This window comes from Pantoea sp. SORGH_AS_0659, assembly GCF_031453915.1.
In the GTDB taxonomy this organism is placed as follows: Bacteria; Pseudomonadota; Gammaproteobacteria; order Enterobacterales; family Enterobacteriaceae; genus Pantoea; species Pantoea leporis.
In genome coordinates this window covers 2,409,990-2,466,864 of sequence record NZ_JAVJAK010000001.1, presented here as the reverse complement: position 1 = coordinate 2,466,864, position 56,875 = coordinate 2,409,990, and the positions used below count along the sequence as shown (strand labels likewise).

The window sequence follows — 56,875 nt, the reverse complement described above, 5'->3', positions numbered from 1 at the left end:
ACAGGTAAAGCCGCGATCACCGTAGGAAAGGAACTGGTTGAGAAGATTGGCCAGCTAAGGCAAAGCGTTGCCGGTACGCGTCAGGAGATTATCGCGCCGGTGGTCTGGATTGGTTCAGAGCAAATCAACGTGGCGCAGCTGATGCTGGACACCGTTGCACTGGTGCAGCAGCTTGCGACACAACTTGCCAGCCATACGCACCCGTCTACCGGGCAACCAACCAATAGCACCGCAATCGGACAAAGTGCTACGCAGGCCACGGCGCTGGCCGCGAAATACTCACCCGTCATTGGTTAATCACCATCACTTTTTAGCCCGCTAACTAAGCGGGTTTTTTTATGCCTGTCACCAGACCGCACAGAACGCCTTCAGAGCGCCGCAAAGATGCAACCATTCGACGTATTACCTTCAATCAGATCGCATGCACAGCGTTGCGCTGGCGCAGCCACAGCCCGACAAAATAAACGTCTCACCGACAAAAACGGCGCTACACCGCACCCGCCTGCGAGTTTTGCATCATAAAAATTTTTCAGTTTTATTTTTCTGCAAACCGATGCGCCAGAGCGCGTCGCTGCTGGCTTTCTGCCGGAGTTAGGCAACTGAAAACAATGAAAAGAATTTCAGTGCTTTTCAGTTACCCGGATCTCAAATGGATCTTGGTTAAATGTTATGTATTTGAAATTAATATGAATTAAGTGTTTTGTGTCAGTTTGCGGATCACGTGTGGATCTATGGTGGAAACGCTACAAAACGACGAAACCAAGATGCGGCAAGGCTTGAGCGGGTTTTGTCAGCCTGTGGGAAACTGAAAAATATAGTAATGAAAATACTGGTATTATAAACAGCATCTAAGTTTGCATGAGGACTACACAATGCGAAGAATTTCCATCAATGGCGCGCTTTTCATGTTCATGAAACGTGGTGAAAAACTCACCCACGATGCGATCTGGAACGATTCATGGGGGCCGCAAAATAGGTATGTGATCTGGCCACGAGGTGAATTCTGGGATGTGCGTTTCAAACATGTTGAAAATAGGAAAGTAGAATGGCTTCAAGTTGCAGATGAGCCGTTTACCAATGAGAGTGAAGCTTGGCTGGCTGCTTACGCAGATTGGGAAAAGCGGCCAGAATCGCGTTGGACGAGGGGTTAATTTGTAGATTTATAGCTGCTAATCGACGCAGCCACAAATTTGAAAAACCTAATTAATCGTCCTTGGATGCCATATAATTATGATAACTGCATAGCCCACCGTTCCATTGATCGTCTTGTGTAAGGCTTTCTTCACAAATGACGCATTCATTATACTCAAGTTCAGCCTCACACCATCTACAAGCCTGTTCGCTTATTATGAACGTATTGCGATCACATTGAAGGCAGCATTCGTTTTTTGGTTCCTCTCCATCAGGGGGCCAATGAAAAAATTCACGCTCAAACTTAGCCATTATTAACGGTGCTATTAATTCTATATCGCCACAAGCAACGCAGACATATTTGAATTTGTCATCGTCATCTACAACAGTTTCACCTGCATCTAAATTTTCAGAAAAGGCTTTTAAAAGTTTAGAACCACATTTTGGACAACTGCATTCTTTGAAAAATTCTGCCATGCCCGTCGGCACGTAGGCGTCACCCCAAGATTTTTCGCACTCGTCAAGTTTTTGGGTATAAAAATTTTTATGCTGTAGCATTATTTCCCAAGCTGAACCCAATACTGTTTGCGGTATTTTTTCAAGTTCATTAATAATGAAGTCACTTAGTACAGGAAATAAGTCGGCAACAAACTCAGCCAATTCTCCCAAGGTGTTTCTAGGGTGTAAGTGTTCAAGGTGATTTCGACATTCTTGGATTTTTGCAATTGCCGTCCAATCAGCATTAATTTCAAAGCTGTCAAATCTCTCTTTTATTTTACCTACGTCAATAGTTGAGGTTTTGAATTTTCCGCTAGGCTTCCATATCACGCCTCCCTTACCATCTGGGTATGGGAGGGCGCTTGTAGCATGGTCATGAATTAATTCATAAGCCATTTCTTCAGTTTTTACTTTAGAAGCAATTCCATATTTAAACAGTAATAACAAACCGGCATAAAGATTTCGTACTGAAGATAATGCGCGTGATGGATTGCCACCATCTCTTTCTGAAGTTTGAGATAACTTGAAGTCCTCTATGCCTAGCTGAATGGAAACGATGGCGTTGTCATACAATTTTTCCGCATCCAATTTCTTTATAGATTTATTGCTCACGTTTAATCACTCCAGTTCAGCTAAGTAAAAAGGCAGCGGTATTTTTTTTTGCCGCCACTTTGTGGCTATTTGATGTAAATTCAAATTACATAAAGTCAAATGGTTAAGTTTAAAGTGATGTGCTTTGATACTTAATCAAAGCTTCCTCATTAATATTTTATTGGTTTGTTAGTAACGAAGTTCATCAGTGTAAAAATAGGGTGTTGTTAAATGCTTTCCCATAATCTTTACTAATTTTTCATAATGTGTAACTTTACTTAATATTGATAAAGGGAGCGTATTAAGCTTAATGTTTACATTGGTTTCATCCTTTGGGGTGATTTTACCAATGTGATAATTATTATCTGCGTAATCATCACTTTCTCCAATCGTTTGCAGTAAAAATTTTTTAGCAATCACGACCTCTGGAAAAACAAACTGGTTAGTATGCTCAGTGTAGATTTTTAAAAGTGAGTACATATTTTCATTGAATAATGGGATTGCAGCAAATTCTTTTTCTTGACTGGTTAAGCCTAACTTAACTGGAGCTCCCCAGCTATCATACCTTTGAAGAAGTGCATCTCTGTTAAAGTTGATTATGAGACTGACGTTTTGTGAATGGTTTTCATCGTCGAATAATTTACTAATGTTATAAGATAAAGGTGGCATCCCGCAATGAGAGACATAGTTTCTCAACTTATACAAAAACCCGTAAGAGAATTTACTGTCGAATTCAAATGCAGTTGTCTTTTTAAAATCTTTATATTGAACTGATTGTGTTGAGTATTCTCTAACAATTTGAGTGTCGAAATGTTCCAGAAGTATTCTTGCAGAAGAAAGAAAGTTAAGAATTAATATGTTTAATTGCAGGCTCATGTTTGCAAAAGGATAATGAAAAACACTTCCATTTACATCAGATGCTTCTCTAGCTTTAGCAAACAAAGCATCGAAAAGATTGTTGTAATTTATTATTACATATTCAATTAACTCATGATGGTTTTGAAAATTAATAAGAGTGCTGCAGTGTTTTTGAATAACTTCAACTTCTTCATCAGTCAATACACCTATACCTGTTAAGTTATCCATATCCGACTTTAGAAGCTCAAATCCTGACATAATCACATCCTCATTTGCAAAAAAACAACTGACAGAAGGTGGCTTAATTTCATGAGATCATATCATTAAATGGTTGTAGCTGCGAAGTGAGCACCTTCTAACAATTGCATAGGAGTGCGAGGTCAAATAAACATTCTTAAGGTGCCTGCTCTCCTTCTACTATTCATTAATCAGTCACATTGTTGATTAGACAAACCCTCACTGTATATTGATTTCACCACTTGGCGGCAGGCAAAAATGCGTGCCGCCAATTTGTCGCCAATATATAAAAAAATTCATATAACCCATTGAATTAATTGAATTATTTAATAATATAAAAGTATGCTTTATAACTTTAACGCTTGATTCGACTGCTTATTGACCATTTTGACCATTAACCAACCGACCGACGCCATTTTGTAGCGTATTGAACAGTTGCTCCGGCCAGCCGTTGGCACCAAAAGAGGGCATGCCGGGCGGGAACCACAACGCATAACCGACCAGCGCCAGGCAAAGTGCTCGCTCCAGCTGGTTACCTTTTTGACTATTCAGGATGGGCAAACGGAAGCGCCAGCGGCAGGGCCACAGCAGCGGCACGCCGGCGGGCGTGAGCATATCGGCGACAATATGGCTGAGATAGCCGAGCGTCATGCCTTGCAGTACGTCGGTGGGAAGAAACCAGTCGGCGGGTACATTGATCTGGAATAGCCACAAACTCACCGCCACCGCCAGCAAACTGTGGGTAAAACCGCGATGACCAAAGATGCGGGCGATGGGATGCGATAGCCACTTTAAGCGCTGGCCTAACACGGATTTAGGGTGATCGATATCGGGCAGCAGGCAGGTTAACAGCGCAGCAGGCACTAAATGCCACCAGTCGGCGCTGGCCAATACTGGCGTCAGCTCCGCGCGCTTGGCAAAAATGGCGCTGGCAATGGCAAAAATGATATGGCCTTCGGCCGTCATGATGAAACCTGGCTGCATAAAACTGTCGATGCATCCAGTATAGGGATTTATCCAGTAAATGAGAATGGTGACGCTGTAACGAAGCGTTAATATTTTTCACTTTCCCGCGTCACAATGACGCGGGAAAAGAACGGGTTAGCCTAGCGCGCTAACCATCCGCCATCGACGGCCAACGTATAACCTTGCACATAGTCGGAGGCGCCGGAGGCGAGGAACACAATTGGGCCCATCATGTCGTCCGGGATGCCCCAGCGACCTGATGGAATGCGGCCTAAAATCTCCTCGTTGCGTGACTCATCGCTGCGCAGCTGTTCCGTGTTATTGGTGGCCATGTAGCCCGGTGCAATGGCGTTAACGTTGATGCCGTGCTTCGCCCATTCGTTGGCCATCAAACGGGTTAACCCCATCACTGCGCTTTTTGATGCGGTATAAGAAGGCACCCGAATGCCGCCCTGGAACGACAGCATCGAGGCGATATTGATGATCTTGCCGCCATTGCCTTGCGCGATAAACTGCCGGGCGACCTGCTGTGACAGGAAGAACAGACTTTTGCTGTTGATGTTCATCACATCATCCCAATCCTGCTCGCTGAAGTTGAGTGCATCTTCGCGGCGAATGATGCCGGCGTTATTCACCAGGATATCGATGCGACCGGCATGCGCCACCGCCTGTTCAACAATTTGCGGCACGATGGATGGCTTGGTCAGATCGGCCTGAATTGACCAAAAACGGCGGCCTAACGCCTCAACTTTGGCCTGCGTATCATCCGGTCCGGCGCGGTTAACGCCAATAATGTTACATCCCGCCTGCGCCAGACCCAGCGCCATACCTTGTCCTAAACCGGTATTGCAGCCGGTGACCAGTGCGATTTTGCCTGCAAGATTAAATGCGTTGAGTATCATTATTCGCTCCTTGTTAGCGCAGTGCGCTGATGTTGACGTGGTCCATGTCATCAAATACCTGGTTTTCGCCCACCATGCCCCAGATAAAGGTATAGCGCTGCGTTCCCACGCCCGCATGAATCGACCAGCTCGGTGAAATCACCGCTTGCTCGTTATGGACCAATAGATGACGCGTCTCCTGCGGCTGGCCCATCATGTGGAACACGGCGCTGTCGTCGGCCATATCGAAATAGAAGTAGACTTCCATGCGACGTTCGTGGGTGTGACACGGCATGGTGTTCCACAAGTTGCCGTCATCAAGGCGGGTTAATCCCATGGTTAACTGGCAGGTTGGCAACACGTCGGGCACGATGAATTTGTTAATGGTGCGGCGGTTCGAGGTGGCCGCGTCGCCGAGCGTGGCTTTCACTGCTTCGTCTAGGGTGATTTTTTTGTCTGGATAATGGGTGTGTGCCGGCGCGCTGTTGTAGTAAAACTTCGCCGGGCGGCTGGCATCGCTGCTGCGGAAAATCACGCTCTGTGCGCCTTGTCCGACATACAACGCTTCCTGCTGACCAATCTCCCAGGTTTTGCCATCCACTTCAATCACCCCGGGTCCACCGATGTTGATTACGCCGAGTTCGCGGCGTTCGAGAAAGTAACTTACGCCCAGCTGCTTACCCACTTCATGGCCGATAGTCACCGGTTTCTGCACCGGCATCACGCCGCCGATAATGATGCGATCGATATGGCTGTAAGTGAGGGTGTAATTGTCGGCGTCGAAAATCTTGTCGATCAGAAACTCACGGCGTAAGCCGTCCGTGTCCAGGGTTTTGGCATGCTCGCTATGAATGCTTTGACGAATGTCCATCTCAGGCCTCTCAAGAGTTAAAGGAAGTGGTCCCGATGCGGGTCTTTGGGCATCTTAGGCAGGATGAGATGTGAATTCAATAAAAATGAAACGATGTTTTATTTATTTGCGTGCGCGATCAAGTTGCATAAAAAAGCCCGCGTTAAGCGGGCTGCGATTAACCGTGCAGATGTTCGGGTTTGAGCTGGGTTAAATCATCAAGAATCACATTGGCCAGCGCCCAACGCGCATCTTCACGATGCTCGGCCGCCGGCACCACAATTGAACGCATGCGTGCGGCTTTGGTGGCGATCATGCCGTTGAAGGAATCTTCCAGCGTGACGCAGTTAAGCGGATCGATACCCAGTTTGGCTGCGGCGTCGAGATAGACCTGCGGATGCGGCTTGCTGTACGACAGCGCTTCCGCGGACGCCAGCACATCAAAGTATTTGCGTAGGTCAAACATCTCCAGCACGCGCTCCAGCATGTGCAGCGGCGAGGCGGAGGCGAGGCCGATTTTCAAACCTTGCTGCTGGCACAGTTGCAGCGCCTGCTCCACGCCAGGCAGCAGCGGACGCGTCTCTTCCACCAGCGCCAGCGCGCGGGCGATGATGCGTTGCGTCACTTCCTGTTGATCCGGGCCGCTCCACGGCAGCGCTTCAAACCACATGCGCACGGTTTGATCGATGCGCAGACCCAGCGTATCGGGCAACTCGTGGCGGCGGGTGATGTCCACGCCAAGGCTGGCGAATATATCCAGTTCCGCGCGATCCCACAGCGGTTCTGAGTCGATCAACAATCCATCCATATCAAAGATGGCGGCCAATACGGGACGACGATATGACATATAACTGCTCCCTTAGAAATTTGGCTTACCATAGCACGAGAGCCGGCTAAAGCCGACTTGCGGCAGGCCACGCATTTTTCAGGAAAAATTGCAGTAGTGCAGGTAGACTTAGGCAAAACTATTTTTGGTTCAGGGAGACACCATGACTTACCAACAGGCTGGCCGCATCGCCATCCTTAAGCGAGTGGCTGGCTGGGTGATTTTTATACCCGCATTGTTATCCACGATGATTTCGCTGCTGGGCTTTATGTTTAAGCACAGTGAAAAGCAGCCGGGCATTGATGCCGTGATGCTCGATTTTGTGCATGTCATGGTTGACATGGTGAAGTTCAATACGCCGTTTCTCAATGTGTTTTGGCAGAACTCTCCGGTGCCGGAATTTAACGGTGGCGCGAATATCGGGTTTTGGCTGATCTACATCCTGATCTTTATCGGCATTGCGCTGCAGGCTTCAGGTGCGCGCATGTGGCGTCAGTCGCGCCATATTAAAGAGGGAATTGAAGATCAGCTGATCATGGAACAGGCCAAAGGCAGTGAAGGGCGCACGCGAGCGCAGCTGGAAGAGAAAATCCACATCCCGCGTCACACCATTTTCTTGCAGATTTTCCCGCTCTATATCCTGCCGATCATTATCGCAATCGCGGGCTACTTTGTGCTGAAACTGCTCGGCATGCTGTAACACGTCAGGCCGGTCTGGCCTGACGTTCGCCCAACACATCTTCATCTAACAACTGGCCGATGGCGAACTGCGCTTCGCCCGTCCAGTTGCCACCGAAAACATTGGCGCGATTCAGCAGGTAATAGAGCTGATACACCGGCTGACGCTGCGAGAATCCGTCTTCCAGTGGCCAAACCGCCTGGTAGCCATCATAGATCTGGCGCGGCAAATCGGCGTAGTAACTCAGCATCGCTAAATCGCACTCGCGATCACCCCAATAGCAGGCGGGATCAAACAACCACGGACCCTCTGCGCTGCCGGCGCAGTTGGCGGGCCACAAATCGCCGTGTAATAAAGAAGGTTGCGGATGGTGGTTGGCTAACGTGCGCTGCACACAATCAACAATCAGTTCGGTATCGCCATAGTGCACGCCTTTTTCCGCGGCCAGTTGCAGCTGCCAGCCGATGCGCTGCTCAGCGAAGAACACTGACCAGCGGCGTAACCAGCTATTCGGCTGAGGTGAGGTGGTGATGTTGTTGTCGAAATCGAGACCAAATTGCGGTTGCTCGCTCCATTGGTGTAGATGCGCCAACTGCTGGCCGAGCTGGAAAGCGCTCTGTGCGGTAAAGGGTTGAGGCGGAATATATTCCAGCAGCAGGAAGCTGGTATCACGATCATTGCCAACGCCATACACTTTCGGGACGCGAACGGTTTGCGTGCGCGCCAGCAGGTCGAGTTGATCGGCTTCCCAACTGAACAAGGTGAGCATATCGCGGGTGTTACATTTGACGAACACATCCAACTCGCCATAGCGGATGCGCCAGGCGGGATGGACATCGCCACCGGGAAGTTCCTGACGATCGGTGATTTCGGCATCACCGGCGTACTCGCTTAACAGACGACTAATGGCTGACCACATCGGGTAATCCTCTTTGTTCGCTGCGTGAGTTCGATTGTAACGCGCAAAACCTGAGCAAACCTGGCGTCGATGCCGTTTTTTGCACTGCGTCAGGATTGTTGTTTCAGAAATGCCTCTAACGTGATGACGGTGACCTCAGGTTTATGATCGAGCGCGATTTGGGCATATCCCGCGGCTTGCTCTGCTATTTCATGCTCCTCTAACGCGCTGACAATGCCGAAGCTATTGGTGCCCAACTCATGCGGATGACCTTCATCATCGCTGAAGGTGGTGCTGTAACCGCCATTGATCATGGCACTGGTCACTGACTGCACGTCGCCGAGTCCACTTTCCTGATATTTTAACGTGACAATGTAACGTTTGACATCATGGTCACTCATTATTCACCTCATTGTTATCGAACACATTTCAGCGTAGACCAGCGCGCAGTATAGAGCGAATTTTAGCCAATTCATTAGTGAAAATAGCAGGTAAAGCTTTGTCAAAAGAGTTCAGAAAAATCGTGTAGCCTTCAGGCTGCTATTTGAGTAATTGCCCCCTATAATGCGCAGCGAAAATGGGAAAAGTCCCATTAAAAGAGCGGTCCAGCGGCTTTCCTGGTTTTTTATGCGGATACATACTTTTTTACAAAACTTACGGTAAATTGCATTGATTGGCCGGAGAAACGCTTCAGACTCTTCGTTTTTTAAACTGTCGTACGGGTTACTTTTAATGAAAGCCTTTAACAAGCTGTCCGCTGTTTTATTGCTCTCTGCTGGAGCATTTTGTCACCAGGCCTTTGCAGATAACGCCGTTTTCACCTCCATGGATGACCCTGCAACGGCGAAAAAGCCGTTTGAAGGCAGCGCGTCAGCGGGTTACCTGGCTCAAACTGGAAACACCACCAGTTCTTCGCTGAGTGCGTCTACCAATATGACGTGGTATCAAACCAATACCGCATTGAGTCTGTGGGGCAACGCCGCAAACAACTCCTCAAACGATGAGCGTTCATCTGAGACTTACAACATTGGTGGCCGTAGCCGTTATAACCTCAACAGCGCTGACTACCTGTTTGGTCAGGCAAGCTGGCTAAGCGACCGTTTCAACGGTTATGACTCACGCGATGTGCTGACCGCCGGTTACGGTCGTCAGATCCTCAGCGGCCCGGTTCACTCACTGCGTGCTGAATTTGGTCCGGGTGTGCGTTACGACGATTTCCATGATGGCGGCCATGAAACCAAAGCATTGGGTTATGGTGCAGTGAGCTATCAATGGCAGCTGACAGATACCACCAAATTTATCCAGGGTGTTTCTGTGCTGAGCAGCTTCGGTGAAGACACCACGCTGAACTCAGAAACCGCGCTGCAGGTGGCCATCAATGCCCATTTCGCGCTGAAGCTGGGCTACAACGTGACCTGGAACAATAATCCGCCAGAATCTGCGCCGGATCGTACCGATACCAAAACCACGATCCAGCTCTCATACTCAATGTAAGCGAGACGGATGTGAATCACCGCTGCCAGGCCTGTGCCTCGCAGCGGTTTTTTTTATTTCTCTTTAGCTTAGCGAATCTCTGCACGGGTTTTGATCGGCGGCGAAAGCTGCTATTATCATCGCCGCTTTACATTCCTGGCGTCATTCCGACAACGTGGGTCTGACATCACGCCGGGTTACACACTATGAAACTCATTTTTGCATGTAGGCTTTCGTGTGGCTTACCACTGCAATTAAGGATATGAAATGCCAGTAATTACTCTTCCTGATGGCAGCCAGCGCAGCTTTGACCGTCCGGTCAGCGTGATGGATATTGCGTTGGATATTGGACCGGGTTTGGCGAAAGCCTGCATCGCGGGTCGCGTGAATGGCGAATTGGTTGATGCGGTTGATCCGATCACCGAGGACGCTCAGGTCGCGATTATTACCGCTAAAGACGACGCCGGTTTAGAAATCATTCGTCACTCTTGCGCGCACCTGTTAGGGCATGCGATTAAGCAGCTGTGGCCAAACACCAAAATGGCGATCGGCCCGGTGATTGATAACGGTTTCTATTATGACGTTGACCTGGAACATACCTTAACCCAGGAAGATCTTGAGCTGCTGGAAAAGCGTATGCACCAGCTGGCTGAAACCAACTACGATGTGGTGAAGAAAAAGGTGAGCTGGCAGGAAGCACGTGACGTGTTTGCTGAGCGTGGCGAAAGCTACAAAACCACCATTCTTGACGAGAACATCAGCCACGACGATCGTCCTGGCCTGTATCAACATGAAGAATACATCGACATGTGCCGCGGTCCGCACGTGCCGAATATGCGTTTCTGCCATCACTTCAAACTGCAGAAAATCTCCGGGGCTTACTGGCGCGGCAACAGCGACAACAAAATGCTGCAGCGTATTTACGGTACGGCCTGGGCGGATAAAAAGCAGCTGGCTGCCTATCTGCAGCGTCTGGAAGAAGCGGCGAAGCGCGATCACCGTAAAATCGGTAAGCAGCTTGATCTCTACCACATGCAGGAAGAAGCACCGGGCATGGTGTTCTGGCACAATGACGGCTGGACCATCTTCCGCGAGCTGGAAGTGTTTGTGCGTACCAAGCTGAAAGAGTACGACTATCAGGAAGTGAAAGGTCCGTTCATGATGGACCGCGTGCTGTGGGAGAAAACCGGGCACTGGGAGAACTATAAAGAAGCCATGTTCACCACCTCTTCAGAGAACCGTGAATATTGCATCAAGCCGATGAACTGCCCAGGCCACGTTCAGATCTTTAATCAGGGTCTGAAATCCTACCGCGACCTGCCGCTGCGTATGGCGGAGTTTGGTAGCTGCCATCGTAACGAGCCATCAGGTGCCTTGCATGGTCTGATGCGCGTGCGCGGCTTTACCCAGGATGATGCTCACGTCTTCTGTACCGAAGATCAGGTACGTGATGAGGTGAACAGCTGTATCCGCATGGTATACGACATGTACAGCACCTTCGGTTTTGAAAAAATCGTGGTGAAGCTGTCGACCCGTCCGGAAAAACGTATCGGTACCGACGAAATGTGGGATCGTGCGGAAGTGGATTTGGCAGAAGCGCTGAAAGAGAATGATATTCCATTCGAATATCAGCCGGGAGAAGGTGCCTTCTACGGCCCTAAAATTGAGTTTACCCTGTACGATTGTCTCGACCGCGCCTGGCAGTGTGGTACCGTTCAGCTAGACTTCTCCCTGCCGAAGCGTCTGGACGCGACTTTTGTCGGCGAAAACAACGACCGCCAGACACCGGTAATGATCCATCGCGCAATTCTCGGTTCAATGGAGCGCTTTATCGGCATCCTGACCGAAGAATTCGCTGGATTCTTCCCGAGTTGGCTGGCGCCGGTGCAGGCTGTGGTGATGAATATCACCGACAGTCAGTCAGAATACGTCAGTGAATTGACGAAGAAATTGCAGAATGCTGGCATTCGTGTCAAAGCAGACTTGAGAAACGAGAAGATAGGCTTTAAAATCCGCGAGCACACATTACGTCGCGTCCCTTATATGCTGGTTTGCGGTGACAAAGAGGTGGAAGCAGGCAAAGTTGCCGTGCGCACCCGCCGTGGTAAAGACCTTGGGAGCATGGACGTAGATGTGTTTGTTGAGAAGCTGCAACAAGAGATTCGCAGCCGACATCTTCACCAATTAGAGGAAACAGGTTATTAAAGGCGGAAAACGAGTACAACCAACACGTCCGAACCGTATCAACGGCGAAATCCGTGCCACCGAAGTGCGCTTAACTGGCGTAGACGGCGAGCAACTTGGCATTGTCACCCTGCGTGAAGCCATTGAGAAAGCTGAAGAAGCCGGCGTAGATTTAGTTGAAATCAGCCCGAACGCCGAACCGCCGGTTTGCCGTATCATGGATTACGGCAAGTTCCTTTATGAAAAAAGCAAGTCTTCTAAGGAACAGAAGAAGAAGCAGAAAGTTATCCAGGTCAAGGAAATCAAATTCCGTCCTGGTACCGATGATGGCGACTATCAGGTCAAACTACGCAACCTGATTCGCTTTCTGGAAGAGGGTGATAAAGCCAAAATCACGCTGCGTTTCCGCGGTCGTGAGATGGCGCACCAGCAGATCGGTATGGAAGTGCTTAACCGCGTCCGTAAAGATCTGTGTGAAGACATGGATCTGGCGATTGTCGAATCCTTCCCTTCGAAGATCGAAGGTCGTCAGATGATCATGGTGCTCGCTCCTAAGAAGAAACAGTAGGCCTTCAAGTAATAATGCCGCGCAGCGCTTGCGTTGTGCGGATTTTTATTCGCCTGTCTGATTCATTTTATTAACAATGCGAAGTGGATATTTGTAAAAATGCCAAAGATTAAAACTGTACGTGGCGCCGCTAAGCGCTTCAAGAAGACCGCTTCTGGCGGCTTCAAGCGTAAGCACGCGAACCTGCGTCATATTCTGACTAAAAAGTCTACTAAGCGTAAACGTCACCTGCGTCCGAAAGGCATGGTGTCTAAAGGCGATCTGGGTCTGGTTATTGCCTGCCTGCCGTACGCATAAGTAAATTTTTTTTAGTTTAATTCCCCGAAAGATTTCGGGTTGCAGCAAGGCGGCAACTGAATGAATCCCTGAACTTACATCAGTAAGTGACTGGGATGAATGAAGACAGCCAACGCCGCTGCGGCACGAAAGATGAAGGGAAATCACAGAATATGATATAGGAGAGCTCACATGGCTCGCGTTAAACGTGGTGTAATTGCTCGCGCACGTCACAAGAAAATCTTAAAACAAGCTAAAGGCTACTATGGTGCACGTTCACGTGTATACCGCGTTGCTTTCCAGGCTGTTATCAAAGCTGGTCAGTATGCTTACCGTGACCGTCGTCAACGTAAGCGTCAGTTCCGTCAACTGTGGATCGCGCGTATCAACGCTGCGGCTCGTCAGAACGGTATCTCTTACAGCCGTTTCATCAATGGCCTGAAAAAAGCCTCTATTGAAATCGACCGTAAGATTCTGGCTGACATCGCTGTATTCGACAAAGTGACATTTACTGCACTTGTTGAAAAAGCAAAATCAGCTCTGGCGTAAGTCAGTTGAAAAAGGGAGCTTGCTCCCTTTTTTATTACCCGCAACTCACGCAAAAGATTGACATTTTGGCCGCTGCGCATTTCAATAGTGCGGTTTCTAAATATGACAAGGTAACGCAAGCATGAATGCTGCTATTTTCCGTTTCTTTTTTTACTTTAGCGCCTGAACATCAGGGGCTTTTGCGCATAAGAAAAGAAACGAAAAATCGCGCTGAAAGCCTCCCTCGTGGAGGCTTTTTTGTTTCTGGCGACACTTAATCGGATCATCTGATCCCAACGAGAACTGACCAGCCCGGCTGGAAGAAGAGGAAATCATGTCCCAACTCGCAGACCTGGTGGCTCGTGCCACGGCCGCCATCGACGAGGCGGCGGATATCGCTGCTCTGGACGCCGTGCGCGTCGAATTTCTGGGTAAGAAAGGGCATCTGACGCTGCAAATGACCACCCTGCGTGAACTGCCGGCAGAAGAGCGCCCGGCTGCGGGTGCGGTCATCAACGAGGCCAAACAGCAAGTGCAGGACCGCCTTACCGCGCGCAAAGAGACGCTGGAAAGTGCGGAGCTGAATGCGCGTCTGGCTGCGGAAACCATCGACGTGTCGCTGCCTGGCCGCCGCGTTGAGAATGGTGGCTTGCATCCGGTGACCCGCACTATCGATCGTATCGAAACCTTCTTCGGCGAACTGGGTTTCGCGGTGGTAACAGGTCCGGAAATTGAAGACGATTACCACAACTTTGATGCGCTGAACATTCCCGGCCATCACCCGGCGCGTGCCGATCACGACACGTTCTGGTTTGATGCCACGCGTCTGCTGCGCACCCAAACTTCAGGCGTGCAGATCCGTACCATGAAAAACCAGCAGCCGCCAATCCGCATCATCGCGCCAGGCCGTGTTTATCGTAACGATTACGATCAGACGCACACGCCAATGTTCCACCAGATGGAAGGTTTGATTGTCGATAAAGACATCAGCTTTACCAACCTGAAAGGCACACTGCACGATTTCCTCAACAACTTCTTCGAAGAGAATCTGCAAATTCGCTTCCGTCCTTCTTACTTCCCGTTCACCGAACCGTCCGCAGAAGTGGACGTGATGGGTAAAAACGGCAAGTGGTTGGAAGTGCTGGGTTGCGGCATGGTGCACCCGAACGTATTGCGCAATGTTGGCATCGATCCGGAAATTTATTCGGGCTTTGCGTTTGGCATGGGCATGGAGCGTCTCACCATGCTGCGCTACGGTGTGACCGATCTGCGCGCCTTCTTCGAAAATGATTTACGTTTCCTCAAACAATTTAAATAAGGGCAGGTTATCCAATGAAATTCAGTGAACTCTGGTTACGCGAATGGGTAAATCCAGCCCTGGACAGCGCTGCGCTGTCTGAGCAAATCACCATGGCCGGCCTTGAAGTGGACGGCGTGGATCCGGTTGCCGGTGCGTTCCACGGTGTCGTGGTGGGTGAAGTGGTTGAGTGCGGCCAGCATCCGAACGCCGACAAACTGCGCGTCACCAAAATCAACGTCGGTGGCGATCGCCTGTTGGATATCGTCTGCGGCGCGCCAAACTGCCGTCAGGGCCTGAAAGTGGCGGTGGCGACCGTTGGCGCTGTGCTGCCGGGCGATTTCAAAATCAAAGCAGCAAAACTGCGTGGCGAGCCGTCTGAAGGCATGCTGTGCTCCTTCTCTGAGCTGGGTATTTCCGACGATCACAACGGCATCATCGAGCTGCCAGCCGATGCGCCAATTGGCACCGATATCCGCAGCTATCTGCAGCTGGATGACAACACCATTGAAATCAGCGTCACGCCAAACCGCGCCGATTGTCTGGGCATCATCGGGATTGCGCGTGATGTAGCAGTTTTGAACGGTTTGCCGCTGACGGCTCCCGCAATTGAGCCGGTAAAAGCCACCATCAACGATACCTTCCCGATTCGCGTTGATGCCACCGCCGCGTGCCCGCGCTACCTTGGCCGCGTGGTGAAAGGTGTCAACGTCAAAGCCGCTACGCCATTGTGGATGCGTGAGAAGCTGCGTCGTTGCGGTATTCGCTCAATCGATCCGGTGGTCGATATCACCAACTTTGTACTGCTGGAGCTTGGCCAGCCGATGCATGCCTTCGATCTCGACCGCATCGACGGCGGCATCGTGGTGCGTATGGCAGAAGAGGGCGAAGTGCTGACGCTGCTGGATGGTACCGAAGCTAAACTCAGCAGCGACACGCTGGTGATTGCCGATCACCACAAAGCGCTGGCGTTGGGCGGCATCTTTGGTGGCGAGCATTCCGGTGTCAATGAGGAGACGCAAAATGTGCTGTTCGAATGCGCCTACTTTGATCCGCTGGCGATCACCGGCCGCGCTCGCCGTCAGGGCCTGCATACCGACGCGTCACATCGTTACGAGCGTGGCGTCGATCCAGCGCTGCAGCACAAAGCGATTGAACGCGCGACGCAACTGTTGCTCGACATCTGTGGCGGCGAAGCGGGCCCGGTCATTGACCAAACTGACGCGAGCGCGCTGCCGCCACGCGCCACCATCACGCTGCGCCGTGAAAAGCTCGATCGCCTGATTGGCCATGTGATTGCTGACGAACAGGTTACTGACATCCTGACGCGTTTGGGTTGCGAAGTGAAAGTGAGTGCAGGAGAGTGGCAAGCCGTTGCGCCAAGCTGGCGTTTCGATATGGCTATCGAAGAAGATCTGGTCGAAGAAGTGGCGCGCGTTTACGGCTATAACAACATCCCTGATGTGCCGGTGAAAGCCAGCCTGATCATGACGCAGCATCGTGAAGCCGACCTGTCGCTGAAGCGTGCGAAAAATCTGTTGGTAGATAAAGGTTATCAGGAAGCGATTACCTACAGCTTCGTTGATCCCAAACTGCAGCAGTTGCTGCATCCGGGCGAAGAGGCGCTGATCCTGCCCAGCCCAATCTCCAGCGATATGTCGGCAATGCGCCTGTCGCTGTGGACCGGTTTGCTGGGCGCGGTGGTGTATAACCAAAACCGTCAGCAGGGCCGCGTACGCCTGTTTGAAAGCGGTTTACGCTTTGTTCCTGATACACAGGCCGATCTGGGTATCCGCCAGGATCTTATGCTGGCCGGCGTTTTAAGCGGCAATCGCTATGAAGAGCATTGGGATCTGGCGCGTCAGACGGTTGACTTCTATGATTTGAAAGGCGATTTAGAATCGCTGCTGGATTTGACCGGTAAACTTGATGAGATTTCCTTCCGTGCGGAAGCCAATCCGGCGCTGCATCCAGGACAAAGCGCCGCAATTTATTTACGCGGCGAACGAATCGGATTTATCGGGGTGGTTCATCCAGAGCTGGAACGTAAGCTGGATCTGAATGGTCGCACCTTAGTGTTTGAACTGCTTTGGAATAAGGTCGCAGACCGCGTCCTGCCTGATGCGCGCGAGATTTCTCGCTTCCCGGCAAACCGTCGTGATATCGCCGTTGTGGTGGCTGAAAATGTGCCTGCAGCAGATATCATTGCGGAGTGTAAGAAAGTTGGCGTAAATCAGGTAGTTGGCGTAAACTTGTTTGACGTGTACCGTGGTAAGGGCGTAAACGAAGGTGAAAAGAGCCTAGCGATTAGCCTGATTTTGCAGGATACCAGCCGGACACTCGAAGAAGAGGAGATTGCCGCGACCGTTGCCAAATGCGTTGCGGCATTAAAAGAGCGATTCCAGGCAACCTTGAGGGATTGAACCTATGGCGCTTACAAAAGCTGAAATGTCAGAGTACCTGTTTGAAAAACTCGGGTTGAGCAAACGCGATGCCAAAGAGTTGGTAGAACTTTTTTTTGAAGAGGTTCGCCGCGCGTTGGAAAACGGAGAACAGGTAAAACTGTCCGGATTTGGTAATTTTGATCTGCGTGACAAAAACCAGCGTCCGGGCCGTAACCCGAAGACGGGGGAAGATATTCCTATCACCGCGCGCCGAGTGGTGACATTCCGTCCGGGACAGAAGTTGAAAAGTCGCGTCGAGAACGCGACACCCAAGGATGCTGACTAATTTCAGTACGACAAAAAGGCCGCTTAGCGGCCTTTTTTTTTGCCTTAAATCTGGCCGCTCTGCACGATTTATTCATGATGTAAGGATTTAGTAAGTATCCGGAAAATAAGGCGAAAATCGGTCCTCACCGATAGTGACGGCATCAACACTTTTGTTATAACAGCGCCATCACAGAGCAAAGGGTTTGAATAATGAAAAAGACAGCAATTTTATTAAGTGTCTTGTTAGGCATGCCGCTGCTGGCTAGCGCCAATGTTTCCGTCAACATCAACACGCCGGGCGTTTCGGTGCATATCGGCGATCAGGATAAGCGCGGCTACTATTGGGATGGTTACGACTGGCGTGCGCCAACGTGGTGGAAACAGCACCATAACCAGCGCATCGGCACCAAAGGTCCGCACGGTTACTGGAACGGTAACGGCTGGCAGGCGCAGCATCCGGGTAATGGACCGCACCGCGACGACAAACGTCAGCCACAGCGTCAGCCGCAACCGCAGCATCACGACCAGCGTGACAATCAGCAGAAGCGTGATAATCATGGTCAGCCGCTTCCTCCGCATCAGTAAGGCTTCTCCAGCGGCGCCTCCACAGCGCCGCTTTCTTTTTGCTGTAATCCCACTACAATCAAATCTCTGTTTTCTCAGCCAATCTTATCTATGACTCTGCTGGATCAGCTTGCTTCCCAGGCAAATCGCCGCAGCCAGCGCTGGCTCATCGCACTCATTGCGCTGCTATTGCTGCTCATCGGGCTTAGCCTGTGCGCCGGCGACAGCTGGATCTCTCCCACACAATGGTTTTCGGCGGAAGGCGATCTGTTCGTCTGGCAGCTGCGCATGCCGCGCACGCTGGCGGTGCTGCTGGTGGGTGCAGCGCTGGCGGTGTGCGGCGTAGTGATGCAGGCGCTGTTTAACAATCCGCTGGCGGAACCCGGCTTACTTGGCGTGTCTAACGGGGCGGGGATTGGTCTGGTATTAGGTGTGATGCTCGGTAACGGTTCGCTATGGAGCTTAGCGCTGGCGGCCATGGCCGGTGCGCTGCTGATCACGCTGATGCTGCTGCACTTCGCTCACAAACAACTCTCAGTGAGCCGCTTACTGCTGACCGGCGTGGCGCTTGGCATTATCTGTAGCGCCATCATGACTTGGGCAGTGTATTTTAGCACCAGCCTCGATCTGCGTCAGCTGATGTACTGGATGATGGGCGGCTTTAGCGGCATTGACTGGCGCTATGGCTGGATGATGTTGGCGCTGCTGCCGGTAACGCTGCTGCTGATCGCCACCGCACGCACGTTGAATTTGCTGGCGCTGGGCGAAACCTCGGCACGTCAGCTCGGATTACCGCTGCTGCTGTGGCGCAACCTGCTGGTGCTGGCGATGGGCTGGCTGGTGGGCGTGAGCGTAGCGATGGCGGGTGCGATCGGTTTTATTGGTCTGGTTATCCCGCATCTATTGCGTCTCAGCGGTTTTAGCGATCATCGTTATTTGTTGCCTGCGGCGGCGTTAGCCGGTGCCGCAGTGCTGCTTGGCGCGGATATTATTGCGCGGCTGGTGTTAACCTCTGCCGAACTGCCGATTGGCGTGGTAACGGCCACGCTCGGCGCGCCGCTGTTTATCATGTTATTAGTGAAGTCTTCGCGCTAGCTTTGGCTGGCAACGTGTTATCAACAACAGGAATCGACTATGAGCATTTATCAGACAGAACTGGTTACGCTGGACGGTGAAAAAACCACGCTGGCGGCCTATGAGGGCAAGGTGCTACTGGTAGTCAATGTGGCATCTAAATGTGGCCTGACGGCGCAGTATGAGCAGTTAGAATCGCTGCAGAAAGCCTGGCAGGATAAGCCGTTCAGCGTGCTTGGCTTCCCATGCAATCAGTTCCTCGAGCAAGAGCCGGGCAGTAACGAAGAGATCAAAACCTTTTGCAGCACCACTTACGGCGTCACTTTCCCGATGTTCGATAAAACCGATGTCAACGGCGAGCATCGTCACCCTCTCTATGCGCAGCTGACGGCGGCGCAGCCGGTGGCGCAACGCCCGGAAGGCAGCGGTTTCCTCGAGCGCATGGAGAGCAAAGGGCGCGCGCCGAAAGCGCCAGGCGATATCCTGTGGAACTTCGAAAAATTCCTTATTAATAAGCAGGGCAAAGTCATTGCGCGCTTCTCACCGGATATGACGCCAGACGATCCCATCATCCTGAAAAGTGTAGAGCAGGCGCTGGCCGAATAAATGCTATTGCAGTGTCAGGGAGTCAGCGTCACAGGGCGGCTGGCTCCCGTTGAACTTAGCGTTAACGCCGGTGAATTAGTGCATCTGGTGGGGCCGAACGGCGCCGGCAAAAGTACCTTGCTCAACGCGCTGTCCGGTTTGTTGCCGAGTCAGGGCAGCATTCTGCTGGATGGCGCGCCGCTGTCCACGTTAAACGGTGCGGCATTGGCCCAGCTGCGCGGCTGGCTGCCGCAACAGCAGATGGCACCGGGACAAATGCCGGTGTGGCATTACTTACGCATGCATATCAGCGCACAAACGGCGGAAACAGACTGCGTGTTAAAAGAGGTGCTCGCGCAGTTAGCGCTGCAGGACAAACTGACGCGCAGTCTTACGCAGCTTTCTGGTGGCGAATGGCAACGCGTGCGGTTGGCTGCCGTGGTGTTGCAGGTTCATCCGGCGATCAATCCACGCGGCAAACTGCTGCTACTGGATGAGCCGATGAGTGCACTCGACGTGGCGCAACAGCGTTCGGTCGATAAGCTGCTGGCCGAACTGTGTTGCAGCGGCCTGGCGATTGTTGCCAGCGGGCACGACCTCAACCACAGCCTGCGCCATGCCGCTCGCGTGTGGTTAATGCATCAAGGCGCGGTTGTCCGTCAGGGCAGGGCCAGCGAGGTGCTGACCGCTGCGCATTTAGCGCCGCTTTACCAAACCCCGTTTGAACAAATTGATACCGCACAAGGTCCGCTGCTGTTTATTCCCTGACAGAGGATTGCGTGCCGTAGCGCTTTGCCGCTACAGTGTCTGCCGGACAAGGGAGAAAGGGAGAGGCGGATGCGGCTGACAATTTTGATTTTGGCACTGTTGCTGGCGGGCTGTAGCCATCATGCACCGCCGCCGAATGGCCGTTTGTCTGACTCTATCACCGTGATTGCCCAACTCAACGATCAGCTGAGCCGCTGGCGGGGAACGCCGTATCGCTATGGCGGATTAAGCCGCGGTGGCGTGGATTGTTCCGGCTTCGTCTATCTCACCTTCCGCGATAAATTCGATATGCAGCTGCCACGCTCGACCATTGATCAAACCGACATTGGTACGCGCATCGACAAGGGCGATCTGCTGCCTGGCGATCTGGTGTTCTTCAAAACCGGCAGTGGAGAAAACGGTTTGCACGTCGGTATTTACGATACCGACAACACCTTTATTCACGCCTCGACCAGCCAGGGTGTGATCCGCTCGTCGCTGGATAATGTTTACTGGCGTAAAGTATTTTGGCAGGCGCGTCGCATCTAAATAGCGTTGTTATCGCTTAATAAAGACGCGAAAAAAGAAAGGGTATCTCACCCTGAATTAAATCTGAATTCTGCCGATATTTAACTATCATTTAAAATGGCACTTTACCCGCCATCGTTTTAATACTAATAATAAAGCTAAATTTATTTAATTGGTATGGACATTAACCCCGGCTTATTTGGCTTAAGTATTATTTGCGGCTTAAATCAGCGTAATAAGACCTAAAACGGCACCTCTTCAAACGTTTGGTCCTATTGCCTGGTAGAATTCGTTGATATACGATGCGCCAATTGCCATTGCTTCTGGCTTGAAAAATGAAAGTCCATTTGTCTGCCGACTATCAGTCGGAAACCTGGTTTTATCCAGTTTACTCTCTGGCGGGCCAGCTGACTGCGGTCGAGCTGGTGACGCAATTTGTCCACGACAGCGCACCTATTACGCTGCCGCAGGATTTGCTGTTGCCGCAATTGGACGATGCGCAGCAATTACGTTTGCTGCAGAGCCAGCTTTCATTGCTGGAAAAGTACCGCGACTTTTTTGAGATTAATCAAATTACCGCGTTGGTACGTATTGATGACTCTATGGCCAATACACTTTTAGCCAGCGAATTTCTGTTAAGGAAATTCCGACAAATCCCTTTTATTGTTTTAGATATCAGCGAAACGTTTCCGCAATTATCTTTGGGTAAATCCCATCCATTGCTTGCAGCATTACAAAGTGAATTTCGTTTATCGCTTTCACAATTTGGCGCAGGAAAAGCGCCGGCAACCGCGGTGTACGATAATCTGTTTAGCGTGTTAAAACTGGATAAAGCCTTTATTCATAACCTGGCCAAGCGCGCCTCGTTTACGCCTTTTATTCAGACAGTTATCAATAATTTTTCCGATTTTGCGGACCAGATCATTATTTGTGGTATTGACGATAACCAAATGATGGAAAAGATGACCACGTTGAGTGGTGCGCAGCTACAGGGCAGCCTGTTCCCGGTGGTGAAAGCTGAACGTCTTAACGATCTCATCTATTCCGACCTGAATTTACATACGCCTTCGCAGCAGTAACCCTTTCGCCTGTCTTCCGCGCCGCGTCGGCGTTACACTCTCTGTTATCTTATAACTCATTGCGGGTGCCTGATTTAAGCGCACCTTCCGGAGTGTCGATGCAATTTACCAATAGCTGGCAGCAAGAATTACCCGGATTCTACACCGCGCTGGACCCAACGCCATTAGCGGGTGGACGGCTGTTTTATCACAATGCGCCGCTGGCACAAGAGATGGGTTTAGATGATGCGCTGTTCGCCGGCAGCGGGCATGGCGTGTGGTCAGGACGCGAAATGCTGCCCGGCATGTCGCCGCTGGCGCAGGTTTATAGTGGCCATCAGTTTGGCGTCTGGGCCGGACAGTTGGGCGATGGGCGCGGCATTCTGTTGGGTGAACAGCAGCTGGCCAACGGTCGCAAGCTCGACTGGCACTTGAAAGGGGCCGGATTAACGCCCTATTCGCGCATGGGTGACGGTCGCGCGGTGATCCGCTCCAGCGTACGCGAATTCCTCGCGTCTGAAGCGCTGCACCATCTGGGCATTCCCACCACGCGCGCGCTGGCGTTAGCCATTGGCGATGAGCCGGTGCTACGCGAAACCCAGGAACGCGGTGCGATGCTGATGCGCATTGCCGACAGCCATCTGCGTTTCGGTCATTTTGAGCATTTCTATTACGGCGGTGAACAAGACAAAGTGCGCCAGCTGGCGGATTACGCCATTCGCCATCACTGGCCGCAGCTCAAGGATGAAGCGGATCGTTACCTGCTGTGGTTCACCGATATCGTTAAACGCACGGCGAGCCTGATCGCCCATTGGCAGAGCGTTGGCTTTGCGCACGGCGTGATGAACACCGATAACATGTCGATTCTGGGCTTAACGCTGGATTACGGTCCTTACGGTTTCCTCGACGACTATCAGCCGGATTACATTTGCAATCACAGTGACTATCAGGGCCGCTACGCTTTCGAAAATCAGCCGATGATTGGCTTGTGGAACCTTAATCGCCTGGCGCATGCCTTGTCGGGATTGATGACCACCGAGCAGCTTAAGCAGGCGCTGGGTCATTATGAAGGTGAACTGATGCGCGTTTGGGGGGAGAAAATGCGTGCCAAACTCGGCTTGCTGACGGCGGATGCTAATGACAACACGCTTCTGACTGGCTTGCTGTCGATGATGACGGCGGAACACAGTGATTACACGCTGACCTTCCGCATGCTGAGCGACACGCAGCAAGATGAAAGCCGTTCGCCGTTGCGTGATGAGTTTATTGATCGTGAGGCCTTTGATCGCTGGTACAGCGATTATCGCCAGCGTTTGTTGCAAGACCACGGCAGCGATGCGCAGCGTCAGGCGGTGATGAAAGCGGCTAATCCGGCGCTGGTGTTACGCAACTATCTGGCACAGCAGGTGATTGAAAAGGTCGAGAACGGCGAGACCAAGGCGTTAGCGAAGCTGCATAGCGCGTTACAGCAACCGTATAGCGATGCGGCCGTCAGCGCAGAGTTGCGCCAACGGCCACCAGAGTGGGGCAAATCGCTGGAAGTGAGTTGTTCCAGCTAGATCAGCATTAAAAACGGCTGTCGACCGCGGCAGCCAGTTTTGCCAGCACCTCGGCGCTGTCTTCCCAGCCGAGGCACGGATCGGTGATTGACTGACCATAGGTCAGCGCCGCACCGCTCACCACTTTCTGATTCCCTTCCTGCAGGAAACTCTCGATCATCACGCCCGCAACCGCGCGCGATCCGGCACGGATTTGCGCCGCCACATCATCGGCAACGTCACGCTGACGACCGTGCTGCTTCAGGCAGTTGCCGTGGCTGAAGTCGATCACCAATTGCTCCGGCAGATTGAAGTCGCGCAGATTGGCCGCTGCCGCCGCCACATCTTCGGCGTGATAGTTCGGCTGTCGACCGCCGCGCAGGATTACGTGACCATGCGGATTACCGCTGGTTTGATAGATGGTCATCTGACCGTTTTTATCCGGTGACAGGAACATGTGGCTGGCACGCGCGGCGCGAATCGCATCGACCGCGATCTGCACGTTACCGTCGGTGCCGTTTTTGAAACCGACCGGACAGGAGAGCGCTGACGCCATTTCACGATGAATCTGGCTTTCGGTGGTACGCGCGCCAATCGCGCCCCAGCTGATCAGGTCGGCAATAAACTGGCCGATCACCATATCGAGGAATTCAGTGGCGGTTGGCATGCCCAGCGCGTTGATATCCAGCAGCAGTTTGCGCGCAATGGCGATGCCGCGGTTTACATCGTAGCTGCCATCCAGATCGGGATCGGAGATCAGGCCTTTCCAGCCAATCACGGTGCGCGGTTTTTCGAAATAGGCACGCATCACGATTTCCAGACGATCTTTATGGCGCTCACGCAGCACGTTCAGACGTTTAGCATACTCAATCGCCGCTTTAGGATCGTGCAGCGAGCAAGGACCAATAATCACCAGCAGACGCGGATCTTCACCGGTCAGAATGCGCGCGATGCGCTGGCGGGAAGCGGTGACGTTGGCGGCAATCTCTGCCGAAATAGGGTGTTCATGCGCGAGCGCAGCCGGAGTCAGCAGGCTACCGATGCGCGCGGTACGCAGTTCATCAGTCTTGTTCATTGAGATTCTCAAAAATTTGTTCTTCGCAGCGGTGAAATACCGGGAAGTGATGGTGATCACAATAAACTAATAGCTTGCGAATTCAACCTGCTAAAAACAAAGGTCTTAAAACCAGACGGAAGCCAGACTTTACGATTGCAATACAGGCCAGGTATGTGGCGGGAGGTCGCCACTTATGGCGACCGGCAGAGAAACCTAATACATGCTGCGGCTCAGACCCATGATATCGAGGATTTTGGTGGCGATCTCTTCCACCGAATAGTTGGTGCTGTTGAGATAACGAATCTGGTTGGTACGGAATAGCGCTTCCACTTCGCCTACTTCGAGACGGCACTGGCGCAACGAAGCGTAGCGGGTATTTTCCGCGCGCTCCTGGCGAATCGCCGCCAGGCGTTCCGGGTCGATGGTTAAACCAAACAACTTATGCTGATGTGCACGCAGCGCCGGCGGCAGTTTCAGGTTATCCATATCATCGGCGATAAACGGATAGTTAGCGGCACGCACGCCAAACTGCATTGCCAGATACAAGCTGGTGGGCGTCTTCCCGCAGCGCGACACGCCGAGCAGAATCACCTGCGCATCTTCGAGGCCGCGCAGGGAAATGCCGTCATCATGCGCAAGGGTGTAATCGATGGCGGCAATGCGCGCGTCATATTTGCCGAGGTTGCTGGCGGTCAAACCGTGCGTGCGGTGCGCCACCGGCATTGACGCCACGCCGAGTTCGCTCTGCAACGGCGCGACCAGCGCCTGCACGATGTCCTGACAAAAGCCTTCGCTTTCGAGAATAATTTCACGGACGTCGGGTGTGACGATGGAGAAGAACACCAGCGGGCGCACGCCGCTCTGCTGGTAAAGCGCGTTGATCTGTGCTTTAACCGCCTGAGCGCGTTGCACATTCTCGACAAATGGCAGCGTCACGCTGTGGGTTATCACCGGGAACTGGGATAACACCGCATGGCCCAGCACTTCGGCGGTAATGGCGGTGCCATCAGAGATGTAGAATACGCTGCGTTCAGTGTTCATAGTGCAAATATCCTCTTGCGTAGCAATGCCCAAATTATCGATGACAACATTTCATTTTAAATAATAATAAAATGAAATATCCATATTGTCCGCTATTGCGCTCACAAAGATGAATCAGTGAATAATCAATATTAGATGAAATGCTGTTTTGAAAAGCATTATTTTCGCGCATTTTCCTTTTCGCGCATGAAATAAAGTGTGAGGGCGTTGCGCAACAAAAATCAATCGCTAACCCTCTGAAAAGGGGAAAAATATCGCTACAGCAATCCATTAGCGTGAAATAGGGCGGTTGCGCAACACAATTAATTCTAAGTACTAATCCGATTTTGTCTTTCTTTTCCTGCTTTAACGATTCAACACTTAGTCTTTATTAATCGGTTGTGCCAGGCTGTTTTGGCGAATAGCAAAATGTTCCATGTGTATTCACATCATTTAAAAGGATAATCTCAATGTCCAATCAAGACCAACAGTCGCTAGTGCTCTGGTACAACCAGCTTGGCATGCATGATGTTGATCGGGTGGGAGGCAAGAATGCTTCCCTTGGAGAAATGATTACGAATTTGTCGTCGCTGGGTGTTTCCGTACCCAACGGTTATGCGACCACATCTTACGCGTTTAATCTGTTCCTCGATCAAAGCGGACTGAACCAGCGGATCTATGATTTGCTGGATAAAACGGATGTTGATGATGTTGCTGAGCTCGCGCAAGCGGGTAAACAGATTCGTCAATGGGTGATCGATACGCCATTCCAGCCTGAACTGGAAGCGGCAATTCGTAGCGCCTACGAACAACTCTCTGCTGATGATGCCGACGCCTCCTTTGCGGTGCGCTCGTCAGCCACCGCCGAGGATATGCCCGACGCCTCGTTTGCCGGCCAGCAGGAGACTTTCCTTAACGTGCAGGGTTATGACGCGGTCATCATCGCAGTGAAGCACGTTTATGCCTCCTTATTTAACGATCGTGCCATCTCCTACCGTGTGCATCAGGGCTACGACCATCGCGGCGTGGCGCTCTCGGCCGGTATTCAGCGCATGGTGCGATCGGACCTCGCCTCGTCGGGCGTAATGTTCACCATTGATACCGAATCGGGCTTTGATCAAGTGGTGTTTATCACCTCCGCCTTTGGTTTGGGCGAAATGGTGGTGCAGGGCGCGGTGAACCCCGACGAGTTCTACGTGCATAAACCAACGCTGGCCGCCAATCGTCCGGCGATTGTGCGCCGCACCATGGGCTCAAAAAAGCTGCGCATGGTGTATGCGGATTCGCAGGAGCATGGCGAGCAGGTGCGGATTGAAGATGTCGAGCAGGAACAGCGCGATCGCTTCAGCTTAACCGATGACGAAGTGCAGGCGCTGGCGCGTCAGGCGGTGCTGATTGAGCAGCACTACAAACGCCCAATGGACATTGAATGGGCGAAAGATGGCCACACCGGCAAACTGTTCATCGTGCAGGCGCGTCCGGAAACGGTGCGCTCCAACGGTCAGGTGATGGAACGTTATACGCTGCAGGGCAAAGGCAACGTGGTGGTCGAAGGCCGCGCCATTGGTCATCGCATCGGTGCTGGTGAAGTCAAAGTCATCCACGACATCAGCGAGATGCATCGCATTGAAAAAGGCGACGTGCTGGTAACCGACATGACCGATCCCGATTGGGAACCGATCATGAAGAAAGCCTCAGCCATCGTCACCAATCGCGGCGGTCGTACTTGCCATGCAGCGATCATCGCGCGTGAGCTGGGCATTCCGGCGGTGGTGGGCTGTGGCGATGCCACCGATCACCTGAAAGATGGCCACAAAGTCACGGTTTCTTGCGCCGAAGGTGATACCGGTTATGTCTATGACGAACTGCTGGACTTCGAGGTTACCAGCTCGCAGGTCGATACCATGCCGGAACTACCGCTGAAGATCATGATGAACATCGGTAATCCGGATCGTGCGTTCGATTTCGCCTGCTTGCCGAACGAAGGTGTTGGCCTGGCGCGTCTGGAGTTCATTATCAACCGTATGATTGGCGTGCATCCCAAAGCGTTGCTGGAGTTTGATCATCAAACGCCGGAATTGCAGCAGCAGATTCGTCAGATGATGAAAGGCTTTGATGACCCGATTGAGTTCTACATCGGCCGTCTGACCGAAGGGATTGCGACGCTGGGTGCCGCATTTGCGCCGAAGCGCGTGATTGTTCGTCTTTCCGATTTCAAAACCAACGAATACGCCAACCTGGTGGGTGGCGAGCGTTATGAGCCGGAAGAAGAGAACCCGATGCTCGGTTTCCGTGGCGCCGGTCGCTACGTTGCTGACAACTTCCGCGACTGCTTCAAGCTGGAGTGCGAAGCGGTGAAGCGCGTGCGTAACGAAATGGGGCTGACCAACGTTGAAATCATGATTCCGTTCGTGCGTACCGTCGATCAAGCCGAAGCGGTGATCGCCGAGCTGGCGAAAAACGGTCTGAAGCGCGGCGAGAATGGCCTGAAAGTGATCATGATGTGTGAGATCCCGTCCAACGCCTTGCTGGCTGAGCAGTTCCTCGAGCACTTCGATGGCTTCTCCATCGGCTCTAACGACATGACGCAGTTGGCGCTGGGCCTCGATCGTGACTCTGGCGTGGTGTCCGCGCTGTTTGATGAACGTAATGATGCCGTGAAAGCGCTGTTATCGATGTCGATCAAAGCGGCGAAAAAACAGGGTAAATACGTCGGTATTTGTGGTCAGGGACCGTCGGATCATCAGGACTTTGCGGCATGGTTAATGGAGCAGGGCATTGATAGCCTGTCGCTTAATCCGGATACCGTGGTTGAAACCTGGTTGAGTTTGGCAGAGCTGAACGCATCCAAACATTAACCGGGCGATAATTTGATGCATCAGATGAGAATTTGACGTGTCATTAATGTAATTATCAAGGTCAGCGCTGCTGGCCTTGTTTTTTTGTCTGAAAAAAAGCCAAAAAAAAGCCCATCACAGGGGATGGGCAAAGACTACACACAGCAATTCTTCACTTTACTCAGGGGAATAAGGTTGTTTAGAAATCAGTAGCTTGATTCAAAACATAGGAAACATGTTATTGATCAGGCTCGCTGGCGTCTTTAAGAATCCTCTTATTAGTTTAAAGCTGATAACCTTTCGTGGCCTTTTTCTTCCCTGCTAAGCGGCAATTCAGCTGTAAAAATAATCATTCCGTAAGAGAATTCCGCCTAAAGCGCCTAAAACTGCGTTTTTTCTTAAAAATCGCTTATGGAAAAAAATTATTATCAGTAAGAAATGCGCGGTGGCGATGTTGGGGCATTAGGCCGGTTAAAGTAAGGCCAGTGTAAAACTGAGAGAACGTGCATCTTCGCTAAGTGGGCGTTAATGTGAATGAGGTCGCCATGAACGGCGACCCGGCGGGGAACGCTTAATGTAGTTCTTCTTCGTGATCGGCCAACGCTTCGATGGCGGTCTGCACATCGTCATCCGGTTCGGGCGCTTCATGCATCCACACTGAAACCAGACGATAAGACACCGCCAGGACCACCGGACCGATAAACAGCCCAATCATACCGAAAGCAATCAATCCGCCAATAACGCCGGAAAGAATCAGGATCATCGGTAAATCGGCACCCATGCGAATCAACACCGGACGCAACACGCTGTCCAGCGTACCGACCACGCAACTCCACACCAGCAGCACCGTGCCCCACGTGGTATCGCCGCTCCAGTACAGCCAGATAATCGCTGGCACTAACACTACCAGCGGCCCGAGCTGCACCAGGCAGGTCAGAATCATCAACACGGTTAACAGCGTGGCGTAAGGAATGCCGGAAATGGCTAAACCAATACCGCCGAGCACGCCCTGAACCAGCGCGGTGACCACCACGCCTAGCGCCACAGCACGAATCGCCTGACCGGCCAGCAGCACTGCGGCATCGCCACGGCGTCCACTCATGCGATAGGCAAAATGACGAATGCCGTGGCCCACCTGCTCGCCGCGCCAGTAGAGCAGCACGCTGAACAACAGCATCACGATGAGGTGCATCATAAAGCGGCCGAAGTGGCCGGCCTGCGCCACAAAGAAGCCGGTGGTGCGACCAATATAAGGCTGCACCTGATTCAGCATCGCCGCGCCGCCGCCATCCACTAATTTGTGGTAGCTCGAGTAGAGTTTCCTGCCGACGTAGGGAATCTGTCGCAACCAATCGAAGTCAGGCATTACCAGATGGCGCTGCGTTGCCCAGGCGATCACCGGCGCACTGTTATCAATCAGGCTGCTGACCAGCAGGGCGATAGGAATAATAAACAGCAGTAATAGCAAAATGGTCATGGCGATCACCGCCAGCGAGCGGCGTCCCCACAACATGTGCTGTAGACGAATCATCAACGGCCAGGTGGCGATCACCACCATGCTGGCCCAGGCGAAGCCTAGAATAAAGGGCTGCACCACCCACAGACTGGCGATGATCATGATTAGAATGAACATCAGTGAAAACAGCATTTGCGGTAAATCCATACCGCGTTGCAGGTCTTTCATCACAACGGTTAACCTCGATTGAATCCTTCAGAGTGGGGCTGAACAGCCCTGATTAATGATGATCTATTTCCTGAAAATTAAACAGGAAAAGCAGCGACGGCGGCGCGCTTTCCTGAAAAAACAGCAGCCAGCAGAAAAGTATGATAAAACCAAGGGCTGAAAAAAATCACGACGCAAACGTTTACAACATCTCGGTCACTCAATAATGATCCCACAGATTTCTCAGGCACCAGGCCTCGTTCAACTGGTGCTGACATTCCTGCAGTCCTTGAAAGAGCAAGGCTTTACCGGCGATACCGCCACCAGCTATGCCGATCGCCTCTCGCTTGCCACCGACAACAGTATTTATCAGCTGCTGCCTGATGCGGCGCTGTTTCCGCGCTCGACGGCGGATGTGGCGTTGATTGCGCGCCTTGCCGGTGAAACCCGTTTTACCAGCCTGGTGTTTACGCCACGCGGTGGCGGCACCGGCACCAACGGACAGTCGCTGAATCAGGGCATCGTGGTGGATATGTCGCGCTACATGAACCGCATCCTGGAAATCAACACCGAGCAAGGTTGGGTGCGGGTTGAAGCGGGCGTGGTGAAAGATCAACTCAATGCGTGGCTCAAGCCGTATGGCTTCTTCTTCTCGCCGGAGCTCTCCACCAGCAATCGCGCCACGCTCGGCGGCATGATCAACACCGATGCTTCGGGCCAGGGTTCGCTGGTGTATGGCAAAACCTCCGATCACGTGGAAGGCCTGCGCGCGGTGCTGCTGGGTGGCGACATCCTTGATACGCGCGCCATGCCGACTGAATTGGCGGAACAGCTGGCCAGCACGCCGACCGCGGAAGGGCGCATTTACCAGCAGGTGTTGAGTCGCTGCCGCGAACAGCGCGATCTGATTCTGGAGAAATTCCCCAAGCTCAATCGCTTCCTGACCGGCTACGATCTGCGTCATGTGTTCAGCGACGATTTGCAGACGTTTGATTTGACGCGTTTGCTGTGCGGCGCGGAAGGTACATTGGCCTTTATTACCGAAGCGCGCCTCGACATCACGCCTATCCCTAAAGTGCGCCGTCTGGTCAACATCAAATACGATTCGTTCGACTCGGCCCTGCGTAACGCCCCTTTAATGGTGGAAGCCAAAGCGCTTTCGGTGGAAACCGTGGACTCAAAAGTCCTGAATCTGGCGCGAGAAGATATCGTCTGGCATTCGGTAAATGAATTAATTACCCATGTGCCAGATAAACAGTTGCTGGGGCTCAACATCGTGGAGTTTGCCGGTGATGATGACGAACTGATTGAGCAGCAGATCAGCACGCTATGTCAGCGCTTAGATGAGCTGATGCAGCAGCAGATGGGCGGCGTCATCGGCTATCAACTGTGTGACGATTTAGGCGGCATTGAGCGCATCTATAATATGCGCAAAAAAGCGGTTGGCCTGTTGGGGAACGCCAAAGGGCGCGCCAAGCCGATTCCGTTTGTGGAAGATACCGCGGTGCCACCAGAACAGCTGGCGGATTACATCGTCGATTTTCGCGCGCTGCTTGACAGCCACGGCCTGAGCTACGGCATGTTTGGGCATGTGGATGCTGGCGTGCTACATGTGCGTCCGGCTCTGGATATGTGCGATCCGCAGCAGGAGCTGCTGATGAAGCAGATCTCTGATGAAGTGGTGGCGCTGACCGCGCGCTACGGCGGTTTATTGTGGGGCGAGCACGGCAAAGGTTTCCGCGCGCAGTACAGCCCTGAATTCTTTGGCGAAACGTTATTCAATGAACTGCGCCGCATCAAAGCCGCGTTCGATCCTGACAACCGCATGAATCCCGGCAAAATCTGTACACCGCTCGGCAGTGATGAGCCGATGATGCAGGTAGATGCGGTGAAACGCGGCACCTACGATCGGCAGATTCCGGTTACGGTGCGCAACGAGTGGCGCGGTGCGATGGAGTGTAATGGCAACGGTTTGTGCTTCAACTTCGATGCACGTAGCCCAATGTGCCCGTCGATGAAAATTACCCGCAACCGCATTCACTCGCCGAAAGGGCGCGCCACACTCACGCGTGAATGGCTGCGTTTGCTCTCCGAGCAGGGCGTGGATCCTATCCAACTTGAGCAGGCGCTGCCGAAACAGGGCGCCAGCTTGCGTACGCTGATTCAGCGCACGCGTAATACCTGGCACGCAAATCAGGGCGAATATGACTTCTCGCACGAAGTGAAAGAGGCGATGTCGGGCTGCCTGGCGTGTAAAGCCTGCTCGACGCAGTGCCCAATCAAGATCGATGTGCCGAACTTCCGTTCACGCTTCCTGCAGCTGTATCACACCCGCTATCTGCGCCCGATGAGCGATCATCTGGTAGCCACCGTGGAGAGTTACGCGCCGCTGATGGCCAAAGCGCCTAAGGTGTTCAACTTTTTCCTCAAGCAGCCGTGGATGCGCGAGCTGAGCAAAAAGCATATCGGCATGGTGGATTTGCCGCTGCTGTCATCGCCGAGCCTCAAGCAGCAGTTAGGCGGCCATCCGGCGATGAACCTGACGCTGGAGCAGTTAGAAGCGCTGGATGCGGCGCAACGCGAAAACTGCGTGCTGGTGGTACAAGATCCCTTTACCAGCTATTACGAGGCACAGCTGGTCACCGATTTCGTCAAGCTGATTGAGAAACTCGGTTATCGTCCGGTGCTGCTGCCGTTCTCACCGAATGGCAAGGCGCAGCATGTGAAAGGCTTCCTGCAGCGCTTTGCGCGCACCGCCAGCAAAACCGCTGATTTTCTCAATCGCGTGGCAAAACTGAGCATGCCGATGGTCGGTGTCGATCCGGCGACCGTGCTCTGTTACCGCGATGAGTACCATCAGGTGCTGGGCGAGCAGCGCGGCGAGTTTAACGTGCAGCTGGTGCATGAGTGGCTGCAAACCGCCTTGTCGGCACGTGCGGAGCAAACCGCCAGCGGCGAAGCCTGGTATCTGTTTGCGCACTGCACCGAAGTGACCGCGCTACCGTCCACGCCGAATCAGTGGCAGAGCATTTTTGCGCGCTTTGGTGCGAAGCTGGAAAACGTCAATGTGGGCTGCTGCGGAATGGCGGGAACCTACGGCCACGAAAGCGTAAACCTGGAAAATTCGCTGGGGATTTATGAGCTGTCCTGGCATCCGCAATTGCAAAAGCTGCCGCGTCAGCGCTGTCTGGCAACCGGTTTTTCGTGTCGTAGTCAGGTAAAACGCGCAGAAGGCAATGGCATGCGTCATCCACTGCAAGCATTACTGGAAATGATGTAAACAAATTGTAGGAGACGTCACAAAGCTGGATTAGAATATCCAGCCTGCGTGGCGAACAAAATCACTCTGCAGGCGGGTGGCTTGATCCCACTCGCCGCTGATCGCCAGTTGATGACACAAGCGTGTTAATGACAGGCGCGCCAGTTGATAGGCCTGAATCCGGAACAAACGGTCACGATCGGCATTGCCCATCTCCTGCACTAGGCGGTGATGGAGCTTGCCCATGGCATGCAGAAAGCTGTGATCGTCGCCGTTGAGTTCGCAGATTTCTGCCATATCAAGACAGGTGTCGTTAAAGCGACGCAGTTGGTCGAGCGTGCAATCAGTGCGGTTGAGCTTTGCCTGAGCCATGTAGAAGTCAACGGTGATATCACGCACCGAAAACTTATATTCGTCGATTTTATGTTGTAACCAGGCTGAGACGGTAAGCGTCATATCGCCACCTTTTTTGGTTAATGATAATCATTATCATATTAAACCGCGTCAGGAATGCAATTCCCGCTGTGAAATTTTATTGATTTCCTCTGCCTGTTACTAAAATCGGTAATAACAATTTCTTTACATAGTGGAAAGGCGTAACCTATCAATCAGGATGGAAACGTAAAATTGATTTTGGAAATTTTACGACAATTTAACGGGTTACGTTGGTCAGGCGCGCACGGGAATGCTGCCGTCAATCTGCTTTGAAGCGACTATGCTTAATAAAGCAGCAGTAAAAAATAGCACGAGATGATTATCCCTGCAAAACAAGAGGTTGAAGTGATATCTGATATCACTACCATAGAGGGATAGCCTGAAAAGGCCCAGACATACGAGGTAGCACAATGTCATCAGTAAATGCCGACTCTTTTTCACCCGAAGATTTCGTCTGGAAAGGGCTCACGCTGACCGAATCGGCAGCGAAACAGATTCTTAACCTGGTAGAACAAGACCCTGAAGTCAAGGGCTTGAAACTGGGTGTGAAAACGTCCGGCTGTGCCGGTTTTGGGTACGTTATGGACCTGGTGAAAGATCCTGCCGATGACGACCTGCAGTTTGAGCAATTCGGCGCAAAACTGTTTGTGCCACTTCAGGCGATGCCGTTTGTTGACGGTACCGAGCTGGATTATGTCCGCGAAGGTCTTAACCAGATTTTTAAATTCAACAACCCTAAAGCTCAACACGCCTGCGGGTGCGGTGAAAGCTTTGGCGTCGAGTAAGTGAAATATGTCACGACACAGCGAAGCATCTGACGATGTACAAATGTGGGAAGGTAAGCTCAACTATAAAGAGGGCTTCTTTACCCAGTTACAAACTGAAGAATTTGCCCACGGCATCAATGAAGATGTGGTGCGCGCCATTTCGGCTAAACGTAACGAACCTGAATGGATGCTTGAATTCCGTCTCAAGGCGTTCCGCGCCTGGGAGCAAATGGAAGAGCCGCACTGGCTGAAAGCGCACTACGAGAAACTGGATTATCAGGATTACAGCTATTATTCCGCGCCGTCCTGCGGCAACTGCGATGACAGCTGTGCTTCTGAACCCGGTGCCACGCAAACCTCCGGCAGCGTCGCGTCCAGCGACTACCTGACGAAGGAAGTGGAAGACGCGTTCAACCAGTTAGGCGTTCCGGTGCGTGAAGGTCGTGAAGTGGCGGTGGATGCGATTTTCGACTCCGTCTCCGTTTCAACCACCTATCGCGGCAAGCTGGCGGAGCAGGGCATCATCTTCTGCTCGTTCGGCGAAGCGATTCACGATCACCCTGAGCTGGTGCAGAAGTATCTCGGCACCGTCGTGCCGCCAAACGATAACTTCTTCGCTGCGCTGAACTCCGCTGTGGCCTCTGACGGTACCTTCGTTTATATCCCGAAAGGCGTACGTTGCCCGATGGAGCTGTCGACCTATTTCCGCATCAACGCGGCAAAAACCGCGTCAGTTCGAGCGCACCATTTTGATCGCCGATGAAGACAGCTACGTCAGCTACATCGAAGGTTGCTCTGCGCCTGTGCGTGACACCTATCAGCTGCACGCCGCAGTGGTAGAAGTGATCATCCATAAAAACGCTGAAGTGAAATATTCCACTGTACAGAACTGGTTCCCAGGCGGCGAAGGCGAGGGCGGTATCCTCAACTTCGTGACCAAACGTGCCCTGTGCGAAGGCGATCACAGCAAGATGTCCTGGACGCAGTCTGAGACCGGTTCGGCGATCACCTGGAAATATCCAAGCTGCATTCTGCGCGGTGATTACTCGATCGGTGAGTTCTACTCGGTCGCACTGACCGCAGGCCGCCAGCAGGCGGATACCGGTACCAAGATGATTCACATTGGTAAAAACACCAAGTCGACCATCATCTCCAAAGGTATCTCTGCCGGTAAGAGTCAGAACACCTATCGTGGCCTGGTGAAAATTATGCCAACCGCGACCAACGCGCGTAACTTCACCCAGTGTGACTCGATGCTGATTGGTGCCGAGTGCGGTGCGCACACCTTCCCGTATGTGGAAACGCGCAACAACACCGCCCATCTGGAGCACGAAGCCACCACCTCGCGCATCGGTGAAGATCAGATGTTCTACTGCCTGCAGCGTGGCATCAGCGAAGAAGATGCGATCTCAATGATCGTCAACGGCTTCTGCAAAGACGTTTTCTCCGAGCTGCCACTGGAATTCGCCGTGGAAGCGCAAAAATTGTTAGCTATCAGCCTTGAGCACAGTGTGGGCTGATGCCCGTTGCCGGAAGCAATGTGAAGGAAAGAGTATGTTAAGCATTAAAGATTTGCAGGTTAGCGTTGAAGACAAAGAGATTTTGCGCGGTCTGAACCTTGAAGTGAAACCGGGCGAAGTCCACGCCATCATGGGACCGAACGGTTCAGGTAAAAGTACCCTGTCTGCAACGCTGGCTGGCCGTGAAGATTACGAAGTCACTGGCGGTTCTGTCACCTTCAAGGGCAAAGACCTGCTGGAGCTTGAGCCAGAAGAGCGTGCCGGTGAAGGCATCTTCATGGCGTTCCAGTATCCGGTAGAAATTCCGGGCGTCAGCAACCAGTTTTTCCTGCAGACCTCGGTCAACGCGGTACGTAAATACCGTGAGCAGGAGCCGCTGGACCGTTTCGACTTCCAGGATTTCATCGAAGATAAAATCCAGCTGCTGAAGATGCCAGAAGATTTGCTGACCCGTTCAGTGAACGTGGGCTTCTCTGGTGGTGAGAAGAAGCGTAACGACATCCTGCAGATGGCGGCACTGGAACCTGAGCTGTGCATCCTTGATGAAACCGACTCCGGTCTGGATATCGATGCGCTGAAAATCGTGGCAGAAGGCGTAAACAGCCTGCGCGACGGTAAGCGTTCATTCATCATCGTGACGCACTACCAGCGTATTCTGGATTACATCAAGCCAGACCACGTACATGTGCTGTATCAGGGCAAGATCGTTAAATCTGGCGACTTCTCGCTGGTGAAACAGTTGGAGGAGCAAGGCTATGGCTGGCTTACCGACCAAGAGTGATAACGCCCTGCAGCAGTGGCATCATCTGTTTGAATCGCGCGGTGACGTACGTTCTTTGCAGGCGCAGCAGCACTGGCAGCAACTGATGCGTGTCGGCCTGCCGACGCGTAAGCATGAAAACTGGAAATACACGCCGCTTGATGGCCTGTTGGCGCAGCAGTTTGTGCTGCCGCAGCCGCAGGAAGTGAGCGCGGAACAAGTTGAAGCGCTGGCGCTGCCGGTTGATGCGGTGCGTTTGGTGTTTGTTGACGGTCGTTTTCAGGCTGAATTGAGCAGCCGTGATACCGGCCTGTTTGAAATTCAGCATGCGCAGGCTTCTGAGCGTCGTCCGCTACCGGCACCGATTCAGCCGGAAGTGTTCCTGCATCTGACTGAAAGTCTGGCAGAAGAAGCCACGACAATTCGTCTGGCGCGTGGTAAATCAGCGGCTAAACCGCTTTATCTGTTGCACATCACCAGCGGTCAGGATGCGGGCACTAACACCGTGCACCATCGCCACCATCTGCAGCTGGAAGCCAGCGCAGAAGCGGAAGTGATTGAGCACTACGTCACGCTGAATGACGTGGCGCACTTTACCGGCGCGCGTTTCACATTCGATGTGGCCGACAATGCCAAACTGCAGCACATTAAACTGTCATTTGAGAGCGAGAAGGCTTACCACTTCGCGCACAATGATGTGGTGATGGGCCGTGATGCGAATGTGGCCACTACCAGCTTCCTGCTGGGTGCGGGCTTATCGCGTCACAACACCAGCGCGCAGCTGAATGGCGAAAATACCAATCTGGCGATCAACAGCTTGTCGTTGCCGGTGAACCAGGAAGTGTGCGATACCCGCAGCTATCTGGAACACAACAAAGGCTACTGCACCAGCCGTCAGATGCACAAAGTCATCGCGCGCGATAAAGGTCGTGCGGTGTTCAACGGCATGATCAAAGTGGCGCAGCACGCGCTGAAAACCGATGGACAGATGACTAACAACAACCTGTTGCTGGGCCGTCTGGCTGAAGTGGACACCAAGCCGCAGCTGGAAATCTATGCGGATGACGTAAAGTGCAGCCACGGTGCGACCATTGGTCGTATTGATGAAGAGCAGATGTTCTACCTGCGCTCGCGCGGCATCGATGAGACTGCCGCACAGCGTATGATCATCCATGCCTTTGCCGCTGAACTCACCGAAACGCTGGAAAATCCGGTATTGCGTCAGGTGGTGCTGCAGCGCATTGCCGCGCGCATCCCGGGAGTTGAGTCATGAGTTTCGATCTCGAACGCATCAGAGCGGAATTTCCGATTCTGAAACGTGAGGTCAACGGACATCCGCTGGCCTACCTTGATAGCGCGGCCAGCGCACAGCGCCCGCTCGCGGTCATCAATGCGGAAAGTTATTTCTACCAGCACGGCTATGCGGCCGTGCACCGTGGTATCCATTCGTTGAGCGCGCAGGCGACCACCGACATGGAGAACGTACGTCATCAGGCAGCGCGTTTTCTTAACGCCGCTTCGCCAGAAGAGATTATTTTCGTCAAAGGCACCACGGAAGCCATCAATCTGGTGGCGAACAGTTGGGGCGGCAGTCAGTTGCAGCCGGGCGACAACATCATCGTCACCGAGATGGAGCATCACGCTAACATCGTGCCGTGGCAAATAGTGGCGCAGCGTACCGGCGCAGAAATTCGCGTTTTGCCGCTGAATGCGCAGGGCGAGCTGGCGCTGGAACAGCTGAGCGGCTTGATTGATAGCCGCACCCGTTTGCTGGCGGTCACCCACGTTTCTAACGTGCTCGGCACCGTCAATCCCGTAAAAACTATCGTGGCACAAGCGAAAGCCGCTGGTGTGATTACGTTGGTGGATGGCGCGCAGGCGGTGATGCATCACACGGTGGATGTGCAGGATATCGACTGCGACTTCTACGCTTTCTCCGGCCATAAAATTTATGGTCCGACCGGCATTGGTGTGTTGTATGCGCGTAAAGCGTTGCAGGAGATCATGCCACCCTGGGAAGGCGGCGGTTCGATGATTTCGGAGGTTGTGCTGCCAACCGGCACCACCTTTAACACTACACCATGGCGTTTCGAAGCGGGCACGCCGAATACCGGCGGCATCATTGGTTTGGGTGCGGCGTTAACGTGGATCAGCGAACTGGGCCTGGACGTGATTCATCAGCGCGAATCGATGCTGATGCGTTATGCGCTGGACAAACTGGCTTCGGTGCCGGATCTAGTGATTTACGGTCCGGAAAGTCGCAGCGGCGTGGTGGCCTTCAACCTCGGCAACCATCACGCCTTTGATGTCGGCAGTTTCCTTGATCAATACGGTATTGCGATCCGCACCGGCCATCACTGTGCGATGCCGCTGATGCGTCATTATGCGGTGCCGGCAATGTGTCGTGCCTCCTTCGCGCTGTACAACACCGAAGAAGAAGCCGATCGTCTGGCCGCAGGTTTGACCCGTATTCATCGTCTGCTGGGCGGTTGAGCAGACTTCAGGAGTGATTCATGGCGAATTTGCCAGATAAAGAGAGATTAGTGCGTAACTTCAATCGTTGCGCAAACTGGGAAGAGAAGTACCTCTACATCATTGAACTCGGTGGGAAATTACCAGAATCCTCCGAAAGCTTACAGCAGCCGGAACACGTGATTTCAGGTTGTCAGAGCCAGGTGTGGATACGCATGACCCCGCAGGCCGATGGCACCATCGCCCTCGAAGGCGACAGCGATGCCGCCATCGTTAAAGGGTTGATTGCAGTGGTATTTAGCCTGTATCAAGGGCTTAAGGCGTCAGAGATTCTCGATCTCGATGTGCGCCACTGGTTCGGCGAATTGGCGCTGACCTCACATCTCACTCCCTCGCGTTCGCAGGGACTGGAAGCGATGATCCGCGCGATCCGGCATAACGCTCAGACCCTCAGCTAAGTTACACTCTCCAGACCCCGGCTTGACCGGGGTCTGTTCTATCCGACAAAGAGAAAATTGCATGAAACCAGCCTTACGTTTAGCCGGTGCATTGCTGTTGTCCTGTTGCGGACTCTCTGCACCTGCATTTGCTACGGAATATCCCCTACCAGCCGATAACAGCCGTTTGATTGGCGAAAACACCCTGACCACCGTGCCGGATGACAAGCGGCCGCTGGAGAGCATTGCCGCACGTTATAAGATAGGCATGCTCGGCATGCTTGAAGCTAATCCAGGCGTTGATCCCTGGCTACCCAAGGCTGGCACACAATTAACTGTGCCACTGCAGATGCTGCTACCCGATGCACCACGGGAAGGTATCGTGATTAACCTCGCGGAACTGCGACTTTACTATTATCCGAAAGGTGAAGATCGTGTGGTCGTCTATCCGATCGGGATCGGTCAATTAGGCGCCATGACGCCAACCATGGTCACCAGCATCAGCCAGAAAATCCCGAATCCTACCTGGACGCCAACCACCAATATCCGCAAGCGCTACGCCAAAGAGGGCATTACTTTGCCGGGCGTGGTGCCAGCCGGGCCTGATAACCCAATGGGGCTGTTTGCGATGCGTCTGGCGCGTGGGACCGGTCAGTATTTGATTCACGGCACCAATGCTGACTTTGGTATTGGCATGCGCGTGAGTTCCGGCTGCATTCGCTTGCGACCGGATGATATTGAAGCGCTGTTCAACAGCGTGCCGAAAGGGACGCGGGTGCAGGTGATCAATCAGCCCATCAAATATGCGATTGAACCCGACGGTAAGCGCTACGTTGAAGTGCATCAGCCGTTATCACGTAATGATAAGGACGATCCGCAAACCATGCCGATTGCGCAGTCAGCGCAGCTGAAAGCCTTCTCGAAGAGCGAGAAGAGTGATGCGGCGTTGATCAAGGAAGCGATAGCCCGACGTTCCGGGATGCCGGTATTAGTGAGCAGCGGTGAGCCGGTTACAGATGAAAGCGCAGTACCAATGGAGCAGCGTGGTGAGGCCGTGGCGCAGCCCTGAATTCGGACCAGAGAATCGCAGAATCAGGACAAAAAAAATGGTGCCACATGGGCACCATTTTTCAAACCAGAACTCTTACTTACGGTAAGAGTGAGCCTGGTTGTCCAGACGCTGGTTAGCACGAGCTGCGTCATCTTTAGCAGCCTGAACGTCAGAACGGATTGCGTTCACGTCGTTGCTCAGCTGATCAACTTTAGCGTTCAGAGTCTGAACGTCTGAAGACAGTTGGTCGATTTTAGCGTTGCTTGAGCAACCAGCCAGCATAGTTGAAGCCAGGATTACAGCGCCCAGTACCAGTTTAGTGCGATTCATTCTTTATACCCTCTAGATTGAGTTAATCTCCATGTAGCGTTACAAGTATTACACAAAGCTTTTTGAGTTGAGAATAAATTTTTGATGAGAACATGCTTAAATTTGATCGTTCGCTCAAAGAAACAGCATTTAACAGAAGATGATGAAAATAATTAGCTAAAACAGAGAGATTTAATCGGACTAACCTTAATCATACGAGATTTTGAATAGTTAATTTCGATTGGAAATTTCTGGCTTTTGTATTACCTCTGCAATAAAAAAAGCGCCTTTAAAGGCGCTTTTAAATAAAAATTCAGTTGCTAATCAGATTACATGTACAGACGCGGTATTTGTCGTTCCGCTTGGTACTAATGCACCTGAAACCATTACCACCACATCGCCTTTCTGCGCATATCCGCTTTCCAGCGCCATTTCCTTACCAATGCGGTAGAAATCATCAGTTGAGGCAATTTCTCTCACCAGATGAGTTTCGATACCTTTGCTCAGAATCAGCTGACGAGCGGTGGTTTCGTTGGTGGTGAGCGCCAGAATGGTGGCATCCGGGAAATACTTACGGATAGCTTTAGCAGATTTACCACCTTCGGTGGCTACAACAATCAGTGGTGCTTCCAGCTTCTCTGCAGTCTCAACGGCACCGCGGCATACCGCTTCGGTGATGCGCAGCTTGCGTGAGTCCTGCAGCGAGTCAATGCGCGATTTCATCACGCGATCGGTACGCTCACAGATGGTCGCCATGATGGTGACCGACTCCAGTGGATAACGACCTTTAGCACTCTCACCAGACAGCATGACCGCATCGGTACCGTCGAGGATGGCGTTCGCCACGTCGCCGGCTTCCGCACGGGTAGGGCGTGGGTTCTTGATCATGGAATCCAGCATCTGCGTCGCGGTGATGACCACTTTGCGTGCTTTATTACATTTCTTAATCATCATCTTCTGCGCGAAGATCACTTCCTCAACCGGGATCTCAACGCCGAGGTCGCCACGAGCAACCATGATGCCGTCTGAGGCTTCGAGGATCTCGTCGAAGTTGTTCAGGCCTTCCTGGTTCTCGATTTTCGAGATGATCTGGATATGCTCGCCGCCATGCGCTTTCAGGTGCTCACGGATTTCCAGCACGTCAGAACGCTTACGAATAAACGAAGCGGCGACGAAATCAACGTTCTGCTCGCAACCAAAGATCAGGTCGCGCTTATCTTTTTCCGCCAGTGCAGGCAGCTGAATGGAGACACCTGGCAGGTTAACACCCTTGTTCTCACCCAGATCGCCATTGTTCAGGACATTACAGATTACTGAATTCTCAGTCACTTCTGTGACCTGCATACCGATCAAACCATCGTCGACCAGAACGGTGTTACCAATTTTCAGGTCTTCAGTGAAGCCGGCGTAGGTCACGGCAACACGTTCGCTGTTACCAATGACTGACTGATCGGTGGTGAAGGTGAAGGTCTGGCCGGCTTTCAACGACACATCGTTGCCGCCTTCCAGTTTCATGGTACGAATTTCCGGACCTTTGGTGTCCAGCAGAATAGCGGCCTGACGACCGGTTTTTTCCATAACGGCACGCATGTTGGTGATGCGTTGGCCATGTTCAGCGTAATCCCCGTGCGAGAAGTTAAGGCGCATCACGTTCATGCCCGCTTCCAGCAGTTGGGTCAGCATTTCTTCGGATTCGGTTTTTGGACCGATAGTACAAACGATTTTGGTCTTTTTCATGTCAGGTTTTCTATAAGTTGTGATGGATGATAAAGGTCGGGATTCGATGCGCACGGCACCGAAGTGAGAATATTTATGGTGTTGGATCGGATTTCACAGAAATAAGAATAGGAGACGAAAGCAAAGCGTGCAGAGAAGTTATGCAGTACGCGAGGGAACTGAGTGATCAGTGTTGCGCAAATCATTGGAGTTGTTTGCATAGGCACGTTAGCGCTGAAACCTTTCAGGTGGAACAACGCGGCATAGTATAGTCGCTAAGTATGCGAAAACCAATATAAAAGCGGCGCGATATAGACGATGCAGATCAAGAAAAAGGTGTTGCGCAAGGAGATAAAACCAGAGTGGTGCGCTCTAATGGACTCGAACCATCGACCCCCACCATGTCAAGGTGGTGCTCTAACCAACTGAGCTAAGAGCGCATTCAGGAAATTCACAAAATTGGTGCGTCCGAGTGGACTCGAACCACCGACCCCCACCATGTCAAGGTGGTGCTCTAACCAACTGAGCTACGGACGCACTTGGTGCGCTCTAATGGACTCGAACCATCGACCCCCACCATGTCAAGGTGGTGCTCTAACCAACTGAGCTAAGAGCGCAACACGCTGTCAGGGCGACAGCGGGGACGAATATTAACGGCAGGCCGTGATGCTGGCAAGGGGAAAAAGTGTTTTTCCCCTACGACTGACCAGCAACTGTGCTATGCGTCGTTTTTTTCGCCGTTACCAGCCACTTAGCGCGCGGCGCGCGCCAGGATGACCTGCGCAGGCAGGCGCTGCAAACGACGGATGCGCCAAATCATCATCACTGCTGCGGAGGTCAGGCCGATAATAAAGCCACACCAGAAGCCGGCGGGACCCAACTTCGGCAAGACCCAATCCGTCATCGCCAGTACATAACCCACCGGCAAACCCAGCACCCAGTAGGCGATAAAGGTGATGAAGAAGATCGAGCGCGTGTCTTTATAACCGCGCAAGATACCGCTGCCAATCACCTGAATCGAATCTGAGAACTGATAAATCGCCGCCAGCAACATCAGCTGTGCCGCAAGGGTAATGACTTCTGGATTTGCCGTGTACAGGCCGGCGATATCGTGACGGAAAATCACGGTAAACAGTGCGGTGATGGCCGCCATGCTGATGCCGACGCCTTGCCCGGTCCACGCAGCAACGCGCGCCTGTTCGGCCGAACCTTGTCCCAGCCGATAGCCAACGCGAATGGTAGTGGCGACGCCGAGCGACAGCGGCAACACGAACATCAGCGAACTGAAGTTGAGTGCAATCTGGTGTCCGGCCACTTTCACGATACCGAGCGGTGATACCAACAGCGCCACCACGGCAAACAGCGTCACCTCAAAGAACAGCGCCAATGCCACCGGCAAACCCAGCGTGAACAGGCGTGACAAAATCGTACGTGACGGTGCAGACCAGCGCGTTTTCATACGGATGTCGCGCATGCTTGCCATGCGTTTCACCCAGAAGCGCATCACCAGGAACATCACCCAATAGACCGATGCCGTCGCCACGCCGCAGCCGACGCCGCCTAAGGCCGGCATACCAAAATGGCCGTAAATGAACACATAGTTGAGCGAAATATTCACCATCAGGCCGAGGAAGCCGAGCAGCATCGCCGGTTTGGTTTTCGACAAACCTTCGCATTGGTTGCGCATCACCTGGAACAGCAGGTAACCCGGTGCGCCCCACAGCAACGCATGCAGGTATCCTTCAGCTTTGGCGGCCAATTCAGGATCGATATCATGCATGGTGTTAATCAGATAACCGGCGTTCCACAGCACCACCATAATCAGGAGTGCAACACCGATTGCCATCCAGTATCCCTGGCGTACTTGTTCCGCGATACGTTCGCGTCGTCCTGAACCGTTGAGTTGCGCAACGGTAGGCGTCAAAGCCAGTAGAAGACCATGACCAAACAGAATGGCGGGAAGCCAGATAGAGGTGCCGACAGCGACGGCGGCCATATCCGTGGCGCTTACCGCACCGGCCATAACAGTATCTACAAATCCCATCGCAGTCTGGGCCACCTGAGCAAGGATGACCGGGATCGCGAGGGCCAGCAATTGACGCGCTTCGGTAAAATACTTCTGCACGTTACACCTGCTTAATTAATGAAGAGAGCGGGGCGAAATCCCCAAAGAATGCGCGCACAGTGTAGCGGCAGCGCTGGCTTCCGCCAAACGTTGATCGCATTTTGTTTAGCAATTTGTGTAAAGTTTGAACTCCGCCAAATTAAGCCGCCGCCGACAAGCTGTGATAAACTGACGCAAACTTTGCAGAGGCTAAGATTATGTTTACTGGAATTGTGCAAGGCACGGCAGAAATTGTCGGCATTGAAGAGAAAGATCTGTTTCGTACCCATATTGTGCGCTTACCGGATGAGCTGTTACCGGGACTGGCGCTGGGGGCATCGGTAGCCCACAACGGCTGCTGCCTGACTGTGACTGAGATTAATGGCGATCGGGTTAGCTTCGATCTGATTAAAGAAACATTGCGCATTACCAACCTGGGTGAATTACAGGTCGGGGATGTGGTGAATATTGAGCGTGCAGCGAAGTTCAGTGATGAAATTGGCGGCCATTTAATGTCTGGCCATATTATGACCACGGCGGAAATCTGCAAAATCATCCAGTCAGAAAACAACCGCGAAATCTGGTTTAAATTACAGGACGCCACGCAGATCAAATATATTCTGCATAAAGGTTTTGTGGGTATCGACGGAATTAGTTTGACCGTTGGCGACGTAACCAAAAGCAAATTCTGTGTGCATCTGATTCCGGAAACCCTCGAGCGCACCACGTTAGGCGCGAAGAAGTTTGGTCAGAAGGTCAATATTGAGATTGATCCTCATACGCAGGCCATTGTGGAAACCGTTGAGCGCGTATTAGCACAGCGTGAAGCCGCTGCACTGGCGCAGATTGCCAGCGCAGAATAATGGCGCTAAAAAAGGCGCCCTGTGGCGCCTTGATTTATTTCTGCAAGCTCATTAACGTGCTACGCGTAATCCGCCATCCTTACCACGACTGAATACCACCTGCCACAGCTGAATATCACGGGCACGAAACGCACCGGCGCAGGCGTTGAGATAATAGTCGAACATTCGTTTAAAACGTTCGCCATATTTCTCAGCTAGCTGCGGCCACGCCGCCTGAAAACGTTCATACCATGCCATTAACGTCGTATCGTAATCTGCGCCAAAATTGTGCCAATCTTCCATGACGAAATGTGGCTCACTGGCATCAGCGATTTGACGGACCGACGGCAGACAACCGTTCGGGAAGATATATTTATCAATCCACGGATCGACATTCATATCCGTTGTGAGGGCACCAATGGTGTGCAGTAAAAATATGCCGTCTGGTTTGAGATTGCGGTCAGCAACATCAAAATAAGTGGCATAGTTTTTCGGCCCGACATGTTCAAACATTCCGACAGAAACAATGCGATCATATTTATTATTCAGGTCGCGATAGTCCTGCAGTAAAATAGTGACATCCAGTCCTTCACAGCGTTGTTGTGCCAGTTTTTGTTGCTCTGCAGAAATAGTGACGCCATGCACCGTGACGCCATAATGGCGTGCGGCATATTCCGCCAGTCCGCCCCAGCCACAACCGATATCCAACAGCGTCATGCCCGGTTCAAGTTGTAACTTGCGGCAAATCATATCCAGTTTGGCCTGCTGCGCGTTTTCCAACGTATCAGCATCTTTCCAGTAGCCGCAGGAATATTGCATATAGGGGTCAAGCATCAGTGAGAATAGATCATTACCCAGGTCGTAATGCTCTTTACCCACAATCCAGGCGCGTTTTTTCGATTGCAAATTAGTAAGACGCGCGGCGGCGATGCGCAACGTATCTTTAAAATGCCGCGGTAATTGTTTATCCAGATGGTGTTTTAAAACGCGATGGAAGAACATATCAAGCTGTTCGCACTCCCACCAACCATCCATGTAACTTTCACCTAATCCGAGCGATCCTTCCTCGAGCACGCGTTTAAAAAAATCTGGATGCTTTACCTGAATATCCCAGGGACGAGTGCCATTAACTGCAATATCAGCACGCTCTAGCAGTTCATTGACGATCCGAAACCAGTGGTTTTCTTCAAGGCTCACTTCTTCTATAACAGATGAACTCATAGCTTCTCCATCACCTTCCGATCTGAACCTGAGAAAAAGGATAGCCAATTTCCCAAGACCTGTGAGAGAACTCACGGAAAATCCGTGCGCCAGAAATCCGACGTTTTACAGAGGCATGAATTTGAATAGAAAAGTTGGACGCCGCACTGGAGTATCGTGCAGACGCCATCCCGCGACAGAGTCGCTAAAGGTATTACATTTATATTATTGATTTAATACAGAATTACTGACCCACTGAGTATATGCTCACGTGGGTCAATATTCAACGGGTTATCGTTAGTTTGCTAACGAAAAGCGTTGGCTTAGAGATTATCTTCGCAGGGACGGGAAGTGTGGGCAATATCACTTTGTGCGTTTGCCGATCGCTGGCAGACAAAGCCCGCCCACGCCAGTACCACGGTGGCCACCATCACTAATGTGGTGTTGAACAGCGCCTGCTCAAGGCCGGCGGAGACCAGCAGGCTGGCGACAAAGCACAATCCTAACTGGAATAAATTCTGTAATCCTGCCGCTTTACCGGTGGCGTGCGGGAAGGGCGCTAATGCGCTGGCCACCACAATCGGATAGATCGCGCCATTAGCCAGCGCCATGCCGCAGAAGGGCATCAGCAGCACAAACAGCGGCGCTGAAGGCATCAGGGCGATGACAAACAGACTTAGGATGCTCAGACTATACAGCACCAGCAACCACGGCAGCAGTTGCGCGCCCTGATAACGATTTAACAGCGCGCGGCAGCCAAAGCCGCCAATCAGAAACGCAATGGTCTGCGGAATATAGCTCAGGCCAATATCGCCCGGCGTCAGGCCAGCTGCGGCGAGAATGAAAGGTGAGCCCGTCAGCCACGCGAAAAAGCTCGCCGAACATGCCGAATAGATTAAGACGTTACCGCTGTAGACGCGGGTACCCAGCAAAGTCAACCAGCCGGGTTGTTTGCCTGAGGCAACTTTCTCGCGCTTAGGCGAGGTTAACTGCAGCGTACCGATCAGCAACACCACGGCAACCAGCGTCAGCGTGATAAAGATGCTGCGCCAGTGGAAGTGGCCGATCAGCCAGGCGCCGAGCAGCGGTGCCAGCGCCGGAGACAGCGCAACCAGCGGCATAATCGTTGCAAACACTTTATTGGCTTTCGCTTTTGGGTAGTGATCCACCACCAGCGCCTGCCAGCTTACGGCAGCCGCACACACGCCAATCGCCTGCATAAAACGCAGCGCCAGCATCAGGCGGACATCGGTCACCCACAGCATTCCCAGACAACCGAGGGCGAAGATGGCAAGGCCCGCCAGCAAAATCGGCTTACGTCCATAACGATCTGATAGCGGTCCCCAAAATACCTGGGCACAGGCAAAACCGCCGAGAAACAGACTCAGGCTGGCGCTGATGGTGCCGGGTGCGCTAGCAAAATCACGCTGCATATCGCCAAAGGCGGGCAAATACATATCCGTGGCAAGAAAGCCGAGCATGCTGAGCACGGCGAGATAAGGCATAAATGCTTTAGACGACAACATGTTGATTCTCTTTTGGGCAGGGTGAACGCCGGGGAGTGTAAAAGGATGCGGCGCGCTTTGTGAAACGCTAATATTTGCATGGTGCTGTTAAAATTTTTGAAGGCAAATTTATGTGGTCAGAATATGCGCTTGAAGTGGTGGATGCAGTAGCGCGCACCGGAAGTTTTAGCGCGGCAGCGCAGGAACTGCATCGCGTGCCCTCTGCCGTCAGTTATACTGTGCGCCAGCTGGAAACCTGGCTGGCGGTGCCGCTGTTTGAGCGCCAGCATCGGGAAGTGGTGATGACAGCGGCGGGCGAGCATTTTGTGCGGGAAGGCCGATCTGTTATCAAAAAAATGCTGGCCACTCGCCGACAGTGTCAGCAACTGGCAAATGGCTGGCGCGGCGAGTTGAGCATCGCGGTTGACTGCATTGTAAAACCGCAGCGCACGCGACAGTTAGTGAAGGACTTCTATCGCCATTTTCCCGATATGGAGCTGATTATCAGCTACGAAGTGTTCAACGGCGTGTGGGATGCGTTGGCTGATGGTCGGGTGGATGTGGCGATTGGCGCAACCCAGGCCATTCCGGTGGGCGGACGTTTTGCCTTTCAGGATATGGGCGCGCTGAACTGGCGTTGTGTGGTGAGCCCTGATCATCCGCTGGTTAACAGCAAGGAGCTGGATGATGAAACCTTGCGGGCGTGGCCATCGCTGGTGCTGGAGGATACCTCGCGTGCGTTACCGCGCCGTATGACATGGACGCTGGATAATCAGCGGCGGTTGGTGGTGCCAGAGTGGGAAACCGGGATGGATTGTTTGCTGGCAGGATTGTGCGTCGGCATGGTGCCTGGCCATTTGGCGCGTCCACTGCTGGACAGCCAAAAACTGGTCGAGCTGGCGCTACCGCAGGCGTTTCCGGACAGTCCGTGCTGCGTCAGCTGGTCAGAACAGCGCGCGTCACCGGCGCTGGCGTGGTTACTGGCTTATCTCGGGGATGCGGAAACGCTGAACCACGAATGGCTCAGCGAAGTGTCGGCTTAGCGGCGGTAGTCGCGGAACGGACCGTACGCCACCGAACGGCGTTCAATCAGCGTTGGCTGGACTTCGATAGTTTGCGGATCTTCGCGCTTGCTGGTGATGCGATCCAGCAGCATCTCCAGCGCTTTTTCGCCTAGTTCAGCTTTCGGCTGGTGCACGGTGGTGAGCGCTGGTGTGAAATAGCGCGCGTTGCGCACGTTATCGTAGCCAATCACCGAGATATCCTGCGGTACGCGCAAACCCATCTCATCAGCAGCGCAAATCGCGCCCATCATCGCCATGATATCGCCACCGCAGAACACCGCGGTTGGACGCTGTTTCTGATTTAAGATCTGTTGCATCGCCTGATAGCCCGATTCAGGCTCAAAGTCGCCCTGAACCACCCACTCCGGACGCACTGTAATGCCCGCTTCGTTCATTGCCTGCAGGAAGCCAGCATGACGTCCACCGCCGGTGTTGCGCTCCATTTGGCCAGGAATGGCACCGATATCGCGATGGCCACGTTCAATCAGATAACGCCCGGCGAGATAGCCGCCCTGAAATGCATTGTCCTGCACGGTATCGGTGAAATCACCGCGTGACGCGCCCCAATCCATTACCACCATGGGGATATTGCGGTTCTCTTCCAGCATCTGCAGCAAATCGTCTGGATATTCCGAACACATCACCAGCAGACCATCGACGCGCTTTTGCGCCATCATCGACAGGTAAGCGCGCTGCTTTTGCAAATCGTTGTGCGCATTGCCGAGAATCAGCGTATAGCCGCGTTCGAAGCAGCGGTTCTCCACCGCTTCGATAATTTCAGCGAAGTAGGGCGCTTCGCTGGAGGTCGCCAGCAGACCCAAAGTTTTGGTGTGATTGACTTTAAGACTACGCGCCACGGCACTCGGCGAGTAGTGTAATTCTTTGATCGCTTCCCATACGGCGTTACGCGTCTCTTCCGCAACGAAACGCGTTTTGTTGATGACATGCGAAACCGTGGTGGTTGAGACCCCCGCGCGTTTTGCGACATCTTTAATTGTTGCCATGAAAATGGTGCTCCTGGGCTTATCGCAACTTACTGATAAGTATATTGTTAAACGTTTGCGTCTGCTAATGCTTTTACAGCCCAAAAAAGCGGGCAAAACGGTATGTTCTAGCAGGCGAAATCACTTCATCACGCTGTAAATACAGCCTGCGCAAAATCTGTTGCGCAACGAAAGGCGGCGATTCTAGCAAGCTGGCGCGGATAACACGAGATTTTTGCCTATTGCTATGCGAAAATCGTCTTAACCCTAATAATTGTGTGACTAAGGAGTTGTGATGAATACCGACCTGAAGCTGGCGCTAATGACCACTGTTGGCGCACTGTTGATGATTATCGCCTTCAGCTTTACCGCGATCATGCATTAACAAAAAAGCCGGAGCTGAGAACAGCATCCGGCTTTTTTATGTCTGTTGCGCAACAACTAGCGAATGGTTTTTGGCGTCATCATACGACGCGCGCCCACATAGTGTTTCTGCCAGTAATCCTCACCCAATGCGCTAATCTGAATATCTTTGCCGGTACGCGGCGACTGAATGAATTTACCATTGCCAAGATAAACGCCCACATGGTCGGCGGTACCGCGATTGTTGATGCGGAAGAACACCAGATCGCCTTTCTCCAGCATTTCACGCTTAATCGGTGCCGCATCACGCAGGTGATACATCTCATTGGCGGTGCGTGGCAGTTTGAATTTCACCAGATCTTTATAGGCGTACCATACCAGGCCGCTGCAATCGAAACCAGTGTGTGGCGAAGCGCCGCCCCACTGATAAGGTTTGCCGAGTTGACCCATTAATTTGGTCATCGCCGTTTCACGCGCTTTTTGATAACGCTGGCGGTGCGCTTTACTCATTTTGATGCCGGTCAGCGCTAAGGCTTCATCATTGACGGCGATCTCTGGCGTTTTCTTCGCTAAACGTTGATGACCGTATTTCTTAGCAGAAAGTTTTAACGGGGATTTTTTGCTGGTGGTTTTGTGCAGCGCGGTTTCTGTTTTGCTCTGTTTTTTGAGTTTGAATTTTTGAACAGCAGTCAGGCGCGATTTTTTGGTGGTGGTCTTCACCGGACGTCGTTTGCGGCGCTCGTCTTCACGTGCGCTCTTTTTCTCTGCTTTAAGCGAACTGGCGTTAACGGGCGCATGCGGAGATGCAGCGGCCACATTAAAGAACAGTTGGGCTAAAGCCAGTATGAAAAGCGTAATTAGTAGACGCATAATCCGGTTACAGGTTAAGCAGGCTGAATCAAAGCAGACTGCGGAAAAGTGAGAGAAATCTGATCAAGTGACCAGCGCCGAGGCAATTCTAATCCACTTTTTTTACAAAAGGTAAGGCCTTTTTCTATTAATATGTTACCAGATTGATTCTGTAGCAAAAATGAGCGATTTCAGCTGGTTAACACAGCGAAATTATTGCTAATTATTAATTTATTAATGCCAATTAATGATATGAAAATGTTATTTGTCATGCGTTAACTTAACAAACATGGCGATTAGCCAGTGCAAACGCAAAATCCCGTTTTCAGTCCGGGAGCGAAATCGCTACAATAAACAAACACGAAGTAGAAGATTAAGGAAGGCAATAATGAGTACTGTTGAAAAAATTCAGCGTCAGATCGCAGAAAACCCGATTCTGCTGTACATGAAAGGTTCGCCAAAGCTGCCAAGCTGTGGTTTTTCGGCGCAAGCCGTGCAGGCGCTTTCTGCGTGTGGCGAGCGTTTCGCTTACGTGGATATTCTGCAGAACCCGGATATTCGCGCTGAAATGCCGAAATACGCTAACTGGCCAACCTTCCCGCAGCTGTGGGTCGACGGTGAACTGGTCGGCGGCTGCGACATCATCGTTGAGATGTTCCAGCGCGGTGAACTTCAGCCACTGCTGAAAGAGACCGCTGAGAAGTATAAAGAAGCGGAATAATGCAGAAGGCCGACACATGTCGGCCTTTTCTTTAGTTACTCGGCAGACGCCTCGTCTGCGGATTCTTCACTGAAAGCCAGCGGCCAGCCGCCCAGGCGTTTCCAGCGGTTTACCAACTCACAGAACAGCGTCGCGGTTTGCTCGGTGTCATACAGCGCCGAATGCGCCTGCGTGCTATCAAACTCCATTCCCGCCGCTTTACAGGCTTTCGCCAACACGGTTTGCCCCAGCACTAAACCGCTCAGTGCCGCGGTATCAAAAGTGGCAAACGGGTGGAACGGATTGCGCTTCAGGCTGGCGCGCTCGGCGGCCGCCATCACGAAGTTGAGATCGAAAGTGGCATTGTGCGCCACGATAATGGCGCGATTGCAGCCGCTATCTTTGGTGCCTTTGCGCACCATTTTAAAAATCGCGTGCAGGGCTTCATATTCACTTACCGCACCGCGCAGCGGATTGGTGGGGTCGATGCCGGTAAACGCCAGCGCCGCAGGATTCAGAATGGCGCCTTCAAACGGTTCCACATGGAAGTGCAGCGTTTCATCGCGGTGCAACCAGCCGTCTTCATCCATTTTCAGCGTGGTGGCTGCAATTTCCAGCAGTGCATCGGTTTGTGCATTGAAACCCGCGGTTTCAACGTCGATCACAACAGGATAAAAACCGCGGAAGCGTTGGTGGAGAGCGTTTAAAGCGTTCGATTCAGACATCAGGATCTCATGGCAATAAATAGGGCAGCGCGCATTATGGCAAAAATCGCAGGAGGGTGCAGCAGGAGAGGGAAGTCAGCCTGCAAATAGCAGGCTGACGAGCAACCTTAGTTGCCTAAGCCGTGACCGGCATGTTTGTTTTCAATCAGCTCGATTTTGTAACCGTCTGGATCTTCAACAAACGCAATAATAGTCGAACCGCCTTTTACCGGGCCCGCTTCACGCGTTACGTTGCCGCCCGCGCTGCGAATGCGTTCGCAGGTGTCAGCGACATTGTCCACGCCCAGCGCGATATGGCCGTAAGCGTTGCCGAGATCGTATTTATCCACGCCCCAGTTGTAAGTCAGCTCAATCACCGCGCCCTCGCTCTCTTCGGTGTAGCCAACGAATGCTAGGGTGTACTTATACTCGGTGTTTTCGCTTTGACGCAGTACGCGCATGCCGAGCACGCGGGTGTAGAAATCGATTGAACGTTGTAAATCGCCAACGCGTAACATGGTGTGAAGTAAACGCATAACATCCTCTTTTTTTAAAACGTCATCAGTGCATGACAAGCAACTTAGTATACACACTGATGAAATAACGCTGCCGCCTATCCGCCGCGGCAGCCATTTTCTTACAGGGTTGGATAATCGGTATAACCTTCCGCGCCGCCACCGTAAAAACTCTCAGGACGCTGCGGATTGAGTGGCGCATCCTGCTGCAGACGGGCAACCAGATCCGGGTTGGCGATAAAGTCGCGACCAAAGGCCACGGCGTCAATCAGGCCACGCGCAATCAGATCGTCGGCTTTCTCAACGGTGTAAGCACCGGCACCGATGATTACGCCAGGGAACAGTGCACGCACTTTTTCACGGAATGCATCGCTGTAAGGCTGTCCGCCTGCCCAGTCTGGCTCAGAAAGGTGCAGATAGGCGATGCCGCGTTTGCCCAGCTCGGCGATATACCACAGCGCCGCTTTTTCTTCTTCCGGGCCATTGTCCAGATTCTGGAAAGCACCGATTGGCGAAACGCGGATACCAATACGATCGGCAGACCAGTTGGCGATCGCCGCATCCACCACTTCCAGCGCGAAACGGCCACGCTTTTCAATCGAACCGCCGTACTCATCGCTACGCTGGTTTGAACCTGGTGCGAGGAACTGGTGCATCAGATAGCCGTGCGCGGAGTGCAGCTCCAGCAGGTCGAAATCGGCTTCGCGCGCATTAGCAGCGGCCTGACCAAAATCTTTTACGATTTGCTGAATTTCAGCCACTGACAACTCGCGTGGTACGGAGGTGTCTTCACGATAAACAGAACCATCCGCGGCGCGCAGGGACGTGCGCGTACCTGCCGCTAGTGGGGATGGGGCGACCGGCGCTTTGCCTTCTGGCTGCACGCTGTGATGAGAAATGCGGCCGGTGTGCCACAGTTGTACAGCGCTGTGACCGTTGGCGGCATGAATGCCTTCGTTAATCATTTTCCACGCGGCAATTTGCTGCTGTGTGTGCAGACCTGGCGCACCGGCATAGCCTTTTGCCTGGAAAGAGATCTGGGTGGCTTCGGTGATGATCAAACCGGCACTGGCGCGCTGTTGATAATATTCTGCCATCAGCGGCGTAGGGATATCGCCCGGCTCAATGCTGCGCAGACGCGTCAACGGGGCCATGAAAATGCGGTTCGGTACGGTAATCGCGCCCACTTTAAGTGGGGAGAACAGCTGCTTACTCGCCATATTGATTGCTCCAGGAAGACCGGTCGTCTAGTAAATGGGGTTTTAAAAATCAGTGACTTATCAGCCACTGTTCGATGGTGTCGAGTGCCAGGCTAATCGGGCCCGGCTCTCGGGAAATCTTGCTCTGCAAACTGGCTCCGAGCCACAGCAAGTAGCAGCGCTGCGCCAGCTGCTGCGGCGTTTGCCCAAACGGCAGCGGCTGCTCAGCCGCCACCTCATTCAAACAGCGCGTGTAGGCAGCGATAATGGCGTTGGCACCCTGTTGCAGTGCATCGCGCATCGGCTCGGAGAGATCGCACACTTCGGCTGACAACTTCACGCCAAGACAGCCAACAATATGACCTTGCTCGATAAACAGCCGTTCGCCATAGCGGAAATGCGCTAACAGGCGCTCGGTCGGCGTTAAATCGGGCAGACTCAACTGCTGATCAATCTGCTGCTGGAAATGGCTGAAGTAGCGCTCAATCAGCGCCACGCCAAAGGCCTCTTTCGAACCGAAATAGTGGTAGAACGAGCCTTTCGTGACTTCTGCCAGCGCCAGCATCTCGATCAAACCCATGCCGGTAAAGCCGCGCTGTAAACAAACCTGCTCGCCAATAGCGAGCAGATGTTCACGGGTATCGTTGCGTTGCAGAGTCTTATTCATGGGGCGCAGGTTATTAGACCAGTCAGTCTAACGCAACCCTCAGGCGGCAGTTTGGCACGATCTGATCATGTCCAGCTGCGGCTGATACTGCTGCGTCTGGATATTGAACATGCCTAAAACCGTATGGAAAAGATTATCTTGCGAAACCTTGGCGTCAGCCGCTTGCTGGCGTAAACAGGTATCATTGATGTGGTACGCCGCCGCGTATCCCGGTGACATCCACATCAGCAGAGGAATGTGTGTTTGCTGCGCAGGCGCAAACAGGTAAGGCGCGCCGTGCAGATACATCCCGCTCTCGCCAAGCGATTCGCCATGATCGGAGAGATAAACCAGCGCCACATTGAAGCGATCGCTTAGGCCTTTAAGCTTATCGATGGTGCGGCTCAGCATGTCGTCGGTATACAGCAGCGAATTATCGTAGGTGTTCACCAGCGCCTGATGATCGCAATCCTGAATCTGCTTGCTGTCGCAGGTGGGCGTGAAACGGCGGAACTCAGCCGGATAACGCAGATAATAGGCTGGACCGTGGCTGCCCATCTGATGCAGCACGATAATGCCGTCGTTGTGCAGGCTGGCAACATAGTTATCAAGACGATGCAGCAACACCTCATCCTGGCAAAAACCATCGTGACAATATTGCGGCAGTTTCCACTGCGTCATATCGGTGTGCGGCACGCGGTCACAGGCGCCTTTACAGCCACCATCATTTTCGCGCCACAGTACGCTTACGCCCGCATGGGCGAGGATGTCGAGTACGCCTTCCTGATGGTGCGCCAGATTGGCGTTGTAATGCATGCGAGGCATATTCGAGAACATACAGGGCACCGAAATGGCGGTTTCTGTGCCACAGGAACTGGCGTTGGGATAGTAAATTACCTGCTGTTTTTTCAATTCTGGATTGGTCTCTCGCGCGTAACCACCCAACGAGAAGTTCTCGGCGCGCGCCGTTTCGCCTACCACTAACACCACCAGCGTTTTTTTAGTCGCTGTGGAGATTAACGGACCTTTGTGTGCATCTTCACCGATTTTCACCAGCGCCTGGCTACCTTGCAGATAGCGTTGATCGACATAGTGGCCGGTGCCGCTGACGATATTGGCCGGAGTAATCATCTTGATCAGGTTTTTATTATTGCGAATCAGCGAGGCGTAATCTTTGTAAAACAGCGCCGCCATCAGCAGTATCACCAATATTGCGCCCAGTGCACCCGTCAGGCGTTGCAGCAGATTCCACCACCAGCGCGGTCCACGACGAATACGCACGCCGCAAATCAACGCCACCGGCACCATTCCCATCAATAGCATCCAGAGTAGATAGCGGCTGCTGAACAACG

56 protein-coding genes, 3 tRNA genes, 1 other RNA gene, 1 pseudogene and 1 other annotated feature (2 of these 62 only partly in view) are annotated in these 56,875 nt (G+C 52.5%); of the genes and pseudogenes, 32 read left to right on the top strand and 29 right to left on the bottom strand.

Annotated elements, in window-relative coordinates:
• Together Q3H59_RS11505 and Q3H59_RS11500 are read left to right on the top strand one after the other, a co-directional pair.
• Positions 1-297: the 3' portion of a hypothetical protein gene (locus Q3H59_RS11505; protein ID WP_309834904.1), read on the top strand. Its footprint begins 1,380 nt before the window's first position; 297 of the gene's 1,677 nt are visible here — the last part of the coding sequence; its start codon lies beyond the left edge, outside the window; the stop codon is at positions 295-297.
• A gap of 575 nt (positions 298-872) precedes the next feature.
• Complete coding sequence (locus tag Q3H59_RS11500) at positions 873-1,151, top strand: hypothetical protein (RefSeq protein ID WP_309834902.1); 279 nt, start codon at positions 873-875, stop codon at positions 1,149-1,151.
• A gap of 52 nt (positions 1,152-1,203) precedes the next feature.
• Here the strand turns inward: Q3H59_RS11500 and Q3H59_RS11495 are convergent, their stop codons facing one another.
• The 6 genes from Q3H59_RS11495 to hxpB form a co-directional block, all read right to left on the bottom strand.
• Positions 1,204-2,241 (bottom strand): hypothetical protein, encoded by a 1,038-nt coding sequence (locus Q3H59_RS11495; RefSeq protein ID WP_309834900.1) that lies wholly within the window; start codon positions 2,239-2,241, stop codon positions 1,204-1,206.
• A gap of 168 nt (positions 2,242-2,409) precedes the next feature.
• Positions 2,410-3,336: a hypothetical protein gene (locus Q3H59_RS11490; RefSeq protein WP_309834898.1), complete on the bottom strand. Its 927-nt coding sequence runs from the start codon at positions 3,334-3,336 to the stop codon at positions 2,410-2,412.
• Between the two features lie 354 nt (positions 3,337-3,690).
• The gene (locus Q3H59_RS11485) at positions 3,691-4,281 is read right to left on the bottom strand and encodes a metal-dependent hydrolase (protein ID WP_309834895.1); all 591 of its coding nucleotides are present in this window, start codon (positions 4,279-4,281) and stop codon (positions 3,691-3,693) included.
• 140 nt (positions 4,282-4,421) lie between these two features.
• Positions 4,422-5,183: a 2-dehydro-3-deoxy-D-gluconate 5-dehydrogenase KduD gene (gene kduD / locus Q3H59_RS11480; RefSeq protein WP_309834894.1), complete on the bottom strand. Its 762-nt coding sequence runs from the start codon at positions 5,181-5,183 to the stop codon at positions 4,422-4,424.
• A gap of 13 nt (positions 5,184-5,196) precedes the next feature.
• Positions 5,197-6,033 (bottom strand): 5-dehydro-4-deoxy-D-glucuronate isomerase, encoded by an 837-nt coding sequence (kduI, locus tag Q3H59_RS11475; RefSeq protein ID WP_222181883.1) that lies wholly within the window; start codon positions 6,031-6,033, stop codon positions 5,197-5,199.
• A 157-nt stretch (positions 6,034-6,190) separates the two neighbouring features.
• Complete coding sequence (gene hxpB / locus Q3H59_RS11470) at positions 6,191-6,859, bottom strand: hexitol phosphatase HxpB (protein ID WP_192413532.1); 669 nt, start codon at positions 6,857-6,859, stop codon at positions 6,191-6,193.
• Between the two features lie 142 nt (positions 6,860-7,001).
• Between hxpB and Q3H59_RS11465 the strand changes: the two genes are divergently transcribed.
• Entirely contained in the window at positions 7,002-7,538 is a 537-nt protein-coding gene (locus Q3H59_RS11465) for a YniB family protein (RefSeq protein WP_192233631.1), read from the top strand.
• Between the two features lie 4 nt (positions 7,539-7,542).
• On the opposite strand, the gene Q3H59_RS11460 is transcribed toward Q3H59_RS11465, so the two are convergent.
• Both Q3H59_RS11460 and ghoS read right to left on the bottom strand, forming a co-directional pair.
• A complete protein-coding gene (locus Q3H59_RS11460) occupies positions 7,543-8,436 on the bottom strand; it encodes a fructosamine kinase family protein (protein ID WP_280172737.1) in 894 nt (297 codons plus the stop codon).
• Between the two features lie 89 nt (positions 8,437-8,525).
• A complete protein-coding gene (gene ghoS, locus Q3H59_RS11455; RefSeq protein WP_137385661.1) occupies positions 8,526-8,816 on the bottom strand; it encodes a type V toxin-antitoxin system endoribonuclease antitoxin GhoS in 291 nt (96 codons plus the stop codon).
• 331 nt (positions 8,817-9,147) lie between these two features.
• Between ghoS and Q3H59_RS11450 the strand changes: the two genes are divergently transcribed.
• From Q3H59_RS11450 to Q3H59_RS11375, 16 genes are all read left to right on the top strand, one after another.
• Complete coding sequence (locus tag Q3H59_RS11450) at positions 9,148-9,909, top strand: YdiY family protein (RefSeq protein WP_101764576.1); 762 nt, start codon at positions 9,148-9,150, stop codon at positions 9,907-9,909.
• Between the two features lie 246 nt (positions 9,910-10,155).
• Positions 10,156-12,093 carry a threonine--tRNA ligase gene (gene thrS, locus Q3H59_RS11445; RefSeq protein ID WP_101764575.1) on the top strand — a complete coding sequence of 646 codons (1,938 nt, stop codon included), beginning with the start codon at positions 10,156-10,158 and terminating at the stop codon, positions 12,091-12,093.
• A complete protein-coding gene (infC, locus tag Q3H59_RS11440) occupies positions 12,089-12,640 on the top strand; it encodes a translation initiation factor IF-3 (protein ID WP_036621995.1) in 552 nt (183 codons plus the stop codon). Before thrS ends, infC begins: the two co-directional genes overlap by 5 nt.
• 99 nt (positions 12,641-12,739) lie before the next feature.
• Positions 12,740-12,937: a 50S ribosomal protein L35 gene (gene rpmI, locus Q3H59_RS11435; protein WP_004157374.1), complete on the top strand. Its 198-nt coding sequence runs from the start codon at positions 12,740-12,742 to the stop codon at positions 12,935-12,937.
• 171 nt (positions 12,938-13,108) lie between these two features.
• Positions 13,109-13,465, top strand: a complete 357-nt coding sequence (rplT, locus tag Q3H59_RS11430) for a 50S ribosomal protein L20 (RefSeq protein WP_007892678.1) — start codon at positions 13,109-13,111, stop codon at positions 13,463-13,465.
• Between the two features lie 116 nt (positions 13,466-13,581).
• Positions 13,582-13,707: a sequence feature (Phe leader region), on the top strand.
• On the top strand, positions 13,587-13,631 hold the full coding sequence (pheM, locus tag Q3H59_RS11425; RefSeq protein WP_106120997.1) for a pheST operon leader peptide PheM: 45 nt from the start codon (positions 13,587-13,589) through the stop codon (positions 13,629-13,631). Its footprint overlaps the feature before it by 45 nt.
• Positions 13,708-13,778: 71 nt before the next feature.
• A complete protein-coding gene (gene pheS, locus Q3H59_RS11420) occupies positions 13,779-14,762 on the top strand; it encodes a phenylalanine--tRNA ligase subunit alpha (protein ID WP_101764574.1) in 984 nt (327 codons plus the stop codon).
• Positions 14,763-14,776: 14 nt separating this feature from the next.
• On the top strand, positions 14,777-17,164 hold the full coding sequence (gene pheT, locus Q3H59_RS11415; protein WP_309834889.1) for a phenylalanine--tRNA ligase subunit beta: 2,388 nt from the start codon (positions 14,777-14,779) through the stop codon (positions 17,162-17,164).
• Positions 17,165-17,168: 4 nt separating this feature from the next.
• The gene (gene ihfA, locus Q3H59_RS11410) at positions 17,169-17,471 is read left to right on the top strand and encodes an integration host factor subunit alpha (protein WP_007892687.1); all 303 of its coding nucleotides are present in this window, start codon (positions 17,169-17,171) and stop codon (positions 17,469-17,471) included.
• Positions 17,472-17,662: 191 nt separating this feature from the next.
• Positions 17,663-18,037, top strand: coding sequence for a DUF2502 domain-containing protein (locus Q3H59_RS11405; protein WP_192413523.1), 375 nt, complete (start codon positions 17,663-17,665; stop codon positions 18,035-18,037).
• Positions 18,038-18,127: 90 nt separating this feature from the next.
• Positions 18,128-19,111: a vitamin B12 ABC transporter permease BtuC gene (gene btuC / locus Q3H59_RS11400; RefSeq protein WP_101764571.1), complete on the top strand. Its 984-nt coding sequence runs from the start codon at positions 18,128-18,130 to the stop codon at positions 19,109-19,111.
• A 39-nt stretch (positions 19,112-19,150) separates the two neighbouring features.
• Positions 19,151-19,696 carry a glutathione peroxidase gene (locus tag Q3H59_RS11395; protein WP_110866017.1) on the top strand — a complete coding sequence of 182 codons (546 nt, stop codon included), beginning with the start codon at positions 19,151-19,153 and terminating at the stop codon, positions 19,694-19,696.
• On the top strand, positions 19,697-20,443 hold the full coding sequence (btuD, locus tag Q3H59_RS11390; RefSeq protein ID WP_309834883.1) for a vitamin B12 ABC transporter ATP-binding protein BtuD: 747 nt from the start codon (positions 19,697-19,699) through the stop codon (positions 20,441-20,443).
• Positions 20,444-20,512: 69 nt separating this feature from the next.
• Complete coding sequence (locus tag Q3H59_RS11385; protein WP_101764568.1) at positions 20,513-20,971, top strand: NlpC/P60 family protein; 459 nt, start codon at positions 20,513-20,515, stop codon at positions 20,969-20,971.
• A gap of 314 nt (positions 20,972-21,285) precedes the next feature.
• Entirely contained in the window at positions 21,286-22,029 is a 744-nt protein-coding gene (locus tag Q3H59_RS11380; protein WP_280172743.1) for an EAL domain-containing protein, read from the top strand.
• Positions 22,030-22,127: 98 nt separating this feature from the next.
• Complete coding sequence (locus Q3H59_RS11375; protein ID WP_309834880.1) at positions 22,128-23,567, top strand: protein adenylyltransferase SelO family protein; 1,440 nt, start codon at positions 22,128-22,130, stop codon at positions 23,565-23,567.
• A gap of 7 nt (positions 23,568-23,574) precedes the next feature.
• Here the strand turns inward: Q3H59_RS11375 and Q3H59_RS11370 are convergent, their stop codons facing one another.
• A complete protein-coding gene (locus Q3H59_RS11370; RefSeq protein WP_309834877.1) occupies positions 23,575-24,621 on the bottom strand; it encodes a 3-deoxy-7-phosphoheptulonate synthase in 1,047 nt (348 codons plus the stop codon).
• Between the two features lie 195 nt (positions 24,622-24,816).
• Positions 24,817-25,644 carry a pyruvate, water dikinase regulatory protein gene (locus Q3H59_RS11365; protein ID WP_110866022.1) on the bottom strand — a complete coding sequence of 276 codons (828 nt, stop codon included), beginning with the start codon at positions 25,642-25,644 and terminating at the stop codon, positions 24,817-24,819.
• Between the two features lie 449 nt (positions 25,645-26,093).
• On the opposite strand from Q3H59_RS11365, the gene ppsA reads away from it, so the two are divergent.
• A complete protein-coding gene (gene ppsA / locus Q3H59_RS11360) occupies positions 26,094-28,481 on the top strand; it encodes a phosphoenolpyruvate synthase (protein WP_309834875.1) in 2,388 nt (795 codons plus the stop codon).
• Between the two features lie 99 nt (positions 28,482-28,580).
• On the opposite strand, the gene rprA is transcribed toward ppsA, so the two are convergent.
• The 3 genes from rprA to Q3H59_RS11345 form a co-directional block, all read right to left on the bottom strand.
• Positions 28,581-28,688: antisense sRNA RprA (gene rprA / locus Q3H59_RS11355), an RNA gene on the bottom strand.
• Positions 28,689-29,031: 343 nt separating this feature from the next.
• Positions 29,032-30,144 (bottom strand): AI-2E family transporter YdiK, encoded by a 1,113-nt coding sequence (gene ydiK / locus Q3H59_RS11350; RefSeq protein WP_101764562.1) that lies wholly within the window; start codon positions 30,142-30,144, stop codon positions 29,032-29,034.
• Positions 30,145-30,221: 77 nt separating this feature from the next.
• A complete protein-coding gene (locus Q3H59_RS11345) occupies positions 30,222-30,401 on the bottom strand; it encodes a hypothetical protein (protein ID WP_271460182.1) in 180 nt (59 codons plus the stop codon).
• On the opposite strand from Q3H59_RS11345, the gene Q3H59_RS11340 reads away from it, so the two are divergent.
• The gene (locus tag Q3H59_RS11340) at positions 30,350-33,403 is read left to right on the top strand and encodes an FAD-binding and (Fe-S)-binding domain-containing protein (RefSeq protein ID WP_309834872.1); all 3,054 of its coding nucleotides are present in this window, start codon (positions 30,350-30,352) and stop codon (positions 33,401-33,403) included. The two genes, Q3H59_RS11345 and Q3H59_RS11340, sit on opposite strands and share 52 nt — an antisense overlap.
• A gap of 30 nt (positions 33,404-33,433) precedes the next feature.
• Here Q3H59_RS11340 and Q3H59_RS11335 read toward each other — a convergent pair whose 3' ends face one another.
• Complete coding sequence (locus Q3H59_RS11335) at positions 33,434-33,838, bottom strand: hypothetical protein (protein ID WP_309834870.1); 405 nt, start codon at positions 33,836-33,838, stop codon at positions 33,434-33,436.
• Positions 33,839-34,227: 389 nt separating this feature from the next.
• Here Q3H59_RS11335 and sufA point away from each other — a divergent pair, with 389 nt between their 5' ends.
• The 7 genes and pseudogenes from sufA (at position 34,228) to Q3H59_RS11300 (ending at position 40,842) form a co-directional block, all read left to right on the top strand.
• Complete coding sequence (gene sufA / locus Q3H59_RS11330; protein WP_007892717.1) at positions 34,228-34,602, top strand: Fe-S cluster assembly scaffold SufA; 375 nt, start codon at positions 34,228-34,230, stop codon at positions 34,600-34,602.
• Between the two features lie 7 nt (positions 34,603-34,609).
• Positions 34,610-36,104 (top strand): annotated as a pseudogene (gene sufB / locus Q3H59_RS11325) (Fe-S cluster assembly protein SufB).
• Between the two features lie 34 nt (positions 36,105-36,138).
• Positions 36,139-36,885: a Fe-S cluster assembly ATPase SufC gene (gene sufC / locus Q3H59_RS11320; RefSeq protein ID WP_008102973.1), complete on the top strand. Its 747-nt coding sequence runs from the start codon at positions 36,139-36,141 to the stop codon at positions 36,883-36,885.
• Positions 36,860-38,137, top strand: a complete 1,278-nt coding sequence (gene sufD, locus Q3H59_RS11315; RefSeq protein WP_110866026.1) for a Fe-S cluster assembly protein SufD — start codon at positions 36,860-36,862, stop codon at positions 38,135-38,137. Before sufC ends, sufD begins: the two co-directional genes overlap by 26 nt.
• Positions 38,134-39,357: a cysteine desulfurase SufS gene (gene sufS, locus Q3H59_RS11310; protein WP_277974792.1), complete on the top strand. Its 1,224-nt coding sequence runs from the start codon at positions 38,134-38,136 to the stop codon at positions 39,355-39,357. The genes sufD and sufS overlap by 4 nt, the downstream gene beginning before the upstream one ends.
• A 20-nt stretch (positions 39,358-39,377) precedes the next feature.
• Positions 39,378-39,794 (top strand): cysteine desulfuration protein SufE, encoded by a 417-nt coding sequence (sufE, locus tag Q3H59_RS11305; RefSeq protein WP_101764556.1) that lies wholly within the window; start codon positions 39,378-39,380, stop codon positions 39,792-39,794.
• A 61-nt stretch (positions 39,795-39,855) separates the two neighbouring features.
• Positions 39,856-40,842, top strand: coding sequence for a L,D-transpeptidase family protein (locus tag Q3H59_RS11300; protein WP_309834864.1), 987 nt, complete (start codon positions 39,856-39,858; stop codon positions 40,840-40,842).
• A 75-nt stretch (positions 40,843-40,917) separates the two neighbouring features.
• Here Q3H59_RS11300 and Q3H59_RS11295 read toward each other — a convergent pair whose 3' ends face one another.
• The 6 genes from Q3H59_RS11295 to Q3H59_RS11270 all read right to left on the bottom strand — a co-directional run bounded on the left by Q3H59_RS11295 (position 40,918) and on the right by Q3H59_RS11270 (position 44,974).
• Positions 40,918-41,154 carry a major outer membrane lipoprotein gene (locus Q3H59_RS11295; protein WP_007892735.1) on the bottom strand — a complete coding sequence of 79 codons (237 nt, stop codon included), beginning with the start codon at positions 41,152-41,154 and terminating at the stop codon, positions 40,918-40,920.
• Positions 41,155-41,457: 303 nt separating this feature from the next.
• On the bottom strand, positions 41,458-42,870 hold the full coding sequence (gene pykF, locus Q3H59_RS11290; protein ID WP_110866028.1) for a pyruvate kinase PykF: 1,413 nt from the start codon (positions 42,868-42,870) through the stop codon (positions 41,458-41,460).
• A gap of 342 nt (positions 42,871-43,212) precedes the next feature.
• Positions 43,213-43,289 (bottom strand) — tRNA-Val (locus Q3H59_RS11285).
• Positions 43,290-43,309: 20 nt separating this feature from the next.
• Positions 43,310-43,386, bottom strand: a tRNA-Val gene (locus Q3H59_RS11280).
• 3 nt (positions 43,387-43,389) lie between these two features.
• Positions 43,390-43,466, bottom strand: a tRNA-Val gene (locus Q3H59_RS11275).
• A gap of 134 nt (positions 43,467-43,600) precedes the next feature.
• On the bottom strand, positions 43,601-44,974 hold the full coding sequence (locus Q3H59_RS11270) for an MATE family efflux transporter (RefSeq protein ID WP_309834858.1): 1,374 nt from the start codon (positions 44,972-44,974) through the stop codon (positions 43,601-43,603).
• Between the two features lie 197 nt (positions 44,975-45,171).
• Between Q3H59_RS11270 and Q3H59_RS11265 the strand changes: the two genes are divergently transcribed.
• Entirely contained in the window at positions 45,172-45,816 is a 645-nt protein-coding gene (locus Q3H59_RS11265) for a riboflavin synthase subunit alpha (protein ID WP_110866030.1), read from the top strand.
• A 51-nt stretch (positions 45,817-45,867) separates the two neighbouring features.
• Here the strand turns inward: Q3H59_RS11265 and cfa are convergent, their stop codons facing one another.
• Positions 45,868-47,016: a cyclopropane fatty acyl phospholipid synthase gene (gene cfa / locus Q3H59_RS11260; protein WP_280172746.1), complete on the bottom strand. Its 1,149-nt coding sequence runs from the start codon at positions 47,014-47,016 to the stop codon at positions 45,868-45,870.
• Between the two features lie 302 nt (positions 47,017-47,318).
• Entirely contained in the window at positions 47,319-48,521 is a 1,203-nt protein-coding gene (gene punC / locus Q3H59_RS11255) for a purine nucleoside transporter PunC (protein ID WP_280172747.1), read from the bottom strand.
• Positions 48,522-48,631: 110 nt separating this feature from the next.
• Between punC and punR the strand changes: the two genes are divergently transcribed.
• A complete protein-coding gene (punR, locus tag Q3H59_RS11250; RefSeq protein ID WP_101764625.1) occupies positions 48,632-49,543 on the top strand; it encodes a DNA-binding transcriptional activator PunR in 912 nt (303 codons plus the stop codon).
• On the opposite strand, the gene purR is transcribed toward punR, so the two are convergent.
• Complete coding sequence (gene purR, locus Q3H59_RS11245) at positions 49,540-50,568, bottom strand: HTH-type transcriptional repressor PurR (protein ID WP_309834854.1); 1,029 nt, start codon at positions 50,566-50,568, stop codon at positions 49,540-49,542. The genes punR and purR overlap by 4 nt on opposite strands.
• A 274-nt stretch (positions 50,569-50,842) precedes the next feature.
• Here purR and Q3H59_RS11240 point away from each other — a divergent pair, with 274 nt between their 5' ends.
• The gene (locus tag Q3H59_RS11240; RefSeq protein WP_007892756.1) at positions 50,843-50,932 is read left to right on the top strand and encodes a YnhF family membrane protein; all 90 of its coding nucleotides are present in this window, start codon (positions 50,843-50,845) and stop codon (positions 50,930-50,932) included.
• 56 nt (positions 50,933-50,988) lie between these two features.
• Here the strand turns inward: Q3H59_RS11240 and Q3H59_RS11235 are convergent, their stop codons facing one another.
• Positions 50,989-51,780 carry a C40 family peptidase gene (locus Q3H59_RS11235; RefSeq protein WP_192411937.1) on the bottom strand — a complete coding sequence of 264 codons (792 nt, stop codon included), beginning with the start codon at positions 51,778-51,780 and terminating at the stop codon, positions 50,989-50,991.
• Between the two features lie 364 nt (positions 51,781-52,144).
• On the opposite strand from Q3H59_RS11235, the gene Q3H59_RS11230 reads away from it, so the two are divergent.
• The gene (locus Q3H59_RS11230) at positions 52,145-52,480 is read left to right on the top strand and encodes a Grx4 family monothiol glutaredoxin (protein WP_175501675.1); all 336 of its coding nucleotides are present in this window, start codon (positions 52,145-52,147) and stop codon (positions 52,478-52,480) included.
• 35 nt (positions 52,481-52,515) lie between these two features.
• Here Q3H59_RS11230 and rnt read toward each other — a convergent pair whose 3' ends face one another.
• The 5 genes from rnt to eptA all read right to left on the bottom strand — a co-directional run.
• A complete protein-coding gene (gene rnt, locus Q3H59_RS11225) occupies positions 52,516-53,184 on the bottom strand; it encodes a ribonuclease T (protein ID WP_101764547.1) in 669 nt (222 codons plus the stop codon).
• Between the two features lie 107 nt (positions 53,185-53,291).
• A complete protein-coding gene (gene gloA / locus Q3H59_RS11220) occupies positions 53,292-53,699 on the bottom strand; it encodes a lactoylglutathione lyase (protein WP_007892766.1) in 408 nt (135 codons plus the stop codon).
• 101 nt (positions 53,700-53,800) lie between these two features.
• Positions 53,801-54,898 carry an alkene reductase gene (locus Q3H59_RS11215; protein WP_309834848.1) on the bottom strand — a complete coding sequence of 366 codons (1,098 nt, stop codon included), beginning with the start codon at positions 54,896-54,898 and terminating at the stop codon, positions 53,801-53,803.
• A gap of 49 nt (positions 54,899-54,947) precedes the next feature.
• Entirely contained in the window at positions 54,948-55,544 is a 597-nt protein-coding gene (locus Q3H59_RS11210; RefSeq protein WP_137385683.1) for a TetR/AcrR family transcriptional regulator, read from the bottom strand.
• Between the two features lie 39 nt (positions 55,545-55,583).
• Positions 55,584-56,875, bottom strand: the 3' portion of a protein-coding gene (eptA, locus tag Q3H59_RS11205; RefSeq protein ID WP_309834845.1) for a phosphoethanolamine transferase EptA. 346 nt of this gene lie beyond the right edge of the window; 1,292 of the gene's 1,638 nt are visible here — the last part of the coding sequence; its start codon lies beyond the right edge, outside the window — the gene reads right to left on this strand; it ends in the stop codon at positions 55,584-55,586.

Bases quoted from the DNA above. Each gene is read 5' to 3' on its own strand.
- Q3H59_RS11500 (WP_309834902.1), top strand. From the start codon at position 873: ATGCGAAGAATTTCCATCAATGGCGCGCTTTTCATGTTCATGAAACGT.
- Q3H59_RS11490 (WP_309834898.1), bottom strand. From the start codon at position 3,336: ATGTCAGGATTTGAGCTTCTAAAGTCGGATATGGATAACTTAACAGGT.
- Q3H59_RS11485 (WP_309834895.1), bottom strand. From the start codon at position 4,281: ATGACGGCCGAAGGCCATATCATTTTTGCCATTGCCAGCGCCATTTTT.
- kduD (WP_309834894.1), bottom strand. From the start codon at position 5,183: ATGATACTCAACGCATTTAATCTTGCAGGCAAAATCGCACTGGTCACC.
- kduI (WP_222181883.1), bottom strand. From the start codon at position 6,033: ATGGACATTCGTCAAAGCATTCATAGCGAGCATGCCAAAACCCTGGAC.
- hxpB (WP_192413532.1), bottom strand. From the start codon at position 6,859: ATGTCATATCGTCGTCCCGTATTGGCCGCCATCTTTGATATGGATGGA.
- Q3H59_RS11465 (WP_192233631.1), top strand. From the start codon at position 7,002: ATGACTTACCAACAGGCTGGCCGCATCGCCATCCTTAAGCGAGTGGCT.
- Q3H59_RS11460 (WP_280172737.1), bottom strand. From the start codon at position 8,436: ATGTGGTCAGCCATTAGTCGTCTGTTAAGCGAGTACGCCGGTGATGCC.
- ghoS (WP_137385661.1), bottom strand. From the start codon at position 8,816: ATGAGTGACCATGATGTCAAACGTTACATTGTCACGTTAAAATATCAG.
- Q3H59_RS11450 (WP_101764576.1), top strand. From the start codon at position 9,148: ATGAAAGCCTTTAACAAGCTGTCCGCTGTTTTATTGCTCTCTGCTGGA.
- thrS (WP_101764575.1), top strand. From the start codon at position 10,156: ATGCCAGTAATTACTCTTCCTGATGGCAGCCAGCGCAGCTTTGACCGT.
- rpmI (WP_004157374.1), top strand. From the start codon at position 12,740: ATGCCAAAGATTAAAACTGTACGTGGCGCCGCTAAGCGCTTCAAGAAG.
- rplT (WP_007892678.1), top strand. From the start codon at position 13,109: ATGGCTCGCGTTAAACGTGGTGTAATTGCTCGCGCACGTCACAAGAAA.
- pheS (WP_101764574.1), top strand. From the start codon at position 13,779: ATGTCCCAACTCGCAGACCTGGTGGCTCGTGCCACGGCCGCCATCGAC.
- pheT (WP_309834889.1), top strand. From the start codon at position 14,777: ATGAAATTCAGTGAACTCTGGTTACGCGAATGGGTAAATCCAGCCCTG.
- ihfA (WP_007892687.1), top strand. From the start codon at position 17,169: ATGGCGCTTACAAAAGCTGAAATGTCAGAGTACCTGTTTGAAAAACTC.
- Q3H59_RS11405 (WP_192413523.1), top strand. From the start codon at position 17,663: ATGAAAAAGACAGCAATTTTATTAAGTGTCTTGTTAGGCATGCCGCTG.
- btuC (WP_101764571.1), top strand. From the start codon at position 18,128: ATGACTCTGCTGGATCAGCTTGCTTCCCAGGCAAATCGCCGCAGCCAG.
- Q3H59_RS11395 (WP_110866017.1), top strand. From the start codon at position 19,151: ATGAGCATTTATCAGACAGAACTGGTTACGCTGGACGGTGAAAAAACC.
- btuD (WP_309834883.1), top strand. From the start codon at position 19,697: ATGCTATTGCAGTGTCAGGGAGTCAGCGTCACAGGGCGGCTGGCTCCC.
- Q3H59_RS11385 (WP_101764568.1), top strand. From the start codon at position 20,513: ATGCGGCTGACAATTTTGATTTTGGCACTGTTGCTGGCGGGCTGTAGC.
- Q3H59_RS11380 (WP_280172743.1), top strand. From the start codon at position 21,286: ATGAAAGTCCATTTGTCTGCCGACTATCAGTCGGAAACCTGGTTTTAT.
- Q3H59_RS11375 (WP_309834880.1), top strand. From the start codon at position 22,128: ATGCAATTTACCAATAGCTGGCAGCAAGAATTACCCGGATTCTACACC.
- Q3H59_RS11370 (WP_309834877.1), bottom strand. From the start codon at position 24,621: ATGAACAAGACTGATGAACTGCGTACCGCGCGCATCGGTAGCCTGCTG.
- Q3H59_RS11365 (WP_110866022.1), bottom strand. From the start codon at position 25,644: ATGAACACTGAACGCAGCGTATTCTACATCTCTGATGGCACCGCCATT.
- ppsA (WP_309834875.1), top strand. From the start codon at position 26,094: ATGTCCAATCAAGACCAACAGTCGCTAGTGCTCTGGTACAACCAGCTT.
- ydiK (WP_101764562.1), bottom strand. From the start codon at position 30,144: ATGAAAGACCTGCAACGCGGTATGGATTTACCGCAAATGCTGTTTTCA.
- Q3H59_RS11340 (WP_309834872.1), top strand. From the start codon at position 30,350: ATGATCCCACAGATTTCTCAGGCACCAGGCCTCGTTCAACTGGTGCTG.
- Q3H59_RS11345 (WP_271460182.1), bottom strand. From the start codon at position 30,401: ATGTCAGCACCAGTTGAACGAGGCCTGGTGCCTGAGAAATCTGTGGGA.
- Q3H59_RS11335 (WP_309834870.1), bottom strand. From the start codon at position 33,838: ATGACGCTTACCGTCTCAGCCTGGTTACAACATAAAATCGACGAATAT.
- sufA (WP_007892717.1), top strand. From the start codon at position 34,228: ATGTCATCAGTAAATGCCGACTCTTTTTCACCCGAAGATTTCGTCTGG.
- sufC (WP_008102973.1), top strand. From the start codon at position 36,139: ATGTTAAGCATTAAAGATTTGCAGGTTAGCGTTGAAGACAAAGAGATT.
- sufD (WP_110866026.1), top strand. From the start codon at position 36,860: ATGGCTGGCTTACCGACCAAGAGTGATAACGCCCTGCAGCAGTGGCAT.
- sufS (WP_277974792.1), top strand. From the start codon at position 38,134: ATGAGTTTCGATCTCGAACGCATCAGAGCGGAATTTCCGATTCTGAAA.
- sufE (WP_101764556.1), top strand. From the start codon at position 39,378: ATGGCGAATTTGCCAGATAAAGAGAGATTAGTGCGTAACTTCAATCGT.
- Q3H59_RS11300 (WP_309834864.1), top strand. From the start codon at position 39,856: ATGAAACCAGCCTTACGTTTAGCCGGTGCATTGCTGTTGTCCTGTTGC.
- Q3H59_RS11295 (WP_007892735.1), bottom strand. From the start codon at position 41,154: ATGAATCGCACTAAACTGGTACTGGGCGCTGTAATCCTGGCTTCAACT.
- pykF (WP_110866028.1), bottom strand. From the start codon at position 42,870: ATGAAAAAGACCAAAATCGTTTGTACTATCGGTCCAAAAACCGAATCC.
- Q3H59_RS11265 (WP_110866030.1), top strand. From the start codon at position 45,172: ATGTTTACTGGAATTGTGCAAGGCACGGCAGAAATTGTCGGCATTGAA.
- cfa (WP_280172746.1), bottom strand. From the start codon at position 47,016: ATGAGTTCATCTGTTATAGAAGAAGTGAGCCTTGAAGAAAACCACTGG.
- punC (WP_280172747.1), bottom strand. From the start codon at position 48,521: ATGTTGTCGTCTAAAGCATTTATGCCTTATCTCGCCGTGCTCAGCATG.
- punR (WP_101764625.1), top strand. From the start codon at position 48,632: ATGTGGTCAGAATATGCGCTTGAAGTGGTGGATGCAGTAGCGCGCACC.
- purR (WP_309834854.1), bottom strand. From the start codon at position 50,568: ATGGCAACAATTAAAGATGTCGCAAAACGCGCGGGGGTCTCAACCACC.
- Q3H59_RS11240 (WP_007892756.1), top strand. From the start codon at position 50,843: ATGAATACCGACCTGAAGCTGGCGCTAATGACCACTGTTGGCGCACTG.
- Q3H59_RS11235 (WP_192411937.1), bottom strand. From the start codon at position 51,780: ATGCGTCTACTAATTACGCTTTTCATACTGGCTTTAGCCCAACTGTTC.
- rnt (WP_101764547.1), bottom strand. From the start codon at position 53,184: ATGTCTGAATCGAACGCTTTAAACGCTCTCCACCAACGCTTCCGCGGT.
- gloA (WP_007892766.1), bottom strand. From the start codon at position 53,699: ATGCGTTTACTTCACACCATGTTACGCGTTGGCGATTTACAACGTTCA.
- Q3H59_RS11215 (WP_309834848.1), bottom strand. From the start codon at position 54,898: ATGGCGAGTAAGCAGCTGTTCTCCCCACTTAAAGTGGGCGCGATTACC.
- Q3H59_RS11210 (WP_137385683.1), bottom strand. From the start codon at position 55,544: ATGAATAAGACTCTGCAACGCAACGATACCCGTGAACATCTGCTCGCT.